Genomic DNA, 56,041 nt, shown 5'->3' on the forward strand with positions numbered 1-56,041 from the left:
GTACTGATCGGCCTTTATAATCCATTTTACCATTGGTTTTCAGATGTTGAGGAAATGAATCAAATCATCAATGAATGGAATCAACAAAGCAGGACATTGGTTAGGCAGGATGGCAATGCCTATTTTGTCGACATCCATGACATCTTCCTGAATAATGAGGAGAACTTGCTGTATTCTGATTATTTCCATCCGAACGACAGAGGTTATCAGCTGATCGCTGACAGGGTATTTGATATGCTCGACACGAGCGTCCTGCATTCTTTAGGGGAATAAATAGAGGAGCAAGGAAAGAGGAGTTAGATGAATTTATGAAAAATTATTGGAAAGTCGGTTTCTTTATTTTGCTGGGCTTGGTGGCGGCTGGTATCATTGGAATCTTTGTCCTCGCTGCAGCGCCAGTTGATGATTCAAAACTGCAAAAGTCAAAGAAGGCTTCAATAGCAGATGATGTCGCTTTTGAAGTAAAGACGAACAAGCGTGATTTAAACAGGGTCATCAATCATTATCTGGAAGAGGAGGCCAAGGGAAGCAACATGGATTACGATGTATTGCTGACGGATGAAGTCGAGCTATATGGGACAATGCCTTTTTTCAGCGATGAACTGGAATTAAAGCTGGCGTTTGAACCAGAAGCATTGGAAAATGGAGATATGGTCCTGAAACAAAGGTCCATCTCAGTTGGGCGGTTAAGGCTTCCTGTGTCAACTGTGCTTAAATTTGTCCAAAAAGGATATAATCTTCCAGATGCCGTGAATATTCAGCCTGAAGAAGAACTTGTATATATTACAATGGATAATCTTAAGTTGAAGAGTGACATCAAAGTCCGCGTCAATCAAGTGGATTTAAAGAAGGACAACATCCGATTCACTATATACGCACCTGCAGATTAATCATTCTTTTTTTCATGATAAAGCCGGCCTGGTTCATCCCCCAGGGCGGCTTTTTTCTTTCATTGTAGCGAGCCATGATAAGAAAGGAAAGAACCGCACCTTCTTCAATATTGATTTTACTCCGGCAATAGTATGGCCTCCAGTGGCCTTTTCCCTTCGACTGTGCCTACAGCAAAAATAGTATAGGCAATGTTCGGCTGCAACTTGAGTTCAGGAATCACCAGGATGGCCTCGTCCGTTCCAGATGTCCTTGCTTCAAGCGAAACTGTCATCGGCATCATTCCAAGATAGCCAGTCGCCTGCCTGAATGAAACGTCAGGAAAAATGACATCCCTGTCTTTAACAGCAAGATCAACCGCTGGAGCATCCGGACAGAGGTGGATGAACCTAGCCTTTGTTTCCCCAGCAGGAGTATAAGGTTGATCACTGAATGTAAGGAGTCGTAACTTTGGGGAGATTCCTATAACAGCAGAAGTGTATATTTTGCCTGGGGCTACAGTGATTTTCTTACTGATGACCGTTGATACGGACTGTCCGGCTGGGTATATATCAATCTGATATCGTCCAGGAGGGAGCTGCATATGGCTGCAGCTGTTTTTGTAGTCGAAGTCCCTCAGTACCCTGCTTCCATTGATATAAATATCGACTTTATCCACATCAGGAGAAGCATGAAGGAACCTTAGCCTCGCTTCCCCGCTTCCAGGTCTTGTAATGGGATGTCCGTCATGCATAAACTGGATAGCCTTTCTAAGATTCCTTAGGTGTTTGTGATAATACTTGACATGCAAATTTGGATCCTGGTATTTATAATAGTCTGCAAGCAAGGAATACATGGCCGCTTTATGGAAGTAGTCATCCCCGGTTCTAAAAGTAGTCATCCCTCTCACTCCTATATAATTCTGGTTATCCTCCTTAAAATATGCAGTTTAGGCATGTCATGTGTGGAAAGTGTAAAGTTGATTCAGAATTTTGTTTACAATTATGCCGTGTTACCATATACTGAACATATTCATTCGAAAGGCAGGTGGCGTGCAATGAAAAAAGTGACTGTAATATTTAAGTTGGTGATTAACGATTGCACAGCCCATCAGCATTTGGCGGATTTTTGATATCCTGTCCCTTTTTATATGCTTACCAACCATGGGCTGTGTTGCCTATGGTTTTTATTTGTGTTAAACCAGTTGCTGCCGACAGTGCTGATTAGCCCGGAAAGCTGGGGCAACAGTTCGCGAAATGAACTGGTGAATGCTGGTTCAATGTCCTCGGCATAAGGCGGGCAAAAACAATTCGACAGCCACGTTTAACACTGATCCTTATTTTTAGGGATTAAGCATATGGAGGGAAAAAAGAAAGATGAAGAACCTTGAAAAGATCGGACTTACCAAGGAGCTAAAGAGTCATTTCAATGAATATCGAAAAAAAGGGCTCTCCCTTGGCAGGGTTGCCCTTGAACATAAAAAGTCATTCAGAGTCTGGCTCGAGAAAGGCGACTATTTGTGTACACTTGCCGGAAAGTTCACATTTGGTGCTTCAGTACGGGAAGACCTTCCGGCCGTTGGCGATTGGGTAGCAGTTAAAACATTCCCCGGGGAGCCTCTAGGGACGATCCAGGCGATATTGCCGCGAAAGAGTAAGTTTTCCCGCAAAACAGCCGGACTGGTTATAGAAGAGCAGATTGTTGCATCCAATGTGGATACAGTTTTTCTTATCAGCTCTTTAAATGATGATTTGAATTTGCGCAGGATTGAACGTTATTTGCTCCTCGCATGGGAAAGTGGTGCGAATCCTGTAGTTGTTCTTAGTAAGTCGGATTTGGTACCTTCCACGGTGGATACGAAAATCAGTGAGGTTTCAAGTGTCGCTCTTGGAGTGCCGGTCATCGCTGTAAGTGTGTACGATCAAACTGGAATGGAGGAATTAAGCAAATACCTCATACCTGGCAAGACAATTGCCTTGATAGGTTCCTCTGGAGTTGGAAAATCAAGCCTGGTAAATTACCTTGCGGGTTATGAAAAACAGCAAGTGAAGGATATACGCGAAAACGACCATAAAGGCAAGCATACGACTACCCATCGGGAACTGATCCAGCTTGAAGGCGAAGCATTGTTGATTGATACTCCGGGAATGAGGGAAATTCAGCTATGGACGGGAGAAGAAGGTGTAAGTGAAAGCTTTCCGGATATTGAAGAGTATGCCTGTGCTTGCAAATTCAGGGATTGCAGGCATGTTAACGAACCAGGCTGCGCAGTCAGGAAAGCGATCAGCGAAGGAATTCTTGATGAGAAGAGACTGAATAACTACAACAAACTGCTGAAAGAGTTAGCTTTTATCAATAGGAAAATTGACAGCAAGTCACAGGCAGATATGAAGCGGACCTGGAAAAACACCAATAAAGAGTTGCGCCGAAAAGCAAAATTCAAGGGGAAATAGTTTTTCCGTAGAAGAGGTTGACGTGCCTGGCGATCATGGCGCGGCATTGAATGATTAAGATATAACTTGGAAAAGACACGACCTGAGATTATCGGATACGCAGTTTTTCACGCAGACATCACAGTGTAAATGATTAAGGATGCAAAAGATATTGAAACTAATAGAATAATTTAATTGAGTATACTATTCCGAAGCTTGTTTTGAATCATCTTTTTTCAAAACAAGCTTTTGCTTTTGTCCAAATTTTATGTTCCAGGAACCCTGATCTGCCTTCTCGATGGGATTTTTGCTTTAAAAGTTATACAATAGGGAATAAGTATGCAGGTGAGGTGTTGAATATGGAAAACAAAAAACTGGAGCTTGCTACATTTGCAGGCGGATGTTTCTGGTGCATGGTAAAACCATTCGATGAACAGCCAGGGATTGAAAAGGTTGTATCAGGCTATACAGGAGGGTCAACAGTGAACCCTACATATGAGCAAGTATGCAGCGATACAACAGGCCATTACGAGGCAGTACAGATTACCTTCGATCCTGCTGTTTTCCCATATAAGAAATTGCTTGAACTCTTTTGGCAGCAGATTGATCCCACTGACCCTGACGGCCAATTTTTTGATCGTGGAACATCTTATCGGACCGCGATATTCTACCATTCGGAAGAACAGCGGATGGAAGCCGAGACTTCAAGAAGGGCGCTTGAAGAAAGCGGCAGATTCGACAGGCCGATTGTGACGGAAATATTGGAAGCCAGGACTTTCTATCCTGCAGAAGATTATCACCAGAATTTTTACAAGAGAAATCCAAAAAGGTACAATGCTTATCATAAAGGTTCTGGCAGGGGAAACTTTATCAGGCTGCATTGGGGGGGGATTGACGATGAAAAAGGACGATGAGGTATTGAAAAGAAGATTGACCCCGATTCAATATGAAGTGACTCGGAACAACGGAACAGAGCCGCCGTTCCGGAACGAATATTGGAATGAATCGAGGGAAGGCATATATGTGGATATTGTATCAGGAAAGCCGTTATTCAGCTCTCTTGATAAATATGATGCAGGGTGCGGCTGGCCTAGCTTCACGAAGTCAATTGATGAAGAGGAAATCATTGAAAAGCAGGATTTAAGCCATTTCATGGTCCGAACGGAAGTAAGGAGCAAAACAGCTGATTCACATCTCGGCCATGTATTCGACGACGGACCGGGGGAATCAGGGCTGCGATACTGCATCAATTCCGCAGCACTAAGGTTCATACCGAAGGAAAAGTTATCCGAAGAAGGATATGGACAATATCTAAAGTTTTTCGAGGATTAATTCCTAGTAAATAAAGAAAGGATGATAGAAATGTTCAAGAAATTATTTGGGAAAAAAGAAGAACCAGTCAAGAATGTAAAAATGCTCTCTCCGATAACAGGTAACGCTGTTTCTCTGGATCAAGTACCTGACCCTGTATTTTCTGAAAAAATGATGGGTGACGGTATTGCCATCGAGCCCTCTGAGGGAGTAGTCGTTTCCCCGGTCGATGGTGAAATTTTGCAGGTATTCCCTACAAAACATGCTGTTGGGATCAAAGCCAAGAATGGCGCGGAAATTTTGATTCATATTGGTCTTGAGACAGTGTCCCTGAAAGGTGAGGGGTTTGAGACCCACGTAAAACAAGGGGATACTGTTTCAGCAGGGGACAAGCTGGTGACATTCGATTTGAATGTCATCGGTGAAAAGGCGAAGAGCACGATTACACCAGTGATCATTACAAATACGGATCAGGCTGCTTCACTTGAAAAGTTAGCTGAAGGAAGAGTTGAAGCAGGAAAGACACCTTTGCTGGAAGTAATCTTTGATTGATCTTGATTATATTGCAAACAGCCGCTGTGAGTCAGCGGCTGTTTCCGTTGATATAGGTATTTTTCTTTGTTGCCATGCCGCCAGATAGGATGAACTTCATTGCATCCTCAGCTTTGACATCGATCATCTCCACTTGTTCTTTTGGGATCAAAAAAGTAAAGCCGGCCACCTGGAAGGTTTGCGGGATATAGACAGCGATATGGTGTGTCAATGGCTCATAAAAGGACTCCAGGCTTTCAGAGGTTATGAAACCGAGGCTCTTCATGTTGGTGCCTGGAATCGTAACAAGGGCTACCTTCGAGAAGGATTTCTTTTCTCCAAGAAAAGAATGAACCGTGTCTTTGATGACTGAATAAATCGTCTTGACAAATGGGATTTTTTCGAGAAAACGATCAACCAGCCTGATCAGGCTCCCTATAATGAACCGTGTAGAAAGCCAGCCAAGAACGGTTATTAGGACTAATGTGGCAGCAAGTCCAATACCCGGAATATAACTTTCCTTTAGATGTGGCTTTAGGACATTGCCAAGCAAGCTATCCAAAAAAATAAACGTTTTATAGATGACAAAGATGACAAGGATAATCGGGACAATCGTAAGTACCCCATTAACGAAATTTTTCAATAGGCTCTTCATTGGTAACTCCTATTCTTAATGTTATGGGAGTAACATACACTGTTTTAACCCGGATATCAATAAAATTTTATGATTGCAAGCCTTTAACTGTCCTCAGCAACAATAATCGAGGAGATTTGAATCGTTGATCGCTGTGATACATTTCTCGCTGACACTTCCTTGATTGTTTCGAATCTGACGGTATGCCGGGTGTCTTCAAGGCCGCTTGTGATATACAGATACCTTTCCCGTTCGAATGGCCACCAGGTAGATACGGACCTTACATATTCGCCATCTATGTATACATTCATCATTCCGCCTTCTTCACTCCTGATCGTTTTGATCCCCAGAAGGGGGCCGGAAAATTCGAACTCCAGAATTTCCCCGGGCCGGTCGCTTATATAAATCCCTCTCTTCAGCTGGAAGCCTTCTGTTCTCGAAGGCTTACCTTTGTCAGTAAGAAGAAAAGATTGATTTTTGAATAACGGTTTTGGAAACTGGGCGATTCTTGATCGTTTTTCAATATTCTTTTTCAACATTTCAAAAATGGAATATGCATACAATTGATACCCGTTGCCGTTTGGATGGACCATGTCGGAAGTCAGCTGCTCGGTCAACATGCCAGATTCCTTGAATGGGATTCTCATATCCAAATATTTTGCCCCATAATGGATCGAAAGTCTTTTAATTGAGTCAGCATAGGGTTCTTGCCTCAGGGGGCTTTCAATAATGGTCACAAGTTCAGCGTCAGGGTGCAGCTCTTTTGCATTCCTGATCAGTTTTTCATAAAAAAAAGCAAACTTCTCGGGATCCATATATTTCCTGTCATTTTCCCCGAAAACGATGAAAATCAAATCCATACTCCGAGTCATATGTGTATGCTGTAATTTGTATATTCCTTCGAATGCTGTCGCCCCACTTTGAACAATCGACTGCCTTCTCCCATTTGAACGATATTCTTCTTCAATGATGGCTTCCAGCTGATTGAACCAGCGCATTTCTTTTTCCTCAGCACCTGAACCTCTGCCAATACTATCACCGATGATTAAATAATTGTAGGAATCACCTTCAGCAATCTTTTCATAAATATTCAAATTTTTTGAGTCAAAATGCTTGGCTTGATAGATGAGTATAAAGATGATCGCAGTGCCTGCAAGGATGAAAAACATCTTCCATTTTGTAAACAAAGCCATTGATTGAATTCCTCCATACGTTTTGGAAACAGAATATATTTACCCTAAAATCAAGAATAAACGCGTCCTTTCTACTATTTTGCCATATTTTGAAAGATTTTGCTTTCTACTTCAATGGTTTTCTTATCTGGTAATAAAAATTTCAAAGGATAAACTTTGAATATGATCTGGGGATAGTGTTCAAGGGAGTGCAGTAAACGGTTGGTTGAGACCCCACATTGATCGAGGCTTTGGAACAACCATGAAGAAAAGTTTTCAGGTTGCAGACAGTCAAATACCTAAACATTCCGCCACATTGCTGGTGCCAATGTTTTGTCTGTAAGATCGTGGAACCACATTAACATAATGAACTGCAGATTCCAATTCAAACTAGGCTAAAGCACAAACGGGTCAAGTACCCATTTCATAACTTAAAGGGAAAGGAATTCAAAAATAAATGAGGAGTGGATTGAATGTACCGTTACGATAATGCCCCTTTACCAGTTCAAGGAGTCCAAAGCATGCCGGTGGAAGGCACTTTCTGTCCGGTAAGCTGCGGTATGCCTTATGGTGGCTACCCATATCCTGGGGTTGCTGGTCTAGGCTGCGGATATGGCGGATACCCTTATGCAGGGGTTGCAGGTTACGGATGCGGATATGGAGGCTCATTTGCCTTGATAGTCGTACTGTTCATTTTGCTGATTATCATTGGCGCCTGCTGCGGAGGTTTCTGCTGACAAGTGGAAAGCTGGAATAAAAGTAAATTAAATGGTGCCGGCTGCTGCCGGTACCCTTTTTGTTGCTTAGGAAATGATAAAATTTCTCGATTTGTGGATAAAATGTTTGTATAAACTTTGAAGAGAAATGGAAATGACTAATTCTAGCAGCGGAATAATCAAACGTATATTTAAAGATCATTATGATGGATTTTAGAAGATGCATTCATGATTTTTTCCAGAATCTTTTCGTGAAGATATATAAGAAACGGTAGAAAAAGCGATAAGGTCGGGTGCTCGTGACTTGAGATATGAGTGTCACGGCAGTGAAGTTTTTATTTGTTTTACATGTAAGAGTCGTTTTTACCACAAATGTGGAAAGAAATATACGGATGATTGGTCAGAAAAGCAACAGGAAATGATTTTTAATGTCCCCCATCGTCACATGGTTTTTACAATTCCTAGGGAATCAAGAAAGGTATTATTTTAATGATTGGAAAGGCTGAAAGTGAATCAGCCGAGGTTTTTTATGATTGGATTTAAAGGAGATGGCTGCAATTTTCCATCCAAAAACGATAATCTCCTGATCTTATGCCGTAATCTCCCAATCTGAGCTCATAATCTCCCGATGGCATCCCTTAATCTCCCGATTGAGAACGATAATCTCCTAATCAGCACAAATAATCTCCCGTTTCCTCAATTTTTTACAAAAGAGAGCCGGCATAAAGAATGCCGGCCCCACACATTTCCATAGAGGATCTCGATTATTCTTGAACAAGGTTATTCTCGCTGTGCGTTTTTCTCTGATAGAATGAAACTATCGAAATTGGAGAGGCGGGGAGAATATGTTTGCAACAAAATTGGCGCCAGGGGATGAAATCCGAGTGATTGCCCCTTCCACCAGTATGGTAATATTGAAGGACGCGCAAATTGAACTGGCAGTCCAAAGGCTGACCAATCTTGGTTTTAAGGTGACATTCGGAAACAATGCGGTTGCGCATGATGAATTTTTCAGCTCATCAATCGATGAGAGGATCGAAGATTTGCACAACGCCTTCGCCGATTCGAATGTAAAAGGAATCCTGAGTGCGATTGGCGGCTATAATTCAAACCAGCTGTTAAAATACATAGACTATGACTTGATTTCCTCAAACCCAAAAGTGTTTTGCGGGTACAGTGATATAACGGCCATTCAACTGGCTATCTATCAAAAAACGGGTCTGGTCACGTATTCAGGCCCCCACTTTTCAAGCTTTGGCATGAAACATGGTCTTGATTATACGATGGAGTCATTCCTGGATGCAGTCACCAATGATGCTCCATATGAAATCAATCCATCAGCTGCCTGGTCGGATGACGCGTGGTACCTTGACCAGGAAAATAGGACATTCCATGATCAATCCGGCTATCTGATCCTGCAAGAGGGGACTGCTGAAGGAAAAATAATCGGCGGAAATCTTTGCACAATGAACTTGCTCCAGGGAACCCAATATATGCCATCTTTGAAGGATGCGATATTGGTGATCGAGGATGATGAGGAGAGCCATTCACGGAGTTTTGACCGCGATTTGCAGTCCCTGCTCCATCTCCCGGATTCCGGGGGCATCAAAGCGTTATTGATCGGCAGATTCCAGGAAAGGTCGAATATTACCGAAGAAGCCCTTAAGAAAATCATTTTTGCCAAGGAAGAACTTAAAGGGATCCCGATTATAGCGAATATCAATTTTGGGCATGTCCAGCCTTTCGCAACTGTCCCAATCGGGTCAAGGGCAACCGTGAGAGCGAATAGGGGAGAAACTGAAATCGTTATCGAGCAAAAGGAATAGTTTCACTTATTTGAAAAGACACTTTTTTGGGTGTCTTTTTTCTTTTTTAATTTCTTTAAGAAAGATTTGTCCATCCATTTCATACAATTTACAGAAAGTCCAAACATTTTTTCTAAAGCAATGGAATGGAGTGAAAATATGAAGCCGTCCTACTTGATCAAGCCTGCTTTAGATGAAACCTACCCTGAAGTAGACTATGGCAAGGGAAGCTATCTCTTTGACAAGGAAGGAAAGGAGTACCTTGATGCTTCATCGGGTGCTGTGACAGCGAACATCGGGCATGGGGCTTTAGAAATCATCAATGCGATGCATGAACAAGCGCAAAAGGTTTCGTTCGTTTACAGGTCGCAATTCACTAGCGATTCGGCCGAGCAACTGGCCCGGAAAATCGCCAGTCTCCTTCCAGGGGATCTGAATTGGAGCTTCTTCGTGAACAGCGGGTCAGAGGCAACTGAAACAGCGCTCAAAATAGCCATCCAGTACTGGCAGGAAAAAGGAATCAATTCAAAAACAAAAATCCTTTCAAGATGGATCAGCTATCACGGAATCACTTTAGGGGCGCTTTCGATGTCAGGACATCCAGGAAGAAGAGCAAGATTTGTCCCGCTGCTCGAAGAGTTTCCTGTGATTTCTCCCCCATACTGTTATCGCTGCCCATACAACAGTTCCCCTTCTGATTGTGGGTTCTTATGTGCATGGGAACTTGAACAAGCCATTAAAAGAATTGGCGCTGACCACATTGCTGCCTTCATAGCCGAACCGGTAATCGGTGCTGCGGGAGCTGCCATTGCACCGCCAGATGGTTACTATAAAACAATCAAGGAGATTTGCGAAGAATATGACATTCTCTTTATCGCGGATGAAGTGATGACCGGATTTGGGCGGACCGGAAAGATGCTTGCCTGTGAACACTATGAAGTGATTCCGGATATTGTTGCGCTTGGCAAGGGGATGGGGGCCGGATATGCGCCAATTGCGGCAGCTGTTGCCAGCGACAGAATCATTGAAACGATCCGCAATGGCTCGAAAATTATCATGAGCGGCCATACCTTAAGTGCAAATCCTCAATCCTGCTCGGCCTCGCTCGCTGTCCTTGAATTTATTGAAAAAAGACAGTTGCTTCAGGAAGTAGACACAAAAGCACTTTACCTAAAGGATAAGCTCGAGAAACTGAAGTCAAAATTTCCTTTCATTGGGGAGATTCGAGGGAAAGGGTTGCTGATTGGTATGGAGTTTGTCAAGCACCCTGGGACAAAGCAGGCCTTTGGACGGAATGTTAAATTGACGGACAGGCTTGTCAAAATAGGGAGGGAAAAAGGAATCCTCCTTTATCCTGCCGGCGCAGGGCTGGATGGGACATCGGGCGATGCAATCATCATAGCGCCACCCCTGACCATTTCAATGAAGGAAATCGATGATTTGGCTTGCCGCCTTAAGGATGTCTTTTCAGAGGCATACAAAACGCTTGGAATGGCTTTAGGGAAAGAGGGTGAATGATGTGGGCAATCCGTTCGGGAAAGTTGCCGGACTAGAAGAGGCGCTTGAGCGGTTTTATGATGGCATGACCCTTATGTTCGGAGGGTTTGGAGGAGTGGGCTCCCCGCCATCACTCATTGAGGGCATACTGGCTAAAAACATAAGAAATATGACTCTTATCGGAAATGATACTGGTTTTCCTGAAATCGGGATTGGAAAACTCGTCAGCAGGGGAAGAGCAAAAAAAGTAATCGCCTCACATATTGGCTCTAATCCGGTCGCCGGGGACTTGATGACACTAGGGAAACTTGAAGTGGAATTTTCGCCTCAGGGGACATTGACGGAAAGAATCCGGGCAGGCGGGATGGGACTGGGAGGCGTTTTGACGGATGTGGGTGCTGACCATGAACTTGTTTCAAAAGGAAAAGAAAAGCTGAAATTGGACGGCAAAGAATATCTTGTAGAAACAGCTTTGACTGCAGAGGTTTCGATTGTCCTTGCCAAAAAGGCAGACACTTATGGAAACCTGGTTTTTGATAAAAGTGCCCGGAACACGAATCCACTGGTGGCGATGGCGGGAACCTACACGATCGCGGAGGCGGAAGAGATTGTTCCGCTTGGCAGCCTGGATCCGGAAGAAATCATTACACCTGGCATATTTGTCGACATGGTGATTCCTTCTGAGGGGGTGAATTGGAAATGGGCATGGGAGTAGACACCAGGAATAGAATGGCCAGACGGGCTGCAGAAGAGATAACAACAGGTATGGCTGTAAATCTGGGAATCGGGATTCCTTCACTCATCCCGAATCATCTCATGGGCAATATGGAAGTCATGTTCCATGCAGAGAATGGTATTTTAGGCATGGGAGCATCACCCTTAAAAGGAATGGAAGATGAAAATCTTTGCAATGCAGGCGGATTTCCAGTCACAGTCTTACCTGGTGCCTCCTACTGCGATAGTTCGATGGCGTTTGGAATGATCCGCAAAGGGCGGATTGACCTCACTGTTCTTGGGGCGCTGCAGGTGAGCAAGGAAGGGGATCTTGCTAACTGGATCGTGCCCGGGAAAAAGGTTCCGGGTATAGGGGGAGCGATGGAGCTTGCTCAAAAGGCAAGGAAGGTTATTGTGCTGATGAACCATACGGATAAAGCAGGAAAGCCGAAGCTTGTCGATAAATGCAGTCTTCCGCTGACGGCAGCAAACTGTGTGGATGTTCTTATTACAGATTTGGCAGTCTTCAAGATTGATAATAGGTCTCTGAGACTAACTGAGATTTTTGCCCCACACTCCGTTTCCGACATTGTGGGGAGAACAGGGTGTGTCTTTGACATTGCCAGTAACATTCGGGTCATCGAATACTAAAAGGAGCTGAAAATCGTGATTGCTGCTGATAGAATCGTGCGGAACTATATCCTTGAAAATAGGATAAAAGGGACACGCCTGCTGCAGAAGCTGGTTCAGGAGGCTAGTACAAGGGGGAAGGAAAGCGGCGCACAGGCTGTCATCATCGAGAAATGCCGTGAACTTGGACTGCAGATGGATATTTGGGAGATTGGGGATGAGCAATTAAGGGATCATCCAGCCTTTTGCTCCGATCGGGCTGACTTCTCAGGGAACCCGAATGTGATTGGCATCCTCAAAGGGAGCGGAACCGGTAAATCGATGATTCTCAATGGGCACATCGATGTTGTGCCTGTGGGAAACTTGAATGACTGGGACCATGATCCATTCAGCGGTCATATTGAGAATGGAAGGCTGTATGGAAGAGGTTCTACCGATATGAAGGGTGGAACAGCAGCGATGCTGATGGCTATCGAAGCTATAAAGAACTCAGGGATAACACTCAAAGGAGACATCATTTTTGAGAGTGTCATCGAAGAAGAGAGCGGTGGGGCAGGCACTCTTGCCTCGGTCCTTAGAGGTTATAAAGCAGATGGCGCCATCATCCCAGAACCGACGAATTTAAAAATCTTTCCCAAACAACAAGGGTCCATGTGGTTCAGGATCTCAATCAAAGGAAAAGGCGCTCATGGAGGCACCAGGTATGAAGGAATCAACGCAATTGAAAAAGCAATGCCAATCATTGATCGCCTTTTAAAGCTGGAAATGGACAGGAATAGTAAAATTTCCGATCCATTCTTCGATAAGGTTCCAATACCAATTCCCATTAATATCGGAAAATTCCAGGGGGGGGATTGGCCATCTTCTGTACCCGATTTGGCCATCATTGAAGGAAGGATGGGGGTTGCTCCGGACGAAGAGATGGAAAGTGCCAAAGAAGAAATGGAAAAAGCGGTCATGGAAGCTAGCATCGCCGATCCGTGGTTAAGGGAAAATAAACCTTTGGTTGAATGGTTCGGAGCGAGATGGCTTCCAGGGAACCTAGATCCCGGACATGAGCTGGTAGATATTCTAACAGACAGTTTCATTGACATAAAGAATAGCCAGCCGCTGATTGAAGCTTCTCCATGGGCAACCGATGGAGGAATCCTGTCAAAAACAGGACAGGTGCCTGTGGTGGTGTTTGGTCCGGGCATAACCGAACGAGCCCACCAGGCGAATGAATATATCAGGCTCGAGGATGTTTTTGACGCAGCCGAAATCATTGCGCTCACCCTTTTGAAATGGTGTGGGATAGAAAAAATGAAAGGGGATAAGTAAATGGGAGATATAAAGCTCACTACAGAAGTGCCAGGTCCAAAGGCAAGAATGTTACTTAAAAGAAAAGAAAATAATGTTCCCGTTGGACCGTTCAATACAATCAAAACGTTCGCAGTCAAAGGCGAAGGAGCCTTGTTGACGGATGTGGATGGAAATACGTTCATTGACTTCGCCGGTGCGATCGGGACGCTGAACGTCGGCCATTGTCCCACTCCTGTAGTCAACGCGCTTCATGAGCAGATCGACCGCTATCTCCATCCATGCTTCCATGTCATGATGTATGAGCCGTATATCGAGCTGGCAGAAAAGCTGAATGGCATGACGCCTGGGAAACATCAAAAAAAAACATTCTTCCTGAACAGTGGAGCCGAAGCGGTAGAAAACGCGATCAAAATAGCCAGAAAGTATACTGGGAGAAAAGGGATCATTTCCTTTGAAAGAGGATTCCATGGACGGACATACATGGCAATGTCATTGACGAGTAAAGTCAAACCGTATAAATACCAATTTGGACCGTTTGCACCTGAAACTTATAAATGGCCATATCCCGATTATTCTTTGGAAAGACGGGGTTCAAATCAGGAACTGGATGAATATCTTTTGAAAAAGTTTGAAACATTTTTCTTGAATGAAGTGCCTCCAGAAGAAATCGCAGCGATCATTATGGAACCTGTCCAGGGGGAAGGAGGGTTCATCATCCCTTCGGCAGACTTTGTTCAAGGGGTTAAAAAACTATCTGAGCAGCACGGGATCCTGTTCATTGCCGATGAAATCCAGACTGGATTCGGAAGGACAGGGAAAATGTTTGCTATGGAGCATTTCGGTGTGGTTCCGGACATGATGACCATGTCAAAATCGATTGCTGCCGGGCTGCCAATCAGCGCAGTGACGGGAAGGGCGGAAATCATGGACTCCGCATCCGCGGGAGAAATCGGCGGGACATATGGCGGAAGCCCTCTCGGTTGTGTAGCAGCCCTTGAAGTCGTTAAAATGATAGAAGAGCAGAAACTTCTTGAAAAAGCGGAAGCCTTCGGCAGTGCTTTTCAAGCAAGATTCTGTCCTTTGGCGAACCGTTTAAGTCAAATTGGCGATGTCCGCTCGCTTGGAGCCATGTGCGCCATTGAGTTCGTCCAGGCTGGAAATGAACGAATGCCAAACCCGCAAATTGTCAAGGAGATCCTTGCAAAAACACATCAGCGAGGCTTGATTTTGATGAGTGCTGGACTTTATGGGAATGTCATAAGGCTTTTGGCCCCACTTGTGATTACCGATGAACAGAGGGAGGAAGGCTTTGATGTCCTTGAAGCAGCCATCATTGAATCATGCTCTCAATAGGAGGTCATAGAATTGATGAAACAACCATTATGGATCAATGGAAGGCAGATTGGAACACAACGTTACCGGCCCCTTTATAATCCGTACACGTCAGAAAAAATCGCTGATGTTGCTGAGGCTGGAAAAGAGGATGTCCTGCTGGCCATCGATGCAGCTGCTGAAGCAGCAAAGAAAATGGCGGCAATGGAAGCATACAAGCGGGCTGACATCTTGCAGAAAGTAGCGAATTTAATCAAACAGGACCGTGAAGAGTGTGCCAGGACCATTGCCAGGGAGTCGGCAAAACCGTTGAAGGCTGCTCGGGCGGAAGTTGATCGGACAATCGTGACGTATAGTTTCGCAGCCCAGGAAGCGAGGAGGATCCACGGCGAAACGATTCCGCTTGACGCAGCGCCTGGAGGAGAAGGAAGAGTTGCTTATACTGTCAAAGAGCCACTCGGGGTGATTGCCGCGATCACACCATTTAATTTCCCAATGAATCTTGTCGCCCATAAAGTAGGGCCAGCGATTGCAGCCGGGAATTCCGTCGTCCTCAAACCAGCAAGCCAGACACCATTATCCGCTTATAAAATCGCTGCTTATTTCCAGGAGGCGGGCCTCCCGGAAGGAGCACTGAATGTAGTGACTGGCGGCGGGAAAAGTGTTGGGGACGTATTGATACAAGATCAAAGAGTCAAAAAAGTCACCTTCACCGGCAGCCCGGAGGTCGGCAAGTATCTTCGTGAAAATGCCGGACTTAAACGTGTGACACTTGAGCTTGGATCGAATTCAGCCCTCATCGTGGATGAGGATACAAACTTGGAGAAGGTGATGGCGAGAATTGTGAGCGGGGCTTTTTCGAACCAGGGACAGGTGTGTATTTCGATCCAGCGCATCTTTGTCCACGAATCGATTGCCGATGAGTTTACCAGATTATTCATCGAAGAGGCAAAAAAACTCAAAGTCGGTGATCCGCTTGACGAGGAAACAGACGTGTCAGCGATGATCAGCGCCAATGATGTAAAACGAGCCAGGGAGTGGATCGGAGAAGCGGTCGGGAACGGAGCGCAGCTCGCATTTGGCGGCGAAACGAATGAACAAGTATTACATCCTACCGTTTTGCTGAATGCAAAGGCAAAGGACAAGATTTCGTGTGAAGAAGCATTTGCCCCGGTTGTCCACATCAATACCTTCAGCGATTTTGATGAAGCGATTGACATGGTGAATGAATCGCAGTTTGGATTGCAGGCAGGGGTCTATACGAAGGATGTAAGCAAAGCTTTCAAGGCAGCCAAGTCGCTTCATGTTGGCGGTGTGATGATCAATGAAATCCCAACCTTCAGGCTGGACCACATGCCTTACGGCGGGGTGAAAATGAGCGGGATGGGACGAGAAGGAATCAAGTATGCAATCGAGGAAATGACTGAACTGAAGCTTGTTGCCTTCAAACTTGATTGACCAACAGCCTGGCCTGCTGGCCAGGCTTTAACCATCAAAGAAATAGGAGGACCAGCCATGCATCCAGGAAAGTCAGTGAGCATTGCGGAAGACAGGTTCCAGCTTACAATTTATATAGACAACCATAGTCGCCGTGTGCGTGTAGATGATTATTTGGGGAATTTAACAAAAGTAATGGAAAAAACAGAAGAAATCGCCAGCAGGGAGAACGCCGATAAAATCATTGTGAAGGCAAGGAAAGAACATTTTATATGGTTCCAGGAACATGGCTACCTTTTCGAGGCCAGCATAGATGGTTATTACCTCGGGACGGATTGCTGCTTTTTCTCTAAATTCCTGACTGATGAACGGAGAGCAAGTGAACACTGGATCGCAGAGGATGGAATCATCAATAGCGTATACCGCCTCCAAGAGCCTGTACAGACAACCTCACTTCCGAAGTCATATGTAATTAAAGAGCTGGACCAAAGCGATGCTGTCCCGCTTGCGGAATTATATCGTGCTGTTTTCCAGGTATATCCAACTCCATTGAACGATCCGGATTACATTACCAAGACAATGGAAGATGGGACAGTGTATTATGGGTTCCTCCATGAAGGGGCAATTGTCAGCGCAGCTTCTGCTGAAATAAACTCATTTTATAAAAATGCAGAACTGACGGATTGTGCTACCTTGAAGGACCATAGAAAGCATGGGCTGATGAAAGTCCTTCTTGCGCGGTTGGAACAAGAGCTAGTAGAAAGGGGCATTTTTTGCGCCTATTCGATTGCAAGAGCCTTATCATTCGGCATGAATGCTGTCCTGTTCCAGCTGGGATACGGCTATCGGGGGAGATTACTGAAGAATGTCTATATTTTCGATAAAATCGAGAACATGAATGTGTGGGTGAAAGACTTGGCAATTCCGCCAAATTTTGGGCAATAAAAAGACAAATTTCCGGCACCTTGCCATATACTGATGATAGGGGAGGTGATGATCTTGAGTGCATTTTCCAATATGACAGAAGAAATACTGAGTGCCATTTTAAGAGGCATTGATGAAGCAATCCATGTTGTGGATACAAATGGGATTACGATTTTTTATAACGAAGTGGCTGCCAGGCATGATGGTTTGGAAATACCGGAAGTCCTTGGGAAGCCGCTGTTAAGTGTTTTTCCTTCGCTGAACAGACAGTCAAGTACCCTCTTAAAGGTTATTGAAACCAAGAAACCTCTTTATAATGAGAATCAGTCTTTCGTGAATTTGCACGGGAAACAGATTGATACAGTCAATACTACATTGCCAATTTGGGTGGATGGGGAGTTGATAGGGGCTGTTGAGATCGCCAAAGATTATTCAAGGATAAAGGAATTATCGGAAAGGCTTGTAGAAGCACAGAAAAACTTCAAGCGCAAAAGCGGGAAAATGATCAAACAGCAGGCACTCTACAGCTTTAAGGACATGCTGACAAAGAATCCTCAATTCAAAAGGGTAAAGAACGAAGCAGAGAAACTCGCCAAATCTGACTCTCCAATGCTCGTTTATGGGGAAAGCGGCACGGGAAAGGAATTGTTCGTTCAGTCGATTCATAATGCCTCCCACAGGGCAAATAAGCCCTTCATTGCTCAAAACTGTGCCGCCATACCGGAAAATTTGCTTGAGAGCATCCTTTTCGGAACATCAAAAGGCAGCTACACCGGAGCTGTGGACCGGCCAGGGCTTTTTGAGCTTGCGAATGGAGGAACCTTATTCCTTGATGAACTGAATTCCATGCCAATCGATTTACAGGCCAAACTCCTCAGGGTGCTGGAGGACGGAGCAGTCAGGAGAGTAGGCAGCCCGAATGTCGTTTCAGTTGATGTAAGGATCATTTCCGCGATGAATGAATATCCTGCACAGGCGATGGAACAGAAACAGCTACGGACAGATTTATTTTACCGTTTGAATGTCCTTGCGTTCGAACTTATTCCATTAAGGCAAAGAAAAGAGGATATCCTTTATTTGGCCGGAGTATTTATCGATCAGTTCAATAAAAAACTTAAACAGGCGATTTCAGGTATGGATGACAGAGTAAGGGGAACCTTCCTTCATCATAGCTGGCCAGGTAATATTAGAGAGCTAAAGCATACGATTGAATATATGATGAACGTCTGTGAAGGAACGACACTTTCCTGCCTGGACCTTCCTGTCATGATGAAGCAGTCCATTGAAAAGGCAAGCGGCCATCGGATGGAAGGGAAGTCGTTCTTCTTGAGGGAACAGCTTAACAGGTTCGAAAAAGGCCTGATCGAAGAAGCGATGGCCGTAACCGGGGGTAATATTCAGAAGGCGGCTTCCATGCTTGATATTCCAAGACAGACTTTGCAATACAAATTAAAGAAAATGCGAACGTAGCCCGCCAGTTTTTCGGCAGGCTGTTTTTTTTCGGCCAAGAAATTGATATTTTTTGAATTTGGCAGAAAGATCATTGAAGACAAAAAGGGGATTTACACAGGGGTATGCCAGGATAATAAAAGGTTTTGTTAATTTATTCAGAATAATCAACCTTATTGGCATGGAACTTGCATCTATAATATGTGTAAATTGCTAAAGGGGGAAAAGGGATGAAACAAAGTTTATATAAGCCAGCCAGGCACTGGAAAGATACTGAATTATGGAAAGGTGTGACGGAGGAACAGTGGAACGACTGGCTATGGCAGCTGACGAATACAATCAGGACGCTTGAAGACCTAAAAAAGGTCATAAACCTGACTCCTGAAGAAGAAGAAGGAGTTCGGATTTCTACCAAGACCATTCCATTGAATATCACACCCTATTACGCCTCGTTAATGAATCCAAATGATCCTCGCTGCCCGGTTCGCATGCAATCGGTACCAATTTCAAAAGAAATCCATAAGACAAAATATGACCTGGAAGATCCGCTGCATGAAGATGAAGACTCTCCTGTTCCCGGTTTAACGCACAGATATCCTGACAGGGTTCTCTTCCTTGTCACGAACCAATGCTCAATGTATTGCCGCTATTGCACAAGGAGAAGATTCTCCGGGCAGATTGGCATGGGTGTCGCAAAGAAACAGCTCGATGCTGCAATCGACTATATCCGTAGGACGCCTGAAATCCGTGATGTATTGATTTCAGGCGGAGATGGGCTGCTGATTAATGATAACATTCTGGAATATGTCCTTAAGAATCTCAGGGAAATCGACCATGTTGAAATCATTAGGATCGGAACGCGTGCGCCGGTAGTTTTTCCGCAAAGAATCACTGAAAAACTTTGTTCAATCCTCAAAAAGTATCATCCAATTTGGCTAAATACGCATTTCAATACATCGATAGAAATCACCGAAGATTCGAAAAAAGCTTGTGAGATGCTTGCAGATGCAGGCGTCCCTGTTGGCAACCAATCTGTGATCCTTGCAGGGATCAATGACAGTGTCCCAATCATGAAGAAACTGATGCATGACCTCGTCAAGATCAGAGTCAGGCCGTACTATATTTATCAGTGTGATCTGTCAGAAGGAATTGGACATTTCCGGGCGCCGGTAACAAAGGGGCTTGAAATCATCGAGGGTTTGAGAGGGCATACTTCTGGCTATGCTGTCCCAACCTTTGTCGTTGATGCACCTGGCGGGGGCGGAAAAATATCCCTTCAGCCAAACTACCTTATTTCACAAAGCCCTGAAAAAGTGGTGCTTCGCAATTTTGAAGGGGTCATTACTTCTTATCCGGAGCCTGAAAGTTATGTCCCGGGTAGAGCGGAAGGATACTTTAAGCAAATATATCCTGAATATGAACAGAAGAAATCAAATACCGGTATTGCAGCGATCATGAATGACAGCGAATTCAACCTTATTCCTGAAGGTTTGCGAAGAATAGACCGCCGTGAGAAGTATGAGGAGGATCCAAACCACACATCCCTTAAGGATAAACGGGAAAAACGAGATGAATTGAAAGAAAAGAAGTTTTTGTCACAGCAGGAAAATGCATTTGATGCGCCGGAAGGCAATAAACCAATTCCTGCATCGAACGAATAAGGAGGGGGCATATGGGAATTTGTGAATGGTGCGGAAGTGAAAAAACGGATACGATTATGGATACCGTATATTGGGAATTGCCCGATGGAACGAAGGCAATCCAGATTGAAGGTGCTCCAACAGTCGAATGCTTTGGGTGCGGAATGAAATACCAAACAGATGCTATTACAAAGGAAATAGAAGACCAGCTGTATTTAATCGACACGAAAGTCCTGGAGAAAGTTATAACTTTTTCGGAATTAATGGCACAGCCTCGCCTGTTGAAAAGGAATTACTTTGATTTCACCTCGTAATCGGTAATTACTTCGATTTTTTCATATAATAATTGTGATAATTATAACTTTCGAAAAGTAGTCGTTCACAAAATGTTCATCATCCCCTCATTCCACCATTTTCTGAATCAGTATAATAAACGTGTGGGAGTATAGAAAAGGGGAGAACAAGATGTACATCGCATTATCGCTCATGCTTGTGGCTGCCATGTCTGTCCTGTTCATGTGCGGATATTATTTCAGACTTGTAAGGGAAAAATATGGATGGAGCTGGCTGCACGCGGTGCCAGTTACAGTGGCGATCCTTATGTTCAACATCATTTGGGCGCTGATGGAACTGGCGAAATCATCAAGGTGGCAATAACTTGAAAAGGACATCTCCAAATCGGCAGATGTCCTTTTTCAGTTAGACCCAAACGCCTTCACCTTTCCGTTGGACTGTGAGGATGAAATCCGTTATAGTATTTGCAAAGCAACAATGCTATCTATTTTAACTATAGGCAGGCGGTCAATATGTATAGAAGCTTCTACCACTTTTTAATGAAGTATCGCAGTACAGCACCAAGAGACGCAATCAGCCGTTTTGCGAACGCGGCATATGACGATCTGGAATTCCCGAAAAACTCCGAAGACTATGACGAAATCAGTTCCTATCTTGAAGTGAATGGCCATTATCCTGAAAGTATGGCCATTTTCGATGAAGCATGGGAGCTTTACATTATTTCCGAAAGCTAATCCTTCGTTCCTGCAGGCATTATGCCTCCTAAGGAATGGGGGGTTTTTTTCATTTTGCAGGAACATTCTTCCTTTCACGTATATCAAGCGCACAGGAGGAATCATAATCTTTACGCGGCTCCTCGCTCTGGGGAATTGTCGTATGGAGCCATATTGCTCCCGCAGCCAATCCCAGCATGGGGAGTTAACCCTTCCATCATCCCGTCTTGGAGTTGATTCTGCGCAGATCGTTTTAACCTTGTCTAGTATTCCGGCGATTTGCTTTAGAAGGTGTTGCGGCTGTATTTGCCGATGCTCCTCCCTATTGTCCGTGAGCCTTTTTATTGCATAAGATACAAAATCCTTGCGTCCGCTTCAGGTCTGAAAGCCATTCCCTCCATGTGTGCGTGGCGATTTTCAAGGTGATGCATATACTGTGGTAATCACTTTTCACGACAGATCATTGAGAGGATGGAGGACATGGAAAAGAGGAAGAAACCTAAATTTAACATCGGTGATACAGTCGTGATCACGATTTATGGGATAGTAGGAAAGGTGACAGATATCAAATATCTGGATGGCCTCCATGTCTATGAAATCAATTACAGCGAGGGGCTCTATATGGAAGCGAGCCTGCAGAAGCTTTCGGAGTATGATGGCAAGCTTCTTGAAAAAGAGCAGATTGATATTGAATATAAATATTTCTTTGGCGACCTTGTTCAAGTTAAGGGGTATGGAGCCGACTTATTTAAGATCGTTGGCTTTAGGACTGAAATATGGAGGTATAAGGAGGATGCCTGGGAAGATGTCATTTACGAACTTTCCAGGATCAAGGATGGTGAATGGCTCGAAGCGGGGGAGGAAGAGTTGACGCTTGTTGCCGATTCAGATAGCGCGGAAACCTTCATTCAAAAACTTGGTTTGCTATTTTCAGCCAATAAGGAAGTAAAGCCTGCAATCAATACGGAAAAAAAGCAATCGTCTTCTCGCGCAGGAGAAAAGGAAGGTTTGCGGAAACTACAACAAAAAAAGACGGCAATCGATCATCTCCTTGATCTCTATAATGATTACCGGATTTTATATAATTGGTTCCACGATGAAGAATATGCCCAGGTAATGAGGGTCATTATCAGGAAGCTTTCACTCCTGGTGAACAATGATGGTAAAAGCACTGTTTAGAGTATGCCCCCTATCTGTTTACTCGTGACAAGAATAACAGCGAACAAAAGAATCGTAAACAGGTTATCAGCCATATTTCTAAACGATCGAATTGTATTGAGGTCTCAAGCAATTCCTTCTACCCTGAAAACGCTCGGCAGTAGATGCAGCGTCTTTATCTTTCCCACTCCCCTTTCCTTCATTTTTTCTAGTCGATCCGGAATTTTCGCAGGCTTGGCATGAAACAGGCGATTGACACATAAGAATAAAAAAAGGGGGCGAATCTATGAAAGAGATTGAAGTCTTTATCGATACGGAAGAGATTGCTGAATTTTTCTTTCATGAATTGGTGAAAAGGGGATACGTTCCCACAGAAGAGGAACTTGAAGAAATGGCGGATATCACATTTGAATATTTGATTGAAAAATCGATCATTGATGAAGATCTTGAATGAGAAAGACTAAACCCAGGCGGGCCAGCAATCGGCCGGCCTTTTCGTTTGGTTCTGATTAGGAATATTTTTAACCTGGTGCTGTTGTTGGATGAATTGGAAAGCTTAATGAAGGACCACCATAACTTATCGTTCAAGCGTGAAAGGGATGAACTCCTCCTAGGAAGGCAGTGTCAAAGAGCCTGCCGGTCTGAGGGTTAACAGCGCGGATGCAACAAGAAATTCAGCATAGGCTCAGGATTCGATAAGACCTGAATATTTTTGAAACCGCAATCAGCCATAATCGTATATATATACATGAAAATAAAGGGAGGAAGAAAGGATGTCATTATTCAATAAGGTTTTTGCAAGCGTAGGGATTGGTGCAGCGAAAGTAGATACGATGCTCGAAAAGGAACATGTGATGCCTGGCGAAGAAATCCGGGGAATTGTCCAGGTCAGGGGGGGAAACGCTGCACAACAAATAGATGAAATTTACCTGGCGCTTCATACTACTTATATAAAAGAAACGAATGATAAAAAATACACTTCAACAGCCCAGATTGACCGGTTCAGGTTGACACAATCATTTTTGATCAAGGAAAACGAGCAAAAGCAATTTCCTTTTTCAATCAGGCTGCCGCTTGAAGTGCCGCTGTCTATGGGAAGGACGAAGGTCTGGGTATCCACTGGCCTGGATATTAAGAATGCCATCGACCCAACAGATAAAGACTACTTGACCGTTGTACCGAGCCGTTTGATGGCAGGGATATTTGATGCCGTCGATGAACTTGGTTTCCGTTTAAGGGAAGCGGAATGTGAACAGGCACCAAGGCACCTTCGCAGACACCTTCCTTTTATTCAGGAATTCGAATTTGTGCCTATTTCTGGTCCTTACCGCGGACGTCTTGATGAACTGGAGATTATTTTCTACCCAAACAGCCAGGATGAAGTGGAAATACTTATGCAGGTTGACCGCAGGGCAAGGGGGCTTGGCGGATTCCTTTCAGAGGCTATGGGTATGGATGAATCGTTTGTGAGGATGACTTTGCATGCCTCTGATATTCACGGAATGAAACAAAAAATCCAATCAGTGCTTGAACGTTATTGCTGAAAAATAACAGGGGATGATGCATTTTGCGTCATCCCCCTGTTATTATGCATTGTTCTTTCTTCCCGTTGCGGAAGATTCCTTTCCGTGCGCCTCCTGCTCAGCGATGATCGCTTCAGGCGGCAGATGGTTGTTTTTCTTTGGTGAATTTATGCGGTTGCGATGTTTTTTCCCCATTTTCAATCCTCCTTGAATAAAGTTCCATGATCGTGTAGCCAATCAGGATTTAACTCTTTTATCATTCATGCGTATATCATTCTACCCATAGACTTCCCTGAACGAAAATTGTCATGAATCTGAAGATTTTCCTGCGCAGCTATATTATGGTATAGTTTTGTAGTAATAACCCATTAGGATGGAGGATGTCAAATGAGTGTACATATTGGTGCTAAAGAAAATGAAATCGCTGAAACAGTATTGCTGCCAGGTGATCCTCTCAGGGCAAAATATATCGCGGAGACCTTTCTTGAAAATGCCCAGCTATATAATGAGGTACGGAACATGTTCGGCTATACAGGCACCTATAAAGGAAAGCGAATTTCGGTGCAGGGTACGGGAATGGGCGTTCCCTCCATTTCCATCTACATAAATGAACTGATGAGCAGCTATAATGTGCAAAACCTGATCAGGGTCGGCACTTGCGGAGCCATCCAGAAAGATGTAAAAGTACGTGACGTCATCCTGGCGATGAGTTCTTCAACAGATTCCCAGATGAACCGCCTGACTTTCGGCGGCGTGGATTATGCCCCAACTGCCAGCTTTGAACTTCTGTATAAGGCATATAACACTGGTCTGGAAAAAGGCTTGAACCTTAAAGTGGGAAATGTTTTCACCGCTGACCAATTTTACAACGACAATGCAGAGCTGGAAAAGTGGGCAGATTACCAAATTCTGGCTATAGAAATGGAAACAACAGCTTTATACACGCTTGCAGCTAAATACGATCGTAAGGCATTATCGATCCTTACCGTCAGCGACCATATTCTTACTGGTGAGGAAACAACTGCAGAGGAAAGGCAGACAACCTTCAATGACATGATTGAAGTGGCACTTGAGGCTGCGATTAAAGAATAAAGTTTTGAAACCCTAAACCCTTTCCACAGAGAAAGGGTTTTCTTTTAATAATTGGATTGAAGCTTCGAATGCAAATTAAGGCATTCGATATTTTTTCCTATAAATGATAAAATGGTTATTGCTCAAGAAAAGCTTAAGATTGGTGGAAAAAATGAAACGGTTTTTATTATTGTCTTTAACACCATTGGTGTTGGCTGGCTGTAAGCCTATCGACTCGTATTTAGAAAAGGTTCCCTATATTGGGGAAAAACTAATTGGACAAGATCAGGAAAATGATGGACAAGCTCCTGAGAAAAATGAAGCCGATGGCGAGGGAGAAAAATCCCCACAGCATCCTGCTGGAAAACCAGCATCTGAAGATGGGGAACTTGTGCTCGAAGCTTCCTATTTCAATGTCATCCAGCAGCAGGATGGCAGGAATGTCATCCAGAATCCGCAAAATATCCTGTCTCTTGTGAACAAAATATTTGGTCTTCCGGCCAATTACATCCCGAGTGACTTAGTCAGGCCGAATGTGCCCTTTTCGTTCGGCGAACAAAAGCTGGAAAAAAGCCTGATGAGAAAAGAGGCGGCAACCGCTCTTGAAAAAATGTTTGCCGAAGCTAAAAGCGCTGGAATTGACTTGGCTGCAGTTTCCGGTTACCGCTCCTACGGTCGGCAAAACACTCTATTTAATGCCGAAGTGAAACGGGTTGGCAAGGAAAGAGCCGTGGAAGCAGTGGCCTTTCCAGGCAGCAGTGAACACCAAACCGGATTGACGATGGATATTTCCAGCAGGTCAAACAACTTCAATCTAAACGAAGAGTTCGAAACGACGAAGGAAGGAATCTGGCTGAGGCACAATGCCCATAAATATGGGTTTATATTGAGATACCCAAAGGGAAAAGAAGACATAACAGGTTATATGTATGAACCTTGGCATTTCAGGTATGTAGGGGTAAAGGCCGCAACAGAAATTTATGAGAACGACTGGACACTGGAAGAATACTTTGAGAATGTGAAGAAAATTTAATGGATTAGGGCTTGGCACTTCGGATCGCCGGGCCTTTTTTATAATGATTGGAAATTTAATTGTCGATGCGAAATGTTTGCTACACTTTGTACCAGCCGCTAATCAACCTTTCAGTAAAAGGATTCCGCCAGCCTGATTCATTGTTGCAGAATGAGGGAGGATGTCGTTTCAGGATATGTGACATTTATCAATGCATTTATTAAATAAAGGTATAAACTAACAAAATAAACAACTTTTTGATTGAATAATATACTATACTGGGGTATAGTAATATTTATAAGGTGTCTTCCTCTTTTTTATGGAAAGACAGAAAAATTGCGATAAGGGCTCTGCCCGATTACCTGTGAGGTGAAAAATATTGAAGGAACAAATAAGCGTGGATATTACCGGAATGACCTGTGCATCGTGCTCCACAAGAATAGAGAAAGTCCTGAACAAAATGGATGGGGTTGAAGCAACTGTTAATCTGGCAATGGAAAATGCTTCGGTCAGCTATGACCCCGACAAAATCAATTCAGATGACATTTTCAATAAAATCAACGATCTCGGCTATGGAGTCAGGAACGAAAAAGTGGACCTTGATGTTTTCGGAATGACTTGTGCTGCGTGTTCAACAAGGATAGAGAAAGTACTCAATAAAATGGAGGGCATGATTTCAGCAACAGTCAACCTTGCAACGGAATCCGCGACTGTCGAATTCAACAGTGCCGTCCTGCCGATGGAAAAGATCATCGCAAAAATCCAGGATTTGGGCTATGACGCGAAGGAAAAGGCCCAGCGGGAAGCCAAGGCAAAGCAGAAGGAAGAAGAAATAAATGCCAAAAAACATTGCTCATTTCAATCCTGCTCTCCCTCCCGCTGCTTTATACAATGGTTGGCCACGCTCCGTGGGATACAGGGTTGCCAATGCCGCCTTTGCTGATGAATCCTTGGTTCCAGCTCGTGTTGGCTACACCTGTTCAGTTTTATATTGGCGGTCAATTCTATGTAGGTGCATACAAATCATTAAAGAACAAAAGCGCCAACATGGATGTACTAGTAGCCCTAGGTACTTCGGCTGCCTATTTCTATAGCCTTGCTGAAGCGATTAAAACGATCGGCGATCCAGGCTACCATCCTCATTTATATTTTGAAACGAGCGCTGTCCTGATTACATTGATTCTGGTTGGGAAACTGTTTGAAGCCCTTGCCAAAGGCCGCACCACAGAAGCGATTTCTAAATTGCTTAGCCTTCAGGCAAAAGAAGCAACTGTCATTCGTGACGGACAGGAAGTAAAAGTGCCAATCGAAGATGTTAAGGTTAACGATACGATTATTGTTAAGCCTGGAGAAAAAATCCCAGTCGATGGAAAAGTTATATCCGGCCAATCCGCTGTGGATGAAGCCATGATTACTGGAGAGTCCATCCCTGTTGAAAAAATTGCTGGGGACTCTGTGATTGGTGCAACGATCAACAAAAATGGAACTCTGACGATGACAGCTACGAAAGTTGGAAAAGATACCGCTCTTGCAGGAATTATCAAAGTCGTCGAAGACGCCCAGGGCAGCAAGGCACCAATCCAGCGGGTGGCAGATACGATTTCCGGTATTTTCGTGCCAATCGTTGTAGCGATTTCTGCCGTTACCTTCCTTGTATGGTATTTTGGAGTTGCACCTGGTGACTTTGCAGCTGCACTTGAAACAGCAATCGCTGTACTGGTCATTGCCTGCCCGTGCGCCCTTGGCCTGGCAACCCCAACCTCTATCATGGTCGGAACAGGTAAAGGGGCAGAAAACGGGATTTTGTTCAAGGGCGGGGAACATCTGGAGGCAACCCATAAAATCAATGCTATTGTCCTTGATAAAACGGGTACTATTACAAAAGGGAAGCCTAGCGTGACAGATTTCGAGGTTTTTGGCGATGAACGAAAGGTGCTCCAATACCTTGTTTCAGCAGAGAAAGCATCCGAACACCCTCTTGCCGAGGCGATAGTTGAATATGGCCAGTCAATAAACGTCGAAGTCCTGCACATGGATGAATTCGAGGCTATACCAGGACATGGCATCTCAGCTGTAATTGACGGTGACTCAGTGTTTGTCGGTACAAGGAAGCTGATGGCCAAAGAAGGCATTGAATACAAGAATCATGAACCAAGACTTGAAGAAATGGAAACCGAGGGAAAAACTGCGATGATGATCGCGATCAACCAGGAAGTCCAGGGAATCGTTGCAGTCGCAGATACTGTAAAAGAAACAGCGAAGGCAGCGATTGGAGAACTGAAGTCTCTGGGAATTGACGTGTATATGCTTACTGGGGATAATACCCGCACTGCCAAGGCGATTGCTATGCAGGTTGGTGTCGATCATGTAATAGCAGAAGTATTGCCAGAGGAGAAAGCAAACCATATCAAGGAACTTCAATTGCAAGGCAAGAAAGTAGCGATGGTTGGCGATGGAATCAATGACGCACCTGCGCTTGCACTTGCTGATATCGGGATAGCGATTGGCACGGGTACAGATGTGGCGATTGAAGCTGCTGACGTAACCATACTTGGCGGTGAGTTGACTCTCATTCCAAAGGCGATTACGCTTAGCAAAAAAACAATGCAGAATATCCGCCAAAATCTGTTCTGGGCGCTAGCCTATAATTCAGCAGGCATTCCTGTCGCGGCGATGGGACTGCTCGCACCATGGCTGGCCGGCGCTGCAATGGCTTTCAGTTCAGTTTCTGTCGTGACTAATTCCCTTCGTTTGAAGCGGATTAAGTTATAAATTTTATCAAAAGAGAGGAAGATTCTAAATGGAGAAAACAACTCTAAAAGTATCAGGTATGACTTGCGGACACTGTGAAAAGGCTGTGAAAAACGCCTTGTTGGGTGTCGATGGTGTAGCAAGCGTTGTTGTATCCCTTTCAGAAGGAACAGCAGAAGTAGAATATGATGCTTCAAAAGCGGAAGTAGGCAAAATGAAATCTGCTGTTGAAGATCAGGGCTATGATGTAGAATAAGATTGGAAAAGCAGCGGTGAAAATTGTCCCGCTGCTTTTTCTATGCAGGGATGGCCCCTCTGTTTTTCTGTTAATTTTACGGTAAAAATGTTATTCTATTCATTAGGGATTTTAGCTTGTTGTGAAAGTGGTGAATAGGGTTGGATCAAAAAGATATAAATGAAGGAAGTAAAGATGGGGCAAGGAACGAAGAAAAGACTGCTGAATCGGGAACGGATCCCAAAAACGGTTTTCTTCGGATCAAAAAGTTCCATTTCGCAATGCTCTTATTTTTCCTTGTGTTTTTAACTGCAGGGATTACGACCTTCGCTTTAGCCTTTGGCGAAGATAAGCCGGCTGTAAAGGTAATACGTGAACGGGAAGAATTCGCAAAACTGTATGATGCATATGATACGATCAAGAACGACTACTATGAAGATGTCGATCAAGAGAAACTCATTAATGGAGCCATTGATGGAATGCTCGAAGCACTTGATGACCCATATTCTGATTATATGAGCAAGGAAGACGCAAAGAGTTTCCACCAAAGCCTTTCATCCTCATTTGAAGGGATTGGAGCTGAGATACAGGAGCGCGATGGCCACATTGTCATTGTCACACCACTGAAGGGATCTCCTGCTGAAAAAGCGGGCCTAAAACCGGAGGACCGAATTATGTCCGTTGATGGGAAGAGCCTGCAAGGGAAGAGCAGTACAGAAGCAGTTGCTTTAATCCGGGGTAAAAAAGGGACTGATGTCAAGCTTTCTATCCTTAGGCATGGAGCGCAACAGCCAGTTGATATCACGATTACCAGGGACACAATCCCTATTGAAACGGTATATGGGGAAATGCTAGAGGATGGAATCGCAAAGGTCCAGATTACGAATTTCTCAGAAAAGACAGCTGCCGAGCTAGTCGATGTCCTGAATGACATGCAGGAAAAGGGAATGAAGGGCCTAATCCTGGATGTAAGGCAAAATCCTGGGGGGCTACTTGACCAGGCAGTCAAGATTTCAAGTCTGTTCGTTCCGGAAGGGAAAGTGCTTTTCAAGGTTGAAGATCGCCAAGGGAATGTGGAGGAATTTGCTTCAGAGAATAAAAACAACCACAATATTCCTCTAGTGGTTGTTATTGATAAAGGAAGCGCAAGTGCTTCAGAAATACTTGCCGGAGCAGTCAGTGAATCCGCGAATGTGCCGCTTGTCGGCGAAAAATCATTTGGAAAAGGAACGGTCCAAAGGGCAGAGGATTTCAGCGACGGCTCCAACATGAAATTCACCACTGAAAAGTGGTTAACGCCGGAAGGGAACTGGATCCATAAGAAAGGAATCAAACCTGATTACGAGGTGTCCCTTCCTGATTATGCTTCTTTGCCATTCATCGACCCCGAAAACGAACTGAAGGTATCTTCAGCTTCCGAACAAGTCAAGGCTGCGCAAAAAATGCTGAAGGCATTGGGATACAATCCAGGCAGGGAAGATGGGTATTATGATGAAAAAACAAAAGAAGCTGTAAAGGCATTCCAGCAGGATAAGAAGCTTGAAGGGACCGGTACTCTCAAGGGTTCTTCCACAATTGAACTGATGAACGCACTTCGAGAAAAGATTGAGAAAGACGATCCGCAAATTCAGAAAGCAATCGAAGTTTTGAAAAAGGAAATAAAATGATTTTTGTGAATCTCCAGTTCCTGCTGGAGATTTTCACTATTTGATTTTAAAAAAGGCAGGCGGGAGAAAAATGAAAAAAGCGGAAGTCGTTATTTTATCAGGTTTCCTCGGGACGGGGAAAACGACATTGTTGAAACGGATTCTGCTGGATGAAAAGGAGAAGGGACGGTCAGTTGCAGTTTTAATGAATGAACTTGGCGATGTCTCGATTGATTCGGATGCCGTCGAATCTGACGTGCCATTAAAGGAGCTTCTTGGCGGATGTATATGCTGCACGATCCAGGATAAACTTGAATCACAGCTGCAAGGTCTGCTTTTGGAACATAGACTTGACGTGATCTATATTGAAACGACTGGAGCAGCACATCCAGTCGAGGTCCTGGATGCCGTGCTATCCCCTTTGTTCGCGGACAAGCTGGGTATAAAGGGAATTATCACGACTGTCGATGGAACACTATGGCTCAACAGACAAACATTCAATCCTCAGATACACCAGTTGCTTCTTGAACAGGTTAAGCATGCAGACATTATTCTCATCAACAAATCCGACATGCTAAAAGATGCTGAACAGGCAAGAGTAACGATGGAAATCCAGTCGCTGAATCCTAATGGAAAAAGCATATTGACCACCTTTTCCAAGATGCCGCTGAGCCTTCTCGATTCTGTCGATGGCGGAAAAAAGAAGGCAAATGTACATACCCATGTTCACTCGGATCTGAGGCTGGACACTTTTTTATATCGTTTTAAGAGCCAGATTGAACAGGCACGGTTCGAGGAGTTTCTAAGGGGGCTTCCAGATTCGATATACAGGATAAAAGGCTATGTATGGTTCAGTCATTCCCAATATCCAGATTTATTCCAGTATTCATATGGAACACCTCTATTTCTGAAGGAGTATATGAAGATGCCAATGAACCTTGTGTTCATTGGCCAGGTTTCAGACTGGTCTGTTATCGAATCCCAACTGTGTCAGATGGAAAGATAGTCCTTGTTTCAATTTACTCACTGAGGGTAAAATGAACTATCACGATTGAAAGGGTGGATTCGATGCCGTGGACTAAAGACGATTATCCGGATTCAATGAAGAACCTTGATCCGGATGTACGGGAAAAAGCTATTGAAATTGCGAATGCCCTTGTCACCGATGAACACTACGAAGATGGAAAAGCCATTCCAATCGCGATTGACAAGGCAAAGGAATATGTCGCCAATCATAAAGATGAATGAAAAAGCCCAGATCTGGGCTTTTTTTATTCTATTTTGCCGTTTTTATAATATTGCCGGTTGTTCTCCTCTCCTGGCTCCCTAGTGTCAGAAGGAGGTGAGAGACATTGACCGGCAGCGCGTTTGAGAGCTTATTTTTCTGTCCCGCTGCCCCCGCTGAAGTTCCGCTCGTTCCGTTCCATTCAACTCTTCCCACTTTTAGATATCTTGGCTAAAACAACAATCTTTTTGAAAAGAGCCTTTAACACTGAATAGGGATAAACCAATTCGCAAAAACTTTGATAAGCGAAATCATAAAAAAGGTTGAATGATATGAAACCACTTAAAATCCTGATTGTGATACTCCTGTTGCAGAATATGTATGTTTGCAGCACTGAAGCGAAAAAGAATGTAAGGAATAAGCAAATCCTGATGCCTGAATGGAAAGAGGTCGATGATTTCCTTCCCAGGTACAGCAAATTCACTGTCATGGACTTAGAAACAGGATTAAAGTTTCATGTCCAGCGCAGGGCCGGGAGCAATCATGCCGATGTCCAGCCACTGACAGGCAAAGACACGGCAATTATGAAAAAAATATATAATGGCAAATGGAGCTGGAAACGAAGGGCAATCATCGTCCAGTCCAAGGGGAAAAAAATCGCTGCTTCTATGCATGGAATGCCGCATGGCGGAGGAGCATTGAAGAACAATTTCCCTGGTCATTTTTGTATTCATTTTTACGGCAGTACGACCCACAGGACTAATTTCATGGATTTATCCCATAAGCTGATGATTTTGAAAGCTGCGGGGAAACTGGAACTCTATATTGAAGAAACCAATCCTTATGAACTGGTGAATGCATATGTTGCAGGGATTAAACAACAGGATTCGATCATTGTCTCTTTAATTTCACATCAGCAGCTTGACTGGGACACAATTCTGCCTGCAATCGAAAATATTAACATTAAGAGGATGGAAATCCTTCCCTATGAGGATCTCACAGATGAACTGACCTTGACAGTTCCTGTAGAATTGAACTGGCAAATCAAAAGAACGGGAAGCAGCTCCTACTCAGGATTGGTCAGGCTTGTGAGGTTCACGCCGTATGAACAATGGAAAGTAGATTCAGTTCGTTTGTTTGAGGAAAATGGAATCGCGGCTGGCAAATAAAAGAAGCTTGAGTATGGGCTCAAGCTTCTTTTTCTATCGCCATAATGTACGAACGGAAAATGCCTTGCCACAGGCACCATCTACTAATCCGGTAACCAGGGGTTCTGCATTTTTCACGTTCGTCTACATCTCGCCAAACTTGGCAAAAGTTCTTTCATCTTCAATCAGTCCGCAAGCTGCACACTGTATTTTGTATTCGGGACCATTATATGGTATATGGAAAGGCTCAAGATCATCATTTGAATATTGTTCAATGATCTCACCTGATTGCGGATTCAATTTGACAGGCTGTGCAATTTGGCTGATCAAATTGAAGCGGGTCCGGTTTGTCTTGCAGTTTGGGCAGCGATATGGAGTACTCATAGTCAATCCCCTTTCAATATGGTTTGCCGTTATTTTTTGCAAAATAAAGCAGATTTATGTATATACTAGAGAAGGATTTATGCGCTATCACTTGCTGGAGGAATGAAAATGGAAACACGGAATTACTCATACTTGCTTGAAAGATACATGGGAATCTGGAATAACCGGAGAATGGATGCTGGAGATCGACCCTGGGAAATACTGGAGGAAACAATCAAAAGGGAATTGAAGGATGAAAATACACACCCACGGGCTAGAAGGACACTTCCGGAAAAGTTCTTATTGTCTACAAAGAGGATTATGGACTCTGATTTAACCCCTAAAGACAAATTGCAGCTGATTCAACTGCATATTGAATTAATCGAAAGAATCAACAAGGAGAATGGGTAAGGAATTATAGACAACCATTTTTTAGGCGAAAAAAATGTAAAAAATATGCGATTCCCACTTGCGTTTATACCCCTATTGGTATATTATAAATATTGTAAGTTCACAATCAATAAGATTATCTAAGAGGTGAAGACATAATTGCTTACTGGTTTTATCATCATACTCTTTTTGGTTACATTGTATTTTAACCGGTATGTTCCAGTCCGGAATGTCCCTGCTGTTGCAACAAAGCATGAAGATGCCATTTTGGTCGACCTTAGGGATTACCAGGATTCCGCAAAAGATCCGGTTCAAGGCGCAATCAATATCCCTTGCGGATATTTAAAAAGATATAAACAAGAAATTCCTGATCAGCAGATTGTGATCATCGCCTCGAATGAGGTTGAGAAGAATTTCGGTGCAAGGCTTCTTAAAAGGTATGGCTTCAATGTGAAAGGATATACGATAGCTGGCCCATCACAATAGGAGGTGGCAAGATGGAGTACAACAAGGAAGTATTGAACCGCTTAAAAAGGATTGAAGGACAAGTCAGGGGAAGCATCCGTTTAATCGAGGAGCAGCAAGAATGCAAATCAGTCGTAACACAACTGTCAGCGATCCGTTCTGCTGTAGACAGGACAATCGCCGTGATTGTCAGCAAAAACCTTGAACAATGCCTGATTAATGATTTACAGGAAGGAAGGGAAACATCTCAGGCGGTCAATGAAGCAGTAGAACTCCTTGTTAAGAGCAGGAAGTAATCGTTTCTGTTCTTGACAAGGAAAATTTATGACGATTATAATACCCGTGTGGGTATTTGGGATTGATAATAGAAAGAGGTGCAGAAAATGGATGTAATTTTGAATGTATTGATTGTTGGCTTGGCTGCCGCATTTTTGTGGTCGAGACTATCTCCAACTAAAGGAGTTAACAATATTACAACAGTCGAATTAAGAGAAATGATGAAGTTGAAGAAAGCGGGAAACCAGTTCATCGATGTCAGGACTCCGGGTGAGTTCAAAGGTAACCATATCAGAGGGTTCAAGAATATTCCGTTGCAGCAGCTTGGCAGGCGGATTGGCGAGTTATCAAAGGACAAGGAAGTCATTGTCATTTGCCAGAGTGGCATGAGAAGCAGCCGGGCAAGCAAACTCCTGAAAAAAGCAGGTTTTCAAAAAATAACAAATGTTAAGGGCGGCATGAGCGCCTGGTAATTAATAGGAGGAAATGAAAATGCGTGAAATGACACCAGAAGAAGTACAGAATGGATTAGCCAAAAATGAATTCGAAGTAATCGATGTGCGTGAAGCGAATGAAGTTGCTCAAGGAAAAATTCCAGGTGCTATCCATATCCCGCTTGGCCTTCTCGAGTTCAAGATGAATGAACTGGATAAAAACAAAACCTATATCATGGTTTGTCGTTCAGGTGCCCGCAGTTCTAGGGCGGTTCAGTTTTTAGAGTACTATGGTTACAATGCCATTAATATGCAGGGTGGCATGATGTTCTGGCAAGGCCCTATAGAATAAGGATAAAAATAGAGATAGCAAATGCTGTCTCTGTTTTTTGTTTTATAGTTGCTGTACATCAAGAATTGTAGGTAAAATGGAAGAAACGGAATGAAATCCCGATTATATCGAATAAGGAGGAAATCTGTTGTCTGCCAACAGCCGGATAGAGTTGGAACTTGTTGAGGATCACTTATCAATTGAAACTGTCTTTGTGCTCCTTGCCAAAGGGTCTTGGGTTGATGAAAATGATTATGGATGCATCAAATCGGCCACGTCCATAGAGTTCTCAGAGGGATTCCAGGAATCTGTCTTCAAGCTGTCCATAGGGAATGGAAAGCTTGTGATAGATTCTGACAGCCCATGGGAAATGGAGCTACTAGTTGGGGAATTGAAAGAAATAGCAATTAAATCCAGGAACATAGAGACAATAACGAATACATAAATCCACGCTTGCCGATCTGCCTGGCAAGTTTTTGTGTTTTATAACAAATTGTTGAATTATTCCTGATTTCCTCTTGTTCCCGCTGTCTGGCAAGCCATTAAGGGTTCCTTTGTCAATTTTATAGCCATCTCGTCAGATTCCATTTAAGCCGGTGTTGCAGATGATTCCCCACGATTATATTCTGATTGGTACAGTTTGATTTCACTAAAATATCACAAATTAACGCTATAATTATGTGAGATACTATTGTAAGAAAAAGGAGTAAGGTATGAAATATGCATATGTGATGGCCGTTTCAGCTGTTTTGATGCTCATTTCCGCTTGTAGTTCCGAGTCATTTGAACCGCTGCCGAAAGAAACTTCCATCATTTCAACTGTAAACATAAAAGATATGACCATTTCCTTTTATGATTTTGATAATGGCGAGAAGCTCAGTGACTGGAACATTGGGCACCCGTATATTGGCGGTATTATCATGCCGGATAAGGAGACGTTCCTTCTTTACGGGAAGACGATGGAGACAGTGGACCTGTATTCATTGAGCAAAGGAAAAAAGATCGCTTCATGGGAAACTGGGAAAGGAATCGTAAACGGGATACTTGTCAATGAAGGGAAAGAGATTGCCTTTGCTGATCAAACCAGACACAGCGTCCGCTTTTTCAGGATGGATGGAAAAGAGGCAGATGAAATCAAAATTGGGAAAAATCCTTTGAGTTTATTGGATGATGGTGAAGGCAGGCTGTATGTGATGAGCTATAACCATGAAGATTTAAGGATCATCGACCTGAAAGACAAAAAAGAGGTGCGGGGTTTCACTATCCATCCAGCAGCTGCAGGCGCAATATTGAACAGGGAAAATAACGAGCTTTGGATAGGTGGCCATGGAGAAGGAACCATAGCAGAAGAAAAAATCCATATATATGATCTTTCAAGCGGGAAACTCAAAAATGAAATTTCGGCTCCTGTCATGCCGGTCAACTTTGAACGGGGCGAGGAGGAAATCTTTGTCCTCAGCCATGGTTCCAGCACACTTTATAAACTGGGGTTGAATGGTGAAAAAAAGGGATCGATGAAAGTTGGCGCCAATCCTTTTGAAATTCAAATGTTCAACGGCAAATTAATCATTGCAGGCTACGACAGCAATGATCTTTATATCATTGATCCAGATACTTTGAAAATCGAAAATAAAGTGAAAGTCGGAAAAGGGCCATTCCAAATCGTTCCAAGGGAGAGGTAAAGATGAATCCCATCCATGTTTTAATTATCGATGATGAAGAAGATATGCGCAATCTTGTCCAGATGTACCTGGAGAATTCAGGCTTCAAATGTACACATGCAGCAAGTGGCACGGATGCGTACGAGAAATTGAAGGAGCATGTTTTCGACCTGGTGATTCTCGATATTATGATGCCTTATGAAGATGGATTTGCAGTATGCGCGAAAATCAGGTCTTTTTCCCAAGTCCCAATCATCTTTCTGTCCGCAAAAGGAGAGGAATGGGATAAGGTGCGGGGACTGCAGCTTGGCGGTGATGATTACATAGTCAAGCCATTCAGTCCAGGTGAGCTGGTTGCAAGGATCCATGCAGTACTAAGAAGGACTTCGCATATGAAGAACGATGAAGAAACAATTGAAATTGGAAAGATTGTAATAGACAAGAAGGGAAGGAAAGTCAGTGTTGAAGGAAATAGCGTACCATTGACACTGAAAGAGTTCGAGCTGCTCGTTTTTCTCGTAGAACATCAGGGACAGGCATTAAGCAGGGAGCAACTGCTTGAGTATGTCTGGGGCATGGATTACCATGGCAGCTTGAGAACGGTGGATACCCATATAAAGACGTTGCGCATGAAAATGGGAGCTGGCGATTATATTCAGACAATCTGGGGAGTCGGATATAAGTTTGAGGTGCTGGCAACATGACTTCCTTTTCTGACAGCCTGTTCAAAAAGCTGTGGCTGACTGTTACAGCAACGATGGTAGTCACTATCTTGTATTCCTTCCTGTTGTCCTATATCTTTTATGAAAAACTTTATGTTGAAATTATTGAAAAATCATTAATAGAAGAAGGTACCAGGCTGGCAAGCGATTACTCAGGAGGGCCATTGACCGACGAACTTAAACAGAGGATTGAGTGGTATAATGAAAAATCAGAGTCTGAAGTGTTCCTTGTCAGCAACCCGAAGGAATTGAGCGCGTGCCTCCCTTACGCAATCGATCACGAAACCTTGATCGGCACAAAGGATCGTGAACAGTTGCTTAAGGGTGACCCCGTCATGAAAGCTGGTTTTGAAGAGCGATTCGACCGGAACATACTTGCTGTCGCGATTCCCCTCTTGGATGAAAGCAGGCTTGAAGGGATTATTTATCTCTATGTTCCTCTCGCCAAAATTTCAGAATTGACTACTGATTTCTCCTTCCTATGGCTCGCAGGTGGAATCATCTTCATCATTTTTGCGGCTTTCCTTGGCTTCAAGATGCTGCATCGTCTTACAATGCCGCTTGCCTTGATGAAGGAGGCAGCAGATAAAGTTTCAACCGGGGATTATTCAACCCGTGTAGAAATTCAGTCAAATGATGAAATTGGCCAACTCGCCTCTGCCTTCAACCATATGTCCGAGTCCATCCAAAAAGAGGACGAGAAAAAGCGAGAGTTCCTTGCGGATGTTTCTCATGAATTAAGGACTCCTATTAGTTATATCAAAGGGTATAGCGAGGCACTCGAATCCGGGATGGTCAAAGAAACGGACGAGCAGGAAAAATATCTGAAGCTAATCAGCAGGGAAGCGGGCAGGATGGTTAAAATTGTTACAGACCTGCTTGATTTATCCCGTTTCGATGCAGACGAATTCAGCCTGGTCAAAAGTCCATTCCCGCTCGCGCAATTGATCGAAGATTTCATCCAGAAATATGGTCCTGCTATGCAGGAAAAAGGAATTGCACTTAATTTGGAACTTGACCCCGATATCATCATCAATGCGGATGAGGGCAGGCTGGAACAAATATTCCAGAACCTCATAGACAATGGGATACGATACACAAAAAAAGGGGGATCCATTTCGATTAGGCTGGCCAAACATCCGTACGGGGCGCTGATAGAAATAGAAGATACCGGCATCGGAATTCCTGAAGAAGATATAGAGAAAATCACCAATCGATTCTATAGGGTCAACAAAGCGCGGTCACGAGCTGATGGAGGAACAGGGTTGGGGCTTGCCATAGTCGATAAACTGGTCAAACTCCATGATGGCAAGATGGATATTGAGAGTATCGTGGGAAAGGGAACAATCGTGAAGATTTATTTTCCTGCAGTGAAGATATAGGAAGGGATAGGCTTCAATTTTTGGAATAATGCTTAGGATCCGCGCAAAAAAATTCTAAAGCAATAGGGGCAAGCAGCTTTATCCCGAATGGGCTGAAGCCTGTGCTCCAACAGGATAGCACTGAAGAAATCTTGTAAGGGAGTTAAACAATGAAGAAAATAACAGGAATGATGTTCATGCTTTTGGGTCTAGTTTTAACAGCATGTTCTCAGCCAGAACTTGAGGAAGAAGAGCCGCAATTTCTTGATGTGAATCTGACAATCACGCCCGAGAAAGCTGAAGTCAATGAAGAGGTCACTTTTGAAGCAAAAGTCACCTATGGAGAAGAGAAAGTAAATGATGCTGATGAAGTCAAGTTTGAAATTTGGCGGGCAAATGAAGAAAATCATGAAACAACTGTTGTTGAAAAAGGTGTTAATGGGATTTATAAGTTGAATAAAACGTTCAATGAAGAAGGTACTTACTATGTCATTTCCCATGTCACAGCTAGAAGTATGCATAATATGCCGAAAAAGGAATTTATCATCGGGAAACCAAGTGAACCCGAATCAGATCCCAACTCCAGCGAAAATATGGAGCAAGATGCGGAAGAAGAGCATAACGATCATTGAACTATTAAAGGCGGCTAAATAAGCCGCTCTTTTATAAAAATTCTTAATTTTTGTAATGGTTACGTAAAGATTGTAATATTGATCGGGTAATAAAAAAGTTGTCAATAGTCTTTTTTTGCCCGTTTATGGAAGTACTGGTTCAACCCTTAACCTTAAGGAGAAATTTTCTATCTTGTTAGGGAACATGTTACAAAATACCCAAACCATTGAGGAATCTAGCAATCCATTGATTTAATAGACCGATTTACCTAAACGGCGGCTCCTTGAGAGGAGTATTTCCATAACCATCCTTAAATATTACAAAAATCCCGTGCTATGATTATTGTGCAAGAATAAAACACAATAATATCGTTACGGGAGGAATTAAGGTATGAAGAAAAAAATGTTTCTTTCAGTGGCCGCTGCTGCAGCGATCTTAGCGGCAAACCCTGGACTGGATAAAGCTGATGCATCCGCGAATTGCGATACGTCTGTCCAGCCAAAAGTGTATTACCAAAGTGGAAACTTCAGCCATGACCAAATAAATGCTATATTTCAAAAGTTCTTGAATAATAGACCGATAGAGTTCAAGCAATTCAACAAACAGCCTGTCCAAAAACAAGTGCAGCAGCCTGCAAAAGCACCTCAGCTTCAAAAGCAAGCTCCTGAAAAGGCACAGGCACCTGCTTCAGCTCCAGCAAAAGCACCAGCAACAGAACAGCAGTCAACAAAAACTACTGCCCCCGCTTCTTCTGCCTTGAGTGCATATGAGCAAAAAGTAGTTGAACTTACGAACCAGGAACGTGCTAAATATGGTTTGAAAGCACTCGCAATCGACAATGAGCTAAGCAAAGTCGCAAGAGAGAAGTCACGTGATATGCAAAGCAAGGGTTATTTCAGCCATACCAGTCCAACATATGGTTCACCATTTGATATGATGAAGAAGTTTGGCATCACATACCGCTCTGCCGGTGAAAATATTGCCATGGGGCAGCGTTCACCAGAAGAAGTTGTGAAGGCATGGATGAATAGTGATGGCCACCGCAAGAATATCCTCAGCTCTAACTTCACACATATTGGTGTAGGACATGTTGCGAATGGAAACTACTGGACACAAATGTTCATTGGAAAATAAGAGAATATCATGAATGAAGAACAGCCATTTCCACTGGCTGTTCTTCGTGTTTATAGAATGTTTTCCGACAGGAACTTCATTTAGGATAAATCAATTTCAGAAAATTGCATGTCGACAATTTTTGGAAGTCTTAACTCAAGGACTCCGTCCCGGTGTGAGGCCGATGCCCCTTTTCTTTTGACAGTCGCGGGCAGGATGAAGGTGTGCTTATCGGAATGTTCAGGAATGTGTTCGATGATGACTTGATTTGAAGTATAGAAAAGCTTCATCTCCTTTAACCAATGCTCCTCTCGCAGGGCGAGCCTGAGAAAAACGAAATCATGGGTTTCGAATATCTCAGGGTTAATCCCACTTGCGGGTTCAGCCGGGGGACTTGTTTTTTGTTCCATTTCCTTCAACCATTCCTCCGGTTTGATCATGCCTCTCATATTTGAATCAAACATTTTTCCGACCATTTGTTGTACATATTTTTCTATTTCATCTGGTTTCATTTCTAGAAACTTTTTATGCAGGTTTTGGTTAAAAGGAAGTAAATTCCAAGGAAACATCACTATCCCCACCTTTCCAACGATCCGGCTTCGATATGTTATCATATGCTCCGGTGCACCCATTTGTTAAGGAATCAAAAGTACGGGTCTCCAATTTCGCAGATTTAGTTAAAAGTTGCAAAATACTCGTGTTCTTCTTAGTATAAATGGTAAGTATGAACGATAAATTTAAAACAAGGGGTTCAGGTTGTGAAAAATAAAACCGCTTTAATCACCGGGGGAGCGACCGGTTTAGGAAGACGGACGGCCAGGCAGCTCGCGGCAGAAGGCATCAATTTGGTCATTAATTACCGAAACAGCCAACAGGATGCTGAAGCACTGGCTAAGGAGTTAACTGCGCGTTATGGTACAAAAAATATTTGCATAAGAGCTGATATCACGATTTACGAAGAGTGCGAGGCGCTTGTCGCCAGGGCTCTCGCGGAATGCATGCGCATTGATATTGTTGTCCATAATGCAGGTCCATATATATCAGAGCGAAAGAAAATGACTGATTATACGATCAGTGAGTGGCAGTATTTAATCAATGGCAATCTTAATGCCGTGTTCTATATCTCAAATTTGCTGATTCCGCATATGCGAAAACGGAAATGGGGCAGAATCATTACTGTTGGGTTTGACCGTGTCGAATCGGCTCCTGGCTGGATTTTCCGATCCGCTTTCGCGGCGGCAAAATCAGGACTTGCCTCTCTTACAAAAACAATTGCCCTTGAGGAAGCAGAAAACGGGATAACTGCCAATATGGTTTGTCCGGGGGATATTGTTGGTGAATGGAAGGAAAAGGAAATCATTGCCTCCCTTGAGGAACGCGACGAGTCCGTTCCAGTTGGCAGACCAGGTACAGGAGAAGATATATCAAGGGTCATCAGCTTTCTTGCTGCTGAAAACTCCAGCTTCATTACCGGAGGTATCTTTCCGATTACAGGTGGGAAAGATGTCCTTGGTAAAGTATACCGCGAAAAATAAAATGCCAGGAGTTATTCCTGGCATTTTCCATTGGAATAGTATTTTTCCTCCTGCAAAGGCATATAAATTTACAATCAAAAAGGAGAAAGGAGTATCCCAATGGCATACAAGGGATCGAAGGGCTGGTATATCAATGAATTGAAGAAGGCAGGCATCACAAAACACCCCGTTGGGAAAAGGAAGCTTGAGTTATACAAAACTTATATCATCCGCAAAATTTATTATGATCACATAATCAATAGAACATAATAATTTTATGTAAACTGATGCTTTGGAGTTTCCAAAGCATTTTTGTACATTAAGAAAGATTGACTGCAGGAAGAAGATCCGGCGGAACCACAATCTGCGTAGGAGGACAAGGGCCTGCATCCGACTAAATAAGAAAGGCAGCTACAATCTGTTGCGGCTGTGTACCTGCAATGGCCTTTAGGTTCGCTGACCAGAAGCCCTTTAATGTAAGATAAGGCTGCAGCTATACTGACGCTTGCAATGAAACAATAGCCAGTCTTAAGTTATAAATAGAGAATAAAAAGGGGTAATTGGGGAATGCTATGAGAACGAAAAGTTCAGATAGTTGCGACATTATTTGAACATATGCAAGGATTATAATCTACTTCGTCCGGATATATTATTTTTTCAAGGGGTGATAAGAATGAACAAGGGGTTTAATTTGAAAAGGATTAATCCTAACCAGACACAGATTTTCTTTGATGATGGCAGATTTGAAACAGTTACGGATACAGAGCTTGAGGCATTTTTATCAGAAGCCTCTTTAGCTGACCATGAGGAGACTCAGTCGCAGGACCCTATGAATTAGAGAAAACGCCCCCGTGTGGAGGGCGTTTTGGCTGTGTTACGCTTCGAGCAATTCGACGGTTTCTTCCTCTGCAGGTACTGTCCGTTTCAAGTATAAAGTATAATGGTCTTTCGTTATTTCATAAAGGTCATAAATGTCTTCCTGGGCATTCAACTGTTGATAGATAGCCAGCCGTGTTTCATTTGCATTCACAGCATATGGGAGCTTTTCAGCGGCTTTTAAGGAACGTATATTCACTTTCCTGATCCTCATGAAAATTGTCTCAATACCCAAATCATAAAAAAGCTCCTGGAAGAAAGCGTCTTTAGCAAGATTGTTATAACCCTTTCCATGGAATGGTTTGCCGAGCCAGGTCCCAAGGAAGCCAGATCCGTCCTGAATATCAAATAAATTGATGGTCCCGATCGGATTTCCCCAATCATCAAGGATAGTACGGGAAATCAGTTCTCCCCGTTCTTCTGCTTCTATTGTCTGTTTCGTGATAAAAACAAATTCATCGTATGAATTCGCCTTTTGGCGCACAAAAGGGAAGACTTCCGGATGCGCCATCAGCTCAAACAAAGCATGGCAATCATGCAGATCGCGTTTTTTGAGCATTTGTATCCCTCCTGCAGGGCAGTCTTGCCACGTGCACTTGATTGCTGCACGGTCCACCCTCGAAATTTTTTGTAAGTTGCTAAAAAATTTCGGGGTGGGAATCGAACCCACTAGAACCAGGATACTGGTGGCGCACCATTTGCCTTCCCTAATCACTTGCAATTATGAAGTTTTGTGTATGTTTCCCTTCGTATCATACTAAAAAAAATTTAAAAAGAAAATAGGTTTTTGACCATTTTTTTCTGCGTTTTTTTGGCAAATTTCTACATGAAATAAGTCACTGGTACTATGCCCAATAGACAAATTCCCCTTCAATCATCGTCCATCTCGGTTTCGCATTGAAATGGAAGGGATGATGGCTCCAAAGGACAAGATCGGCGTCTTTTCCTGGTTCGATGCTGCCCAAGCGGTCATCAACTCGAAGGTTCCGGGCAGGGAGGATGGTTATGCCCTCTATGGCCTTTTGTTCATCCAGACCTTCACGAACAGCAATCGCCGCACAAACATTCAAATATTGAATAGGGATATAAGGATGATCCGTAGTAATGGATACTTCTACACCCTGTTTAGACAGCTCCTGATAAGTTTTCCAGCTTTTGTTTTTCAATTCTATTTTTGAACGGCGGGTAAGCGTCGGACCGACTGATACCTTCAAACCAAGACCTGCCAATTCTTCAGCAATGAGATGTCCTTCAGTACAATGCTCAATCCTAAGGTCCAGATTGAATTCTTCCGCAAGCCTTATGGCTGAAATGATGTCATCTGCCCTATGGGCATGGACCCTTACGGGGATTTCTCTATTTATCGCCTGTACGAACGGCAAGGTTCTGAGGGAAAAGGGAGCGGGTGCTTCCATTGCCCCATAGAATGCCTCCCTTAACATGCCCATAATTCCCATCCTCGTGATTGAATCTTTATTTCCGGTACTATGGATGCGTTTTGGGTTCTCGCCCAAGGCGATTTTAAGACCTGCAGTTTCTTGTATGACCATCTTTTTTATGTTTTTTCCAGCCGTTTTAATGACTGAAGTAGTTCCGCCTATGACATTGGCGCTACCGGGCATGACATGGACCGTAGTAATCCCGTATTTGATGGCATCTAAAAAAGCGGGGTCAAGCGGGTAGACTCCATCGATGGCCCTGACATGGGGACTCATTGGTTCTATTGTTTCATTTGCATCGTTCCCTGCCCAACCAGTGCCTTCATCATAGAGCCCAAGGTGCGTATGGACGTCAATGAAGCCGGGAAGCAAATATCCGAGAGAGCAGTCTATGATCTTCACACCATCTTCAACAGTCAGTCGATCACTGACCTTCACAATTTTTCCGTTGTCGATCAGAATATCTCCATTCGATTTAGGCTTGGATGTGATTGGCATTACAACGGCATTTTTCAATAAAAGTTTACTCATGATTTTGATCAGTCCTCGATTTAATGTCGTTTTATTGTTAGCCAGAATACAAGTTTTCTTATGATTCCTTGGATTTTTGAAAGCTAGGTGAAGATTATGAAACTTTGAGACCTGAAATTCGTACATAATAATAAGATTCTTTAAGGGGGGCATAGATATGCCAAATCAAGATGAAAGGCTACTGGCTACAGCGATTTATTTGATCAGTTTTTTTACAGCTTTTTTAGGACCGCTGATTATTTGGCTGTTGAAGAAAGACGAATCAAGCTACATTGATTATCATGGACGGGAGTATATGAACTTCTTCATTTCTTACACGGTCTATGCGATTGTCAGCGGTATTCTCGTGATTCTGCTTGTTGGGGTCTTGCTTCTATGGATCCTGGGGATCATGGGAGTTGTATTTACAGTAATTGGCGCTATTAAAGCATATGAGGGAAAGGAATACAGAATCCCGTTTATTTTTAGGCTTCTATAAGATTAGGTGTCCCGGCAAATTTATTTGCCGGTTTTTTTTTGAACGTTTTGCCGATACAGACGTCTAATGGATGATCAAAAGTTTTGGAGGGAAACGCTATGGAAGCATTGGAAACTGTTAACTGGGCCTTAGTCGCGCCTATTCTTGCCTTACAGGCAATTTTAGTCATTGTCGCATTCGTTGATTTGATCAGGATTGAAAATACAAAAGGGCCTAAGTGGTTATGGGTGTTGATCATTTTATTCATAAATTTGATTGGGCCGATCCTTTATTTTGTTCTTGGAAGGAGGAATGATTGATGGCGCTCGTCCATGTAGAAAACCTTGAAAAAAGGTTTCAAAATAAACTGGTAATAAAAGGAGTAAGCTTCGAACTTGAAGCTGGAAAGTGCGTTGCTTTAATCGGCGCTAATGGAGCAGGCAAAACAACCATACTTAAAATGTTATCAGGATTATTGAACCCGTCCGGAGGAAGGATTTTTTTTGATAAAGAAAAAAAGGGGGATGACATCAGAAAGAACATAGGATACCTTCCACAACACCCAGTGTTCTTTGACTGGATGACAGGCGGTGAGTTTTTAGTCTATTCAGGAAAGCTAGCGGGGCTTGGAACAGCATTTGCAAAGGAAAGAGCCGATGAACTGCTGGAACTGGTTGGTATCAAAGAAGCAGAGAACAGAAGGATAGGGAAGTACTCAGGAGGCATGAAGCAAAGGCTGGGCATAGCACAAGCCATCATCCATGAACCGAAATTGATCATGCTTGATGAGCCTGTTTCTGCCCTGGATCCTTTTGGAAGAAGAGAGGTGTTAGGATTGCTGGAGAAACTGAAGCAGAATGCCACTGTATTGTTTTCCACCCACATTCTTAATGATGCGGAAGAAATAAGTGAACAGATTTTATTCCTCCATGATGGTGAAATCATTGAGGCAGGAACGATGGAAGAGTTCGGAGAGAAATATTTTCAATCCAGAATCGACCTTGCCTTCCGAGGAAATGCTGAAGGGTTCCTGCGTGATTTAAGGGACAATCCCTCAATCCTTGAAATCCAGGCGTCAGGCAGCAAAGCGACAATCACCGCAGCAGACCTGGATGCTGTGAAGAAGTCAGTACTATATAAAGCGGCAATCGAAAATTGGCCGCTATCCAAATATGAAATCAGTTCTGTCACCCTGGAAGATGTTTTTATGAAAGTGGTGGGGAAATGACTCAATTGCTCACGCTTTTAGAAAAGGAAATCGTAGAGATGGCAAGGAATTTCAAATTGATTTGGGTGCCAATATCCTTTATATTACTCGGAGTCATCGACCCCCTGACAACTTACTATATGCCTCAAATCCTTGATTCTGTCGGCGGCCTTCCGGAGGGAGCAGTAATTGAAATACCGGTACCATCAGCCGCAGAAGTTTTGATTACCAGTATGGGTGAATATCAGACGATTGGTGTCTTGATTATTGCCCTCTCGCTGATGGGAACAATTGCTGGCGAGCGAAAGAGCGGAGTAGCCCAGTTAATCCTGGTAAAACCGGTCTCATATTTTTCATATATCACTTCTAAATGGATTAGCGGATTGATTTTGTTTATATTTTCACTATTTTTAGGCCTTATGGCCAGCTGGTATTATACAGGAATTTTGTTTGAATTCATTCCTATCGCAGATTTCCTGGCAGCAGCCATGATATATGCTCTCTGGCTTGCCCTCGTGGTTACCGTCGTGATTTTTTTTAGTGCACTTATTAGGCAGCAAGGTGCCGCGGCAGCTATCTCAATTGCAACTGTATTGATTTGGAGCTTGATTGGAGGCTCATTTTCCCACCTGCTCGAATGGAGTCCAACTCAATTATTCGATTATGCATCTAATTTGCTAATGACTGGTAGGATACCACAAAACACGCTGCCGGCTACTTTTTTGACTGCGGGAATCATTGTACTGCTTCTTGTTTTGGCAGTGATGGTGTTGAGACAACAAGAACTTGCCGATTAGCTTGGAGCCTGGTTCCTTGATGGACCAGGTCTTTTTTTACCTTAAAAAGAGCAATGGCTTATACATGATAGAGTACTAGTTTGGGGTACAACTGGCTAGAACTAATAAACCATCTGGCTTCAGCTCACGGACAACCTGTCACTAGGCGTTCTTTCACCTTGCCTTTATCCTGGAGGGGCTCTTGCCAGGCTTTGTTAATAGGAAGACTTGAGTATGTCTCGATATGCCATTTGTCCTGTTTTAATTAATTGATTGTCGAAAACTTTATTTAGTTTTTCGAAATAAATAGTTCTTAAGGCAATTGTAAAGAAATTATGAACAATATTTTCTAAGTCTAAAGACCTGTGTTTCTGGTTAACAGGTTGAATGCATGTCGAAATCATTATATTGCCAAATTCCGTAATTGCAATATAATGAAAATTAAGAAAAAAGGAGGGGTTTTATGTCGACAAGGAGAAAGTTATATTCCGGCACTTTAGCGGTACTTTTAGGTGCAGCTACAATCTTCAGTACGGGAATGGCGAAAGGTGAGGCACAAACAGAAAAGAACAATTACATAGTGGTCTTTAAAGATGAACAAGGTTTGCCGCAAGGCTTTGAAAAAGCAATCAGGGATGCTGGCGGAAAGATTGAAGCTAGGCTGGACAAGCTCGGTGCGGTAGAAGTTAATTCCGAGAATGCCAACTTCCTGAAAGACGTAAAAAAATCTTCGCTTGTACTTGAGGCAGGGGCTGAAAACATTGTATATCCTGAAAAGCCAGTTGAGGTTGAAGCTGTGCAAGCAGAAGACTTTACACAAGGCGCAGATATATATGAAAGCTTGATGTGGGATGTTAAGCAAGTAACGGAAAATGGAGCTTCATGGGAGCTTCCTGGCGGTACAGGAAAGCCCGCTAAAGGGGAAGATATTGTAGTCGCAGTAATCGATACAGGAATTGACTATGACCATCCAGATCTAAAAGAAAATTATGCGTATGGAAAATCCTTTGTTCCGGGATACGAGGATGCGATTGACCAGAATGGCCATGGAACCCATGTTGCTGGTTCTATCGCTGCAAAAGGAAGGGCACTTGGTGTCGGACCGGATCTGAAGGTTGCGGCCTATCGTGTCTTTGGGCCAACAGGCGGAGCAGAGACATCACATATAGCGGATGCGTTAATGACGGCAGCCGATGATAATGTTGATGTTGTTAACATGTCCCTAGGCGGCTATGACTGGTTCCAAAATCCGGACTATGCGACAAAAGAAATTGTAGCGGATGTCCACCTTTTCAATCGAGCCATTCAATATGCCATCAAGAAGGGGGTTACAGTTGTAGGATCTGCTGGAAACAATGGTGTGGACCTCAGCAGTCCTGGGAAGTTGTCCGGTGACGATAAAGGTGCTACCCATAGAAGCCCGAGCAGCCAGACAATGATCAGGGTTTCAGCGGGAGGAATGCTGAAGAACCTTACGTTCTATTCAAATTATGGAGTAGGGAAAATAGATGTAATGGCACCTGGGGGAGACCTTGGGCCGAACTATGACCCTGTGAAAAAGACTGGAAGGGATAATAGTTACCTTGCATGGAGCACTGTTCCAAAGCTCGATGCGGATTACAATGTTGTCGGGCACCAATACGCGGGCTATGCCGGAACTTCCATGGCAGCCCCAAAAACAGCGGCACTTGCTGGAGTCGTGATCGCAAAGCATGGGAAAGATAATATTTCTCCAGCACAGGTCAAATCTATTATACAAAATTCCACTGAGGATGTATTTGAACCTGGCTATGATGCAAAATCTGGCTTCGGTTTAATCAATGCTGTCAAAGCATTAAGCAGAAAATAAGAGAAAACGGCCGGACAGGGATTCCCTGACCGGCCGATTCTCTTTGGCGGATCTTTTCAGCATCCAGACTTGTTTCGTTTCTTGGCAGATTTTCATCATTGCCTTCTGTTCTTCCGGTAACTTTTTTGCAAGTATTATATTTCATCATCCCGGGCCTAATTCAGGAGATGGAGCCTTAAACCATGTGAATGGGTTTGCCTTGTTAACACAACGAGGGGTTACGCGAGAAAGCGGGGCTATCTTTGCAGAAAGGATCTGCTGCACTGATCATGTGGCCGAATTTTTTGATAGTTTATGGAAATATTTCCGATCTTCCAGGTTTAACAGTTTTCGAAAGAACCCCCTTCCTCAAGGAAGTTAAAGGGCGAAGCCCAATTATAAGGGAGGGGATGAATTTAAGTTAACGTAAGCTAACGGCTTGTGCTACAAGAAAGATGGCCTTAAATTAAATTGGGAGAAATTATAAATCTTGACCAAGGAACGAAATTACTTGAATGTTCTCGATATGACTCGGGCATCGTTTCAGAACATCACGCGCTGAATGCCAGGCTATGGCAGGGATGGATGCTGCTTGAATGGGGCAGATTTTTTGGAATCCACCATCCCCGTATTGGCATTTGACTTCGGCCTGCTAAAAAGCAGCCAGATATTGAGATTGCTTTTCTCTTTCATCATTTATGACTATTGAAATTATTTCCAAATCCCTTTACCTCGTTTATGTTCCTTCTAGCAGGCTAAAATTTATATAGAAATCCACAAAAACAAAGGAGGCAGGAAAATGACAGACCAGCGTTATCAAGAATGTATCGAGGCATGCAATGCTTGTATCGAAGCCTGCAATACTTGTTTTGATGCATGTTTAAAGGAAGAAGATGTTAAAATGATGGCGGAATGCATCAGGATGGACAGGGAATGTGCTGAGATGTGTGGAATGGCCATAACGGCGATGCAGACAGGAAGCCAATTTGTGAAGCAAATTTGCGGTTTGTGTGCCGACATTTGTGAAGCGTGCGGGAACGAATGTAACAAGCATGACCACGAACATTGCAAGAGATGTGCGGAAGCCTGCTTCAAGTGTGCTGAAGAATGCAGGAAAATGGCGTGATAGCAGGAGAAAACCAGCTGCAGGGCTGGTTTTTTTATGGAGTGCAATTTAATGTCTAAATCGTGAAGGCAGGGTTTGTATCTTGTCAAGCGGGATTCAAGAGCCATGGGACGACGAAAAGGCCTCTCCTGGTAACCAACCGACCGAAAAACGGCCAATTCTCTCTCTGATAAATGGTCAACAGCAAATTTTCCTTTCAAGTCGACGATTACATATTGAACAAGGAATCAATTTATGGCATCTTGTAGTATAAAGATATTTTTGGAGGCTAGATGATGCAGATTGAATTGATAAAGTGCCATGGTTCAAATAATGATTTCCTGCTCATTGATGAGATGGAAAGTCGCTACCAGTTTGATGATCACAAAAGGCGGCAGCTTGCACTTGCCTTATGTGACAGGAAGTCCTCATTGGGTGCAGACGGGATTCTATATATTTTGGATAGTGCTGATACAGATGCAAAAATGCGTATCTTTAATTCAGATGGCTCTGAAGCTTCCATGTGCGGAAACGGCCTTCGCTGTGCTGGAAGGTACGTTTGTGAGAAGCTTGGAAAAGAAGAGGCGGTGATTGAAACGATGAAAGCAAACCTGCAGGTAAAAAAGCATGATGCTCTTTATCCCGACATCCCGACCTACCAGGTCGAAATTTCGCCAGTCTCTTTCAAATTGGAAGATCTGCCGCTAAACATGGACAGGGAAACGCTGATACAGGAAAAAGTTCATCAACTGGACGAGGATCTGCTATTTACAGCTTTGGCTGTTCCGAATCCTCATTTGACTGCAATTGTCCAAAAGGATCAACTTGAATCAAATCTGCAAAAAAAGATTAGCGAGAAAGTGAACCGCCCAAACAACCTGTTTCCAGATGGTGTGAATGTCAGTTTCATCAGGCTGCTTGAAAAAGGGAGTATTTATGTAAGGACTTTCGAACGAGGCGTCGGCTTCACCAATGCCTGTGGAACCGCCATGTCAGCTTCAACACTGGTGACATGCCTGATAAAGGAAAATGAGTTGGAAAAGCCAATCAATGTATACAATAATGGCGGGATGGTCCTGTGTGCGGTCCATGAGAAACAAGGATCCTATACGATTGATTTAATCGGGAATGCGACGTTCGTATATTCCGCCCGGCTAGAAATTGATTTTACTGAGAAGGGGATTGTTTCTGGTATTCTTGAAAAGGAACCATATAGCGAAGGTTTGCAGTATGAGAAGCTGCAGGAACACGCTAGAGCATATTTAGCCAATTTTTGATCCATACAAGAAATCCTGAGGGGAGCTACCTCAGGATTTTGTTTTCAGGAAATCGAGTACAGGCCCGAGCCGCTGTATGTCTTTTGTCTTGAAAAAATCCTTGAAAGGACACCCAAGAGTTTTGACTCGCTGCAACACAGATTCCAGCGTATAATCTTCGATTTTTAGCTCTTTGTTCACTTCCTCCCAGAAAAGCGGAGCTGCAATGCTTGCTGTTTTTTTTCCTCTTGCAGAATAAGGGCTGACTATCGTTTTCCCTTCTGCATGCTGAACATAATCGACATACAGCCGGTTGCCCCGGTTCTTTTTTAGTCTTTCGATTGTAAAGGATCCTGGGTCCTTAGAAACAAGATAATTGGCTATGAAATGGGTGAACAACCTGGTTTCTTCATAACGGTATGTGTTTGCAGGCAGAGGGATATAAATTTGCAGTCCCTTGTTTCCAGACGTCTTGACAAAACTGAACAGCTTTAGTTCATCAAGTACCTCCTTAATTAGCAACGCAGCGTTGATTGCTAAATTGAAGTATTCACTTGAAGGCGGATCCAGGTCAAAGACGATTTCATCTGGGCAATGGCTATCCATTGTCTGGAAAGGTATATGAAATTCGATAGCGATTTGATTTCCCAGCCATAACAATGTTTTCAGGTTATTGCAGACAATGTATTCGATTCCTTCTGCATATGACGTTTCAACGAAGTCAGGTGCATACTCAGGGACATTTTTTTGGTAAAAGGCCTCTCCGAATGTACCGTGTGGATACCTGATGACCGTTAACAGCCTATCCTTTAGAAAGGGAAGCAAAAACGGCGAGATTTCTCGCAAATAGTTGACGTAATCCATCTTTGTAATCAGAGGTTTTTCCCACAGAGGTTTCTCGGGATGGGTAATCTCGATACCTGGGGGCAGATTTTTTTGCTGGAAAATGAATCTATCGTGGGTGCATTCCTCAGGAATCAAATCGAACCTGAATTGATGGAAGTGAGGCTCCCGCAATTGGCCATCATAAACCTCTAGGTATTTGACATCAAGGCAAATCGCCGGTTCAACATAGATATATTCTTCATCTTCGCGGCTGCTGTTTTCCTGGATGATTTGATAGAGGGCGTTTTTTTCTTCAGGTCTGAAGCCGAAAATAACCAGGCCGATTTCATGAATCTTTGATTTTTTAAAAACCGATATATAAAAGTACCCGTTGGACTTTTCATACGCTGTGACAAAACAGGATACGAATTTCCAATTTTTTGCCTTGATCCATGAGCCAGTGCGTCTTCCTTCCTCCCATATACTTTTTGTTTTTTTAGCAACCAGTCCTTCACCATCATATAGCACAATATTTTCCCATAATGCACGGTAGCTGGAATCTCTCGGAATAAGCTGGAGCAGTCTGGGATCAGCCGGGTCAGGGGAAAGGAGCTGGCTTGTATCTGCAAAAAGACGTTCAAGTTTTGAACGCCTCGTACCATATGACTGCAACACGAGGCTTTTACCTTCAAATTCAATGATATCGAAGACCAGCAACCTGCAGGGGCGTTTTTTCGCTAGCTCTGAAATCCGTCCGGGTGACCTCATCCGGCCCCTTGTCTGGATACCTGAAAAATCGGCCTTGAATGGATTTTCGAGGAGAACAAGCTCCGCATCGAGAGTCAATGGCAAATACGGTTTAAATAACTTTTCTTGCGTATTCAGATAATCACTGATTTCAGGGAAAATCGGCAGCAGCGGCTTGCCATTCCTGCTTGTCAGCCTCATCTCATCCCCCCACGATAATATAGCCCGGAAACCATCATATTTTACTTCGTACCACCATCCGTTTCCTTCTGGAATATCAAAAGCCAGCGTCGGAAGCATAGGCTTCAGCATGCAACCATCCTTTCCCAGTAGTCTTTTTTATTTTATTGTTCCTGAAAAAGCCGAAACTAATCTGCTGGGAAAAGTTTTAAGGAATGAATCCCCGCTGGCAATGCAAATTATAAATAAAACAAAAGGATGAGAAGACATGCATACGATTTGGAAAGGAAGCATCAGTTTTGGCCTTGTCAATATACCAATTAAACTCCATGCAGCCACGGAGGACAAAGACATCAAGCTACGGACTCTGCATAAGCAGTGCCATTCTCCAATCAAATACGAAAAGCTATGCCCTGTTTGTGATCAAGAAGTAAAAAATGAAGATATCGTAAAGGCTTATGAGTATACAAAAGGGAAATTCGTAGTCCTTGAAGACGAGTACCTGGAGGCTTTACGCAAGGAAAACGAGGATAAAGCCGTTGAAATACTTGATTTTGTCAAGATTTCGGATATCGATCCGATTTTTTTCCAGAGAAGCTACTTCATATCTCCAAACGAAAGTGGCAGCAAAGCCTATTCACTTTTACGGAAGGCCTTGTCGGAATCCGAAAAAGTAGGGATTGCGAAAATCATCATCCGAGCAAAGGAACAGCTTGCCATCATCAGGGTGTACGAGAATACCCTCGTCCTCGAAACCATCCATTTCCCAGACGAAGTAAGGAGAACGGTGGATGTTCCGAACGTACCTTCAGAAGATAAGGTAACGGAGAAAGAACTTGAAACGGCCATCATGTTAATTGATCAGTTGACAAGTGACTTTGAGCCAGAAAAATATACAGATGAATACCGGACAGCCCTTCTTGAGCTCATTGAAGCAAAGCGGACAGGAAAAGAACTGGTCACACCTGCCGCAAAAGAGCCGGTATCCAATGTGACCGACTTGATGGCGGCACTGCAGGCTTCAATCGACAGGACGAAACCACAAAAAGATCCTGTGAAGAAAAAGAAGGCAGCAAAGCCAAAAGCAAAAGAAAAAAAGCAGGCATAAAACTCTTCCCGTAAAGATTCGATGATACGCAGGGAGAATGGACAGTGAACACCAGGCTATTAACCGCCTGGTGTTCATTTTTTGCTGAGTGCGTTGAGATAATGTCTTTCAGGAATGGATAATGGTTGCTTGGATAGGGGAAATGGGAACGAACAGGGTCAGATCGTTCCCGCCCGGCTTTTCGGAAGGAACTGTTTACTAAAATAAGGAAGGAATTTGCGTATCACTGTCAAATAACAAGAGCATGGGGTAAAATTTTCCTTAGACCAGAGTAGAAATACAGGGGGCTGCAACATGAGAAAAAAATGGATATGGTGGCTTATGATCCTTCCGGTAATGCTGATCATTTTGGGATTTGCAGCTTATTTTGGGTACACGGTCTGGCAGACAGACGGACAGAAAGGCCCACAGCTGACACAGAAGCAAAAAGAGGCGCTAGAAAAGGTTGCTGTTTTTCAGGAGGAAACAACAGAGCATGAATATCGCAACGTCGGGGAATTTATAGCTGATTACCATGAATGGTACAATAAAACGCTCGGATGGGGTGGAATCGATTCTGTAGAATGGAAGGAACAGCAGGTAACTGCAACAGAAATACTCAATGTTCTTACTGGAATCCAGACAGATGATCTCGACCTTCAGGCCGACTTCAAAAAGATTGAAAACTATGCGAGAGCAATTGAAAGTGGAAAGAAGGAGAAGCAGCCGCTTCTTTACCTGCACCGCTATTTCCATGACCTGGATATTGAATTTAATGGGTACAAGCAATCGAAAGACTATTATAACATTACGAAATTCAAAGCAAGAAATGATTAATCGGGAGACATCCGGGTACGATAAGGAAGGCACCTAATATGAAAGGAGTGCTGCCAGCATGAAGATTGTGGTTTTATCCGACACCCATATGCCGAAAAAGGGAAGGACCCTTCCAGGTAAGTTGCTCAGGGAATTGGATAGCGCGGATTATATTATCCATGCAGGTGACTGGCAGACAATTGAATTATACAATGAACTGGGGAAATATGCCGAAGTCAAAGGTGTGACAGGGAATGTGGACAGCCCTGAATTGAAGGCAAAGCTGAATTCTAAAGAAATCCTAGTCGTGAATGATTTTAGGATCGGTATTGTGCATGGCCATGGATCAGGTAAGACAACCGAAAGGCGTGCTCAGGACGCTTTCAAGGATGAACGGGTCGATTGGATAGTCTATGGACATTCACACATTCCCGTTCTAAAGGAATTGGCTGGAACAATATTGTTCAATCCAGGCTCCCCGACGGATAAAAGGCGTCAAA

Annotated in this window: 62 protein-coding genes and 3 pseudogenes (2 of these 65 only partly in view); 56 read left to right on the top strand and 9 right to left on the bottom strand. The window is 43.5% G+C overall.

All coding sequences use genetic code 11. From position 1 onward, the window contains the following. Positions 1–273: the end of an SGNH/GDSL hydrolase family protein gene (locus JJQ88_RS07245; protein WP_210365073.1), read on the top strand. 531 nt of this gene lie to the left of the window's left edge; the window shows 273 of its 804 coding nt (coding positions 532–804); the start codon falls outside the window, past its left edge; the stop codon is at positions 271–273. A gap of 35 nt (positions 274–308) precedes the next feature. After that, positions 309–890, top strand: a complete 582-nt coding sequence (locus JJQ88_RS07250; protein WP_210365074.1) for a YpmS family protein — start codon at positions 309–311, stop codon at positions 888–890. Between the two features lie 116 nt (positions 891–1,006). Here the strand turns inward: JJQ88_RS07250 and JJQ88_RS07255 are convergent, their stop codons facing one another. Continuing rightward, on the bottom strand, positions 1,007–1,768 hold the full coding sequence (locus JJQ88_RS07255) for a DUF4397 domain-containing protein (RefSeq protein WP_210365075.1): 762 nt from the start codon (positions 1,766–1,768) through the stop codon (positions 1,007–1,009). 475 nt (positions 1,769–2,243) lie between these two features. On the opposite strand from JJQ88_RS07255, the gene rsgA reads away from it, so the two are divergent. From rsgA to JJQ88_RS07275, 4 genes are all read left to right on the top strand, one after another. Then, complete coding sequence (rsgA, locus tag JJQ88_RS07260; RefSeq protein WP_210365076.1) at positions 2,244–3,320, top strand: ribosome small subunit-dependent GTPase A; 1,077 nt, start codon at positions 2,244–2,246, stop codon at positions 3,318–3,320. A 338-nt stretch (positions 3,321–3,658) separates the two neighbouring features. Next, a complete protein-coding gene (msrA, locus tag JJQ88_RS07265) occupies positions 3,659–4,213 on the top strand; it encodes a peptide-methionine (S)-S-oxide reductase MsrA (RefSeq protein WP_210365077.1) in 555 nt (184 codons plus the stop codon). Beyond that, positions 4,197–4,631, top strand: coding sequence for a peptide-methionine (R)-S-oxide reductase MsrB (gene msrB, locus JJQ88_RS07270; protein ID WP_210365078.1), 435 nt, complete (start codon positions 4,197–4,199; stop codon positions 4,629–4,631). Before msrA ends, msrB begins: the two co-directional genes overlap by 17 nt. A gap of 30 nt (positions 4,632–4,661) precedes the next feature. Then, entirely contained in the window at positions 4,662–5,162 is a 501-nt protein-coding gene (locus tag JJQ88_RS07275; RefSeq protein WP_210365079.1) for a PTS sugar transporter subunit IIA, read from the top strand. Between the two features lie 31 nt (positions 5,163–5,193). Here JJQ88_RS07275 and JJQ88_RS07280 read toward each other — a convergent pair whose 3' ends face one another. Next, the gene (locus JJQ88_RS07280) at positions 5,194–5,796 is read right to left on the bottom strand and encodes a DUF502 domain-containing protein (RefSeq protein ID WP_210365080.1); all 603 of its coding nucleotides are present in this window, start codon (positions 5,794–5,796) and stop codon (positions 5,194–5,196) included. 83 nt (positions 5,797–5,879) lie between these two features. Beyond that, the gene (locus JJQ88_RS07285) at positions 5,880–6,968 is read right to left on the bottom strand and encodes an SGNH/GDSL hydrolase family protein (protein ID WP_210365081.1); all 1,089 of its coding nucleotides are present in this window, start codon (positions 6,966–6,968) and stop codon (positions 5,880–5,882) included. Between the two features lie 614 nt (positions 6,969–7,582). On the opposite strand from JJQ88_RS07285, the pseudogene JJQ88_RS21810 reads away from it, so the two are divergent. From JJQ88_RS21810 to JJQ88_RS07375, 18 genes and pseudogenes are all read left to right on the top strand, one after another. Next, a pseudogene (locus JJQ88_RS21810) lies at positions 7,583–7,684 on the top strand (YjcZ family sporulation protein); the annotation flags it as partial. A 133-nt stretch (positions 7,685–7,817) separates the two neighbouring features. After that, positions 7,818–8,150: pseudogene (locus JJQ88_RS21815) on the top strand (transposase zinc-binding domain-containing protein); the annotation flags it as partial. Between the two features lie 358 nt (positions 8,151–8,508). Continuing rightward, positions 8,509–9,489: a S66 family peptidase gene (locus JJQ88_RS07300; protein WP_210365083.1), complete on the top strand. Its 981-nt coding sequence runs from the start codon at positions 8,509–8,511 to the stop codon at positions 9,487–9,489. 138 nt (positions 9,490–9,627) lie between these two features. Then, positions 9,628–10,986: an aspartate aminotransferase family protein gene (locus JJQ88_RS07305; protein ID WP_210365084.1), complete on the top strand. Its 1,359-nt coding sequence runs from the start codon at positions 9,628–9,630 to the stop codon at positions 10,984–10,986. Continuing rightward, on the top strand, positions 10,979–11,680 hold the full coding sequence (locus JJQ88_RS07310; RefSeq protein WP_210365085.1) for a CoA transferase subunit A: 702 nt from the start codon (positions 10,979–10,981) through the stop codon (positions 11,678–11,680). The genes JJQ88_RS07305 and JJQ88_RS07310 overlap by 8 nt, the downstream gene beginning before the upstream one ends. Then, on the top strand, positions 11,665–12,330 hold the full coding sequence (locus JJQ88_RS07315) for a 3-oxoacid CoA-transferase subunit B (RefSeq protein WP_210365086.1): 666 nt from the start codon (positions 11,665–11,667) through the stop codon (positions 12,328–12,330). Before JJQ88_RS07310 ends, JJQ88_RS07315 begins: the two co-directional genes overlap by 16 nt. A gap of 18 nt (positions 12,331–12,348) precedes the next feature. Further along, positions 12,349–13,629 carry a peptidase gene (locus JJQ88_RS07320; RefSeq protein ID WP_481748285.1) on the top strand — a complete coding sequence of 427 codons (1,281 nt, stop codon included), beginning with the start codon at positions 12,349–12,351 and terminating at the stop codon, positions 13,627–13,629. Beyond that, positions 13,630–14,964, top strand: coding sequence for a 4-aminobutyrate--2-oxoglutarate transaminase (gene gabT, locus JJQ88_RS07325; RefSeq protein WP_210365088.1), 1,335 nt, complete (start codon positions 13,630–13,632; stop codon positions 14,962–14,964). A 15-nt stretch (positions 14,965–14,979) separates the two neighbouring features. Then, positions 14,980–16,401, top strand: a complete 1,422-nt coding sequence (locus JJQ88_RS07330; protein ID WP_210365089.1) for an aldehyde dehydrogenase family protein — start codon at positions 14,980–14,982, stop codon at positions 16,399–16,401. Between the two features lie 57 nt (positions 16,402–16,458). After that, positions 16,459–17,325, top strand: coding sequence for a putative beta-lysine N-acetyltransferase (ablB, locus tag JJQ88_RS07335; protein ID WP_210365090.1), 867 nt, complete (start codon positions 16,459–16,461; stop codon positions 17,323–17,325). 54 nt (positions 17,326–17,379) lie between these two features. Next, on the top strand, positions 17,380–18,774 hold the full coding sequence (locus JJQ88_RS07340; protein WP_481748283.1) for a sigma-54 interaction domain-containing protein: 1,395 nt from the start codon (positions 17,380–17,382) through the stop codon (positions 18,772–18,774). A gap of 209 nt (positions 18,775–18,983) precedes the next feature. After that, positions 18,984–20,414, top strand: a complete 1,431-nt coding sequence (gene kamA, locus JJQ88_RS07345; protein WP_210365092.1) for a lysine 2,3-aminomutase — start codon at positions 18,984–18,986, stop codon at positions 20,412–20,414. Between the two features lie 11 nt (positions 20,415–20,425). Further along, positions 20,426–20,707 carry a YokU family protein gene (locus JJQ88_RS07350; protein WP_210365093.1) on the top strand — a complete coding sequence of 94 codons (282 nt, stop codon included), beginning with the start codon at positions 20,426–20,428 and terminating at the stop codon, positions 20,705–20,707. Between the two features lie 151 nt (positions 20,708–20,858). After that, positions 20,859–21,050, top strand: a complete 192-nt coding sequence (locus tag JJQ88_RS07355; RefSeq protein ID WP_210365094.1) for a hypothetical protein — start codon at positions 20,859–20,861, stop codon at positions 21,048–21,050. Positions 21,051–21,199: 149 nt separating this feature from the next. Beyond that, positions 21,200–21,421, top strand: coding sequence for a YozE family protein (locus JJQ88_RS07360; RefSeq protein ID WP_210365095.1), 222 nt, complete (start codon positions 21,200–21,202; stop codon positions 21,419–21,421). Between the two features lie 459 nt (positions 21,422–21,880). After that, positions 21,881–22,579, top strand: coding sequence for a hypothetical protein (locus JJQ88_RS07365; protein ID WP_210365096.1), 699 nt, complete (start codon positions 21,881–21,883; stop codon positions 22,577–22,579). Between the two features lie 265 nt (positions 22,580–22,844). Continuing rightward, positions 22,845–23,012 carry a YozD family protein gene (locus tag JJQ88_RS07370; RefSeq protein WP_210365097.1) on the top strand — a complete coding sequence of 56 codons (168 nt, stop codon included), beginning with the start codon at positions 22,845–22,847 and terminating at the stop codon, positions 23,010–23,012. Positions 23,013–23,331: 319 nt separating this feature from the next. Continuing rightward, positions 23,332–24,102: a sporulation protein gene (locus JJQ88_RS07375; protein ID WP_210365098.1), complete on the top strand. Its 771-nt coding sequence runs from the start codon at positions 23,332–23,334 to the stop codon at positions 24,100–24,102. 42 nt (positions 24,103–24,144) lie between these two features. Here JJQ88_RS07375 and JJQ88_RS21460 read toward each other — a convergent pair whose 3' ends face one another. Next, on the bottom strand, positions 24,145–24,276 hold the full coding sequence (locus JJQ88_RS21460) for a hypothetical protein (protein WP_282597670.1): 132 nt from the start codon (positions 24,274–24,276) through the stop codon (positions 24,145–24,147). A 192-nt stretch (positions 24,277–24,468) separates the two neighbouring features. Between JJQ88_RS21460 and deoD the strand changes: the two genes are divergently transcribed. The 8 genes and pseudogenes from deoD to JJQ88_RS07415 all read left to right on the top strand — a co-directional run bounded on the left by deoD (position 24,469) and on the right by JJQ88_RS07415 (position 33,190). Then, positions 24,469–25,173, top strand: coding sequence for a purine-nucleoside phosphorylase (deoD, locus tag JJQ88_RS07380; RefSeq protein ID WP_210365099.1), 705 nt, complete (start codon positions 24,469–24,471; stop codon positions 25,171–25,173). Positions 25,174–25,324: 151 nt separating this feature from the next. After that, positions 25,325–26,185, top strand: coding sequence for a M15 family metallopeptidase (locus tag JJQ88_RS07385; RefSeq protein WP_210365100.1), 861 nt, complete (start codon positions 25,325–25,327; stop codon positions 26,183–26,185). Positions 26,186–26,576: 391 nt separating this feature from the next. After that, positions 26,577–28,936 (top strand): annotated as a pseudogene (locus JJQ88_RS07390) (heavy metal translocating P-type ATPase). Between the two features lie 28 nt (positions 28,937–28,964). Next, positions 28,965–29,171, top strand: coding sequence for a copper chaperone CopZ (gene copZ, locus JJQ88_RS07395; RefSeq protein ID WP_210365101.1), 207 nt, complete (start codon positions 28,965–28,967; stop codon positions 29,169–29,171). Between the two features lie 140 nt (positions 29,172–29,311). Next, positions 29,312–30,817, top strand: coding sequence for a lmo1851 family serine protease (locus tag JJQ88_RS07400; protein WP_282597671.1), 1,506 nt, complete (start codon positions 29,312–29,314; stop codon positions 30,815–30,817). Between the two features lie 70 nt (positions 30,818–30,887). After that, complete coding sequence (locus tag JJQ88_RS07405; protein ID WP_210365102.1) at positions 30,888–31,802, top strand: CobW family GTP-binding protein; 915 nt, start codon at positions 30,888–30,890, stop codon at positions 31,800–31,802. Between the two features lie 62 nt (positions 31,803–31,864). After that, positions 31,865–32,044: a DUF2188 domain-containing protein gene (locus tag JJQ88_RS07410; RefSeq protein ID WP_210365103.1), complete on the top strand. Its 180-nt coding sequence runs from the start codon at positions 31,865–31,867 to the stop codon at positions 32,042–32,044. A gap of 309 nt (positions 32,045–32,353) precedes the next feature. Beyond that, complete coding sequence (locus tag JJQ88_RS07415) at positions 32,354–33,190, top strand: hypothetical protein (protein WP_210365104.1); 837 nt, start codon at positions 32,354–32,356, stop codon at positions 33,188–33,190. A 123-nt stretch (positions 33,191–33,313) separates the two neighbouring features. On the opposite strand, the gene JJQ88_RS07420 is transcribed toward JJQ88_RS07415, so the two are convergent. Further along, entirely contained in the window at positions 33,314–33,553 is a 240-nt protein-coding gene (locus JJQ88_RS07420; RefSeq protein WP_210365105.1) for a DNA alkylation repair protein, read from the bottom strand. A 108-nt stretch (positions 33,554–33,661) separates the two neighbouring features. Between JJQ88_RS07420 and JJQ88_RS07425 the strand changes: the two genes are divergently transcribed. The 11 genes from JJQ88_RS07425 to JJQ88_RS07475 all read left to right on the top strand — a co-directional run bounded on the left by JJQ88_RS07425 (position 33,662) and on the right by JJQ88_RS07475 (position 40,918). Continuing rightward, complete coding sequence (locus JJQ88_RS07425) at positions 33,662–33,943, top strand: hypothetical protein (RefSeq protein WP_210365106.1); 282 nt, start codon at positions 33,662–33,664, stop codon at positions 33,941–33,943. 138 nt (positions 33,944–34,081) lie between these two features. After that, positions 34,082–34,408, top strand: a complete 327-nt coding sequence (locus tag JJQ88_RS07430) for a rhodanese-like domain-containing protein (protein WP_210365107.1) — start codon at positions 34,082–34,084, stop codon at positions 34,406–34,408. Between the two features lie 11 nt (positions 34,409–34,419). Further along, positions 34,420–34,683 carry a metal-sensitive transcriptional regulator gene (locus tag JJQ88_RS07435; protein WP_210365108.1) on the top strand — a complete coding sequence of 88 codons (264 nt, stop codon included), beginning with the start codon at positions 34,420–34,422 and terminating at the stop codon, positions 34,681–34,683. 87 nt (positions 34,684–34,770) lie between these two features. Beyond that, positions 34,771–35,136 carry a rhodanese-like domain-containing protein gene (locus JJQ88_RS07440; RefSeq protein WP_210365109.1) on the top strand — a complete coding sequence of 122 codons (366 nt, stop codon included), beginning with the start codon at positions 34,771–34,773 and terminating at the stop codon, positions 35,134–35,136. Between the two features lie 19 nt (positions 35,137–35,155). Continuing rightward, positions 35,156–35,449, top strand: a complete 294-nt coding sequence (locus JJQ88_RS07445; RefSeq protein WP_210365110.1) for a rhodanese-like domain-containing protein — start codon at positions 35,156–35,158, stop codon at positions 35,447–35,449. Between the two features lie 127 nt (positions 35,450–35,576). Then, positions 35,577–35,873, top strand: coding sequence for a hypothetical protein (locus JJQ88_RS07450; protein WP_210365111.1), 297 nt, complete (start codon positions 35,577–35,579; stop codon positions 35,871–35,873). A 268-nt stretch (positions 35,874–36,141) separates the two neighbouring features. Next, on the top strand, positions 36,142–37,110 hold the full coding sequence (locus tag JJQ88_RS07455) for a YncE family protein (RefSeq protein WP_246860974.1): 969 nt from the start codon (positions 36,142–36,144) through the stop codon (positions 37,108–37,110). A 2-nt stretch (positions 37,111–37,112) separates the two neighbouring features. Then, positions 37,113–37,793, top strand: a complete 681-nt coding sequence (locus JJQ88_RS07460) for a response regulator transcription factor (protein WP_210365112.1) — start codon at positions 37,113–37,115, stop codon at positions 37,791–37,793. Continuing rightward, positions 37,790–39,193, top strand: coding sequence for a sensor histidine kinase (locus JJQ88_RS07465; RefSeq protein WP_210365113.1), 1,404 nt, complete (start codon positions 37,790–37,792; stop codon positions 39,191–39,193). Before JJQ88_RS07460 ends, JJQ88_RS07465 begins: the two co-directional genes overlap by 4 nt. A 149-nt stretch (positions 39,194–39,342) precedes the next feature. Then, on the top strand, positions 39,343–39,804 hold the full coding sequence (locus JJQ88_RS07470; RefSeq protein WP_210365114.1) for a FixH family protein: 462 nt from the start codon (positions 39,343–39,345) through the stop codon (positions 39,802–39,804). 370 nt (positions 39,805–40,174) lie between these two features. Continuing rightward, positions 40,175–40,918: a CAP domain-containing protein gene (locus JJQ88_RS07475; RefSeq protein ID WP_210365115.1), complete on the top strand. Its 744-nt coding sequence runs from the start codon at positions 40,175–40,177 to the stop codon at positions 40,916–40,918. A gap of 80 nt (positions 40,919–40,998) precedes the next feature. On the opposite strand, the gene JJQ88_RS07480 is transcribed toward JJQ88_RS07475, so the two are convergent. Continuing rightward, positions 40,999–41,466 carry an Hsp20/alpha crystallin family protein gene (locus JJQ88_RS07480; RefSeq protein ID WP_210365116.1) on the bottom strand — a complete coding sequence of 156 codons (468 nt, stop codon included), beginning with the start codon at positions 41,464–41,466 and terminating at the stop codon, positions 40,999–41,001. Between the two features lie 189 nt (positions 41,467–41,655). On the opposite strand from JJQ88_RS07480, the gene JJQ88_RS07485 reads away from it, so the two are divergent. The 3 genes from JJQ88_RS07485 to JJQ88_RS07495 all read left to right on the top strand — a co-directional run bounded on the left by JJQ88_RS07485 (position 41,656) and on the right by JJQ88_RS07495 (position 43,249). Beyond that, on the top strand, positions 41,656–42,432 hold the full coding sequence (locus JJQ88_RS07485; protein ID WP_210365117.1) for an SDR family oxidoreductase: 777 nt from the start codon (positions 41,656–41,658) through the stop codon (positions 42,430–42,432). Between the two features lie 99 nt (positions 42,433–42,531). Further along, positions 42,532–42,681: a DUF2639 domain-containing protein gene (locus tag JJQ88_RS07490; RefSeq protein WP_210365118.1), complete on the top strand. Its 150-nt coding sequence runs from the start codon at positions 42,532–42,534 to the stop codon at positions 42,679–42,681. Between the two features lie 403 nt (positions 42,682–43,084). Then, positions 43,085–43,249: a hypothetical protein gene (locus tag JJQ88_RS07495; RefSeq protein ID WP_210365119.1), complete on the top strand. Its 165-nt coding sequence runs from the start codon at positions 43,085–43,087 to the stop codon at positions 43,247–43,249. 36 nt (positions 43,250–43,285) lie between these two features. Here JJQ88_RS07495 and JJQ88_RS07500 read toward each other — a convergent pair whose 3' ends face one another. Together JJQ88_RS07500 and JJQ88_RS07505 are read right to left on the bottom strand one after the other, a co-directional pair. After that, on the bottom strand, positions 43,286–43,846 hold the full coding sequence (locus JJQ88_RS07500) for a GNAT family N-acetyltransferase (protein ID WP_210365120.1): 561 nt from the start codon (positions 43,844–43,846) through the stop codon (positions 43,286–43,288). Between the two features lie 286 nt (positions 43,847–44,132). Continuing rightward, entirely contained in the window at positions 44,133–45,257 is a 1,125-nt protein-coding gene (locus JJQ88_RS07505; protein ID WP_210365121.1) for an amidohydrolase, read from the bottom strand. Positions 45,258–45,414: 157 nt separating this feature from the next. Between JJQ88_RS07505 and JJQ88_RS07510 the strand changes: the two genes are divergently transcribed. The 7 genes from JJQ88_RS07510 to dapF all read left to right on the top strand — a co-directional run bounded on the left by JJQ88_RS07510 (position 45,415) and on the right by dapF (position 51,907). Next, positions 45,415–45,735, top strand: a complete 321-nt coding sequence (locus JJQ88_RS07510) for a DUF4870 domain-containing protein (RefSeq protein ID WP_210365122.1) — start codon at positions 45,415–45,417, stop codon at positions 45,733–45,735. Positions 45,736–45,833: 98 nt separating this feature from the next. After that, entirely contained in the window at positions 45,834–46,034 is a 201-nt protein-coding gene (locus tag JJQ88_RS07515) for a PLD nuclease N-terminal domain-containing protein (protein ID WP_210365123.1), read from the top strand. Next, positions 46,034–46,942, top strand: coding sequence for an ABC transporter ATP-binding protein (locus JJQ88_RS07520; RefSeq protein ID WP_210365124.1), 909 nt, complete (start codon positions 46,034–46,036; stop codon positions 46,940–46,942). The genes JJQ88_RS07515 and JJQ88_RS07520 overlap by 1 nt, the downstream gene beginning before the upstream one ends. Then, a complete protein-coding gene (locus JJQ88_RS07525; protein ID WP_210365125.1) occupies positions 46,939–47,718 on the top strand; it encodes an ABC transporter permease in 780 nt (259 codons plus the stop codon). The genes JJQ88_RS07520 and JJQ88_RS07525 overlap by 4 nt, the downstream gene beginning before the upstream one ends. 442 nt (positions 47,719–48,160) lie before the next feature. Next, positions 48,161–49,546 carry a S8 family serine peptidase gene (locus JJQ88_RS07530; RefSeq protein ID WP_210365126.1) on the top strand — a complete coding sequence of 462 codons (1,386 nt, stop codon included), beginning with the start codon at positions 48,161–48,163 and terminating at the stop codon, positions 49,544–49,546. Between the two features lie 778 nt (positions 49,547–50,324). Further along, positions 50,325–50,651: a four-helix bundle copper-binding protein gene (locus tag JJQ88_RS07535; protein ID WP_210365127.1), complete on the top strand. Its 327-nt coding sequence runs from the start codon at positions 50,325–50,327 to the stop codon at positions 50,649–50,651. A 275-nt stretch (positions 50,652–50,926) separates the two neighbouring features. Then, on the top strand, positions 50,927–51,907 hold the full coding sequence (gene dapF / locus JJQ88_RS07540; protein ID WP_210365128.1) for a diaminopimelate epimerase: 981 nt from the start codon (positions 50,927–50,929) through the stop codon (positions 51,905–51,907). Between the two features lie 30 nt (positions 51,908–51,937). On the opposite strand, the gene JJQ88_RS07545 is transcribed toward dapF, so the two are convergent. Then, on the bottom strand, positions 51,938–53,767 hold the full coding sequence (locus JJQ88_RS07545; protein WP_210365209.1) for a DNA ligase D: 1,830 nt from the start codon (positions 53,765–53,767) through the stop codon (positions 51,938–51,940). Between the two features lie 139 nt (positions 53,768–53,906). Between JJQ88_RS07545 and ku the strand changes: the two genes are divergently transcribed. The 3 genes from ku to JJQ88_RS07560 form a co-directional block, all read left to right on the top strand. Beyond that, positions 53,907–54,746 (top strand): non-homologous end joining protein Ku, encoded by an 840-nt coding sequence (ku, locus tag JJQ88_RS07550; RefSeq protein ID WP_210365129.1) that lies wholly within the window; start codon positions 53,907–53,909, stop codon positions 54,744–54,746. Between the two features lie 294 nt (positions 54,747–55,040). Then, complete coding sequence (locus tag JJQ88_RS07555; RefSeq protein WP_210365130.1) at positions 55,041–55,562, top strand: hypothetical protein; 522 nt, start codon at positions 55,041–55,043, stop codon at positions 55,560–55,562. Positions 55,563–55,620: 58 nt separating this feature from the next. Continuing rightward, positions 55,621–56,041 carry the 5' portion of a metallophosphoesterase family protein gene (locus JJQ88_RS07560; protein ID WP_210365131.1) on the top strand. The gene runs 77 nt beyond the window's last position, so only the first 421 of its 498 coding nucleotides appear in the window; the start codon lies at positions 55,621–55,623; the stop codon falls past the right edge of the window.

This window comes from Bacillus sp. REN3 (assembly GCF_017912555.1).
Lineage (GTDB): Bacteria > Bacillota > Bacilli > Bacillales > Cytobacillaceae > Mesobacillus.

What these genes read in the sequence shown, in the direction of transcription:
- JJQ88_RS07250 (WP_210365074.1), top strand. Translation starts at nt 309, where the DNA reads ATGAAAAATTATTGGAAAGTCGGTTTCTTTATTTTGCTGGGCTTGGTG.
- JJQ88_RS07255 (WP_210365075.1), bottom strand. Translation starts at nt 1,768, where the DNA reads ATGACTACTTTTAGAACCGGGGATGACTACTTCCATAAAGCGGCCATG.
- rsgA (WP_210365076.1), top strand. Translation starts at nt 2,244, where the DNA reads ATGAAGAACCTTGAAAAGATCGGACTTACCAAGGAGCTAAAGAGTCAT.
- msrA (WP_210365077.1), top strand. Translation starts at nt 3,659, where the DNA reads ATGGAAAACAAAAAACTGGAGCTTGCTACATTTGCAGGCGGATGTTTC.
- msrB (WP_210365078.1), top strand. Translation starts at nt 4,197, where the DNA reads ATGAAAAAGGACGATGAGGTATTGAAAAGAAGATTGACCCCGATTCAA.
- JJQ88_RS07275 (WP_210365079.1), top strand. Translation starts at nt 4,662, where the DNA reads ATGTTCAAGAAATTATTTGGGAAAAAAGAAGAACCAGTCAAGAATGTA.
- JJQ88_RS07280 (WP_210365080.1), bottom strand. Translation starts at nt 5,796, where the DNA reads ATGAAGAGCCTATTGAAAAATTTCGTTAATGGGGTACTTACGATTGTC.
- JJQ88_RS07285 (WP_210365081.1), bottom strand. Translation starts at nt 6,968, where the DNA reads ATGGCTTTGTTTACAAAATGGAAGATGTTTTTCATCCTTGCAGGCACT.
- JJQ88_RS07300 (WP_210365083.1), top strand. Translation starts at nt 8,509, where the DNA reads ATGTTTGCAACAAAATTGGCGCCAGGGGATGAAATCCGAGTGATTGCC.
- JJQ88_RS07305 (WP_210365084.1), top strand. Translation starts at nt 9,628, where the DNA reads ATGAAGCCGTCCTACTTGATCAAGCCTGCTTTAGATGAAACCTACCCT.
- JJQ88_RS07315 (WP_210365086.1), top strand. Translation starts at nt 11,665, where the DNA reads ATGGGCATGGGAGTAGACACCAGGAATAGAATGGCCAGACGGGCTGCA.
- gabT (WP_210365088.1), top strand. Translation starts at nt 13,630, where the DNA reads ATGGGAGATATAAAGCTCACTACAGAAGTGCCAGGTCCAAAGGCAAGA.
- JJQ88_RS07330 (WP_210365089.1), top strand. Translation starts at nt 14,980, where the DNA reads ATGAAACAACCATTATGGATCAATGGAAGGCAGATTGGAACACAACGT.
- ablB (WP_210365090.1), top strand. Translation starts at nt 16,459, where the DNA reads ATGCATCCAGGAAAGTCAGTGAGCATTGCGGAAGACAGGTTCCAGCTT.
- kamA (WP_210365092.1), top strand. Translation starts at nt 18,984, where the DNA reads ATGAAACAAAGTTTATATAAGCCAGCCAGGCACTGGAAAGATACTGAA.
- JJQ88_RS07350 (WP_210365093.1), top strand. Translation starts at nt 20,426, where the DNA reads ATGGGAATTTGTGAATGGTGCGGAAGTGAAAAAACGGATACGATTATG.
- JJQ88_RS07355 (WP_210365094.1), top strand. Translation starts at nt 20,859, where the DNA reads ATGTACATCGCATTATCGCTCATGCTTGTGGCTGCCATGTCTGTCCTG.
- JJQ88_RS07360 (WP_210365095.1), top strand. Translation starts at nt 21,200, where the DNA reads ATGTATAGAAGCTTCTACCACTTTTTAATGAAGTATCGCAGTACAGCA.
- JJQ88_RS07365 (WP_210365096.1), top strand. Translation starts at nt 21,881, where the DNA reads ATGGAAAAGAGGAAGAAACCTAAATTTAACATCGGTGATACAGTCGTG.
- JJQ88_RS07370 (WP_210365097.1), top strand. Translation starts at nt 22,845, where the DNA reads ATGAAAGAGATTGAAGTCTTTATCGATACGGAAGAGATTGCTGAATTT.
- JJQ88_RS07375 (WP_210365098.1), top strand. Translation starts at nt 23,332, where the DNA reads ATGTCATTATTCAATAAGGTTTTTGCAAGCGTAGGGATTGGTGCAGCG.
- JJQ88_RS21460 (WP_282597670.1), bottom strand. Translation starts at nt 24,276, where the DNA reads ATGGGGAAAAAACATCGCAACCGCATAAATTCACCAAAGAAAAACAAC.
- deoD (WP_210365099.1), top strand. Translation starts at nt 24,469, where the DNA reads ATGAGTGTACATATTGGTGCTAAAGAAAATGAAATCGCTGAAACAGTA.
- JJQ88_RS07385 (WP_210365100.1), top strand. Translation starts at nt 25,325, where the DNA reads ATGAAACGGTTTTTATTATTGTCTTTAACACCATTGGTGTTGGCTGGC.
- copZ (WP_210365101.1), top strand. Translation starts at nt 28,965, where the DNA reads ATGGAGAAAACAACTCTAAAAGTATCAGGTATGACTTGCGGACACTGT.
- JJQ88_RS07405 (WP_210365102.1), top strand. Translation starts at nt 30,888, where the DNA reads ATGAAAAAAGCGGAAGTCGTTATTTTATCAGGTTTCCTCGGGACGGGG.
- JJQ88_RS07410 (WP_210365103.1), top strand. Translation starts at nt 31,865, where the DNA reads ATGCCGTGGACTAAAGACGATTATCCGGATTCAATGAAGAACCTTGAT.
- JJQ88_RS07415 (WP_210365104.1), top strand. Translation starts at nt 32,354, where the DNA reads ATGAAACCACTTAAAATCCTGATTGTGATACTCCTGTTGCAGAATATG.
- JJQ88_RS07420 (WP_210365105.1), bottom strand. Translation starts at nt 33,553, where the DNA reads ATGAGTACTCCATATCGCTGCCCAAACTGCAAGACAAACCGGACCCGC.
- JJQ88_RS07425 (WP_210365106.1), top strand. Translation starts at nt 33,662, where the DNA reads ATGGAAACACGGAATTACTCATACTTGCTTGAAAGATACATGGGAATC.
- JJQ88_RS07435 (WP_210365108.1), top strand. Translation starts at nt 34,420, where the DNA reads ATGGAGTACAACAAGGAAGTATTGAACCGCTTAAAAAGGATTGAAGGA.
- JJQ88_RS07440 (WP_210365109.1), top strand. Translation starts at nt 34,771, where the DNA reads ATGGATGTAATTTTGAATGTATTGATTGTTGGCTTGGCTGCCGCATTT.
- JJQ88_RS07445 (WP_210365110.1), top strand. Translation starts at nt 35,156, where the DNA reads ATGCGTGAAATGACACCAGAAGAAGTACAGAATGGATTAGCCAAAAAT.
- JJQ88_RS07455 (WP_246860974.1), top strand. Translation starts at nt 36,142, where the DNA reads ATGAAATATGCATATGTGATGGCCGTTTCAGCTGTTTTGATGCTCATT.
- JJQ88_RS07460 (WP_210365112.1), top strand. Translation starts at nt 37,113, where the DNA reads ATGAATCCCATCCATGTTTTAATTATCGATGATGAAGAAGATATGCGC.
- JJQ88_RS07465 (WP_210365113.1), top strand. Translation starts at nt 37,790, where the DNA reads ATGACTTCCTTTTCTGACAGCCTGTTCAAAAAGCTGTGGCTGACTGTT.
- JJQ88_RS07470 (WP_210365114.1), top strand. Translation starts at nt 39,343, where the DNA reads ATGAAGAAAATAACAGGAATGATGTTCATGCTTTTGGGTCTAGTTTTA.
- JJQ88_RS07475 (WP_210365115.1), top strand. Translation starts at nt 40,175, where the DNA reads ATGAAGAAAAAAATGTTTCTTTCAGTGGCCGCTGCTGCAGCGATCTTA.
- JJQ88_RS07480 (WP_210365116.1), bottom strand. Translation starts at nt 41,466, where the DNA reads ATGTTTCCTTGGAATTTACTTCCTTTTAACCAAAACCTGCATAAAAAG.
- JJQ88_RS07490 (WP_210365118.1), top strand. Translation starts at nt 42,532, where the DNA reads ATGGCATACAAGGGATCGAAGGGCTGGTATATCAATGAATTGAAGAAG.
- JJQ88_RS07495 (WP_210365119.1), top strand. Translation starts at nt 43,085, where the DNA reads ATGAACAAGGGGTTTAATTTGAAAAGGATTAATCCTAACCAGACACAG.
- JJQ88_RS07500 (WP_210365120.1), bottom strand. Translation starts at nt 43,846, where the DNA reads ATGCTCAAAAAACGCGATCTGCATGATTGCCATGCTTTGTTTGAGCTG.
- JJQ88_RS07505 (WP_210365121.1), bottom strand. Translation starts at nt 45,257, where the DNA reads ATGAGTAAACTTTTATTGAAAAATGCCGTTGTAATGCCAATCACATCC.
- JJQ88_RS07510 (WP_210365122.1), top strand. Translation starts at nt 45,415, where the DNA reads ATGCCAAATCAAGATGAAAGGCTACTGGCTACAGCGATTTATTTGATC.
- JJQ88_RS07515 (WP_210365123.1), top strand. Translation starts at nt 45,834, where the DNA reads ATGGAAGCATTGGAAACTGTTAACTGGGCCTTAGTCGCGCCTATTCTT.
- JJQ88_RS07520 (WP_210365124.1), top strand. Translation starts at nt 46,034, where the DNA reads ATGGCGCTCGTCCATGTAGAAAACCTTGAAAAAAGGTTTCAAAATAAA.
- JJQ88_RS07525 (WP_210365125.1), top strand. Translation starts at nt 46,939, where the DNA reads ATGACTCAATTGCTCACGCTTTTAGAAAAGGAAATCGTAGAGATGGCA.
- JJQ88_RS07530 (WP_210365126.1), top strand. Translation starts at nt 48,161, where the DNA reads ATGTCGACAAGGAGAAAGTTATATTCCGGCACTTTAGCGGTACTTTTA.
- JJQ88_RS07535 (WP_210365127.1), top strand. Translation starts at nt 50,325, where the DNA reads ATGACAGACCAGCGTTATCAAGAATGTATCGAGGCATGCAATGCTTGT.
- dapF (WP_210365128.1), top strand. Translation starts at nt 50,927, where the DNA reads ATGCAGATTGAATTGATAAAGTGCCATGGTTCAAATAATGATTTCCTG.
- ku (WP_210365129.1), top strand. Translation starts at nt 53,907, where the DNA reads ATGCATACGATTTGGAAAGGAAGCATCAGTTTTGGCCTTGTCAATATA.
- JJQ88_RS07555 (WP_210365130.1), top strand. Translation starts at nt 55,041, where the DNA reads ATGAGAAAAAAATGGATATGGTGGCTTATGATCCTTCCGGTAATGCTG.